Below are 57186 nucleotides of genomic sequence, written 5' to 3' on the forward strand. Positions count from 1 at the left end.
CGTCGACCTGATCGCGATCCCGTGGAACTTCGACGCCAAGGTCTTCGACAGCACGCTGGCCGAACTGGCGTCCATCCCGATGTCGCCGATGGAGAAGCTGGTCCGTCTAAACCATATCGGCATGGTGTTCGCCACGGTGCTGGGACACGACGCGATCCTGGCCGACTTCGCCGCTCGTACCGGGTTCACCCCGGACCCGGCGAAGGTGGTATTCGTCCCGCACCACTTCGCCCACGCGATGACGGGCTACTACATGGCGGGGGCCAAGGACGCGGCATTCCTGATCAGCGACGGCCGGGCCGAGCTGCTGTCGTCGCTGACCGGGGAGATCCGGGACGGCCGGATCCGGGTCTTCGAGGACTCGTTCGTAACGGCCAACGACTCGCTGGGCAATCTCTACTCCTGCGTCACGCGGTTCTTGGGATTCGTACCCAACAACGACGAATACAAGGTGATGGGCCTGGCCGGGTTCGGCGAGCCGCCGTCGCCCAACCCGTTCCTGGAGCACTTCGTCGAACTGCACGAGGGTGGGCGGTACACCATGGTCCTGCCGAACGACCTGGAGAACCCGCGGCAGTTCGAGCCCCTGCTGGAGAAGCACTTCGGTCCAGCACAGACCACCATCGAGTACCAGTCCCGGGTCGCGGCGGCGGTCCAGGAGATGGTGACCGTGGTGACCCGGCACCAGGTGGCGGCGCTGGAGACCCGGACCGACCTGGATCACCTGCTGGTCGAGGGTGGGGTGGCGCTCAACTGCGTCAACAACACCGAGCTGCTGGAGAGCTCGCGGTTCTCCGACGTCTCGGTGAGCTTCGGCGCCAGTGACACAGGTGTGGCCATCGGCGCGGCGGTGTTCGCGTGGGCCAACCACCCGACCAACACCGCCGAGGTGAAGTACGCGCCGTCGGTCACCCCGTACCTGGGGCCGGAGTACGACGACGCCGAGGTCGAGCGGGCGCTCGGTGAGTTCGCGGACCGGGTGGAGTGGACCGCCCGGCTGACCGACGACGAGGTCGTCGACCAGGTGGCCGAGCTGCTCACCGGCAAGGTCGTGATCGGCTGGTTCGAGGGCCGGATCGAGCACGGCCCCCGGGCCCTCGGGCACCGCAGCATCCTGGCGAACCCGAACTTCCCCGACATCAAAGACATCATCAACAATCGGGTCAAGCACCGGGAGCCGTTCCGGCCGTTCGCGCCGCTGGTGATGGAGCACGACGCGCCGAAGGTATTCGAGATGGGCCGGAAGATCCGGTCGCCCTACATGACCTTCGTCTTCCCGGTCCGGCCGGAGTTCCGGGAGGTCATCCCAGGTGCTGTGCACGTCGACGGCACCTCCCGGGTGCAGACCGTCACCACCGAGCAGACCCCGAGGCTGGCGGCGCTGCTGCAGCGGTTCACCACGCTCACCAACGTGCCGTGCCTGATCAACACGTCCTTCAACGTGGCCGGCGAACCGATCGTGTGCAGCCCGGCCGACGCGCTGAACTGCTTCCTGAGCACCGAGATCGACCACCTCGTGCTCGGCAACCGCCTGGTCACCAAGCGTGTCACGGGCGCCTGACCGTCATGAGCGGCCGCGGAGAGCCGACCGTGGACCTGGCGGTGACGGTGCATCGACTGGAGGAGCTGTCCGGTGAACTGCGGGCGTCGGCGCAGTGGCGGGTGCCCGAGATCAGCGCGGCGTCCGACGCGCTCGCCTGCGCGGCGGTGCTGCTGAGCACGCAGCGGGACCGCCTGGACGGCGCCGGCTCGCATCTCGACCGGTTGCGGGAGGCGATCGGGCTGGCCCGCAGCGTGGTGGAGACGAGCAAGTTCGCCGCCTGGGAGAAGGCCGGGTCCAGAGTGTCGCCCGACGGTGAGCGGTTCTGAGCCCGAGCCTTCGGATGTCAACAACCTCTTCCGCGAGTTTTCAGGCTGCCGGTGCGGAACTTCTCCATAGGAATGGAAAGAGGCCCTGATGTGCCTTCATGCAGGATCTCGTGCGAGCCGCAGCCCGATGGTGTCGATCCCTGTCGCACTGGCAACTCGGTAGGCGCCGGTTGTTTCCCCTGGCTGGCTGGGTCAGCAGCCCAGGCCGTCCTTGTACGACTTTGGGACATCACCGTCGGCGACCTCGTCGGCGATCTTCCAGACGACCTCGGGGTAGTCGCCCTCGTCGTTCATGTCGTGCAGCACCTTCCACTGGTGGCTGCTGCGCAACGCGGCTGCTGCCTGCTTGACCGCTTGTTCGTCACCGGCGGAGTCGGCCCGGATCCACTCGGCGATCCAGTCGCAGGTGACCCTGCCGGTCACTGCGGCGCCGAACTGGTATGGGTCGTTAGCTCCGGCGTTGTCCAGTACCGACACGTCGAAGCCCGGCGGGGCCGGCATGTCGGCGAGAATCTTGGCGGCTTCCTCACGGACGTCGCCCGGCGTGACGATCTCCGGCGGCAGCGCCTTGAGGAACGACTTGGCATCCACCTTGATCACGTGGGTGAGGATTCCGTTGAAGGTGGCCCGGGTCCAGTTGCCCCCGGTGCGCAACTCGACGAACGTGCCGTCCTGCGGCTTGAGCATGGCCGACATGTCGTTCTTGCTGTAGGTGAAGATGCTGGCCGGCCGGTTGGCCACGGTGGTGGCCTCCGGTTCGCTGACCTGAAGCCGGTCGTCGTAGTAGCGCTGGTACTGCTCGTCCGGGTACCAGTTCATCTGCAGGCTGCGGTCGCCGTTGCGGAACTCGATGCTGCCATTCTCCTCGGCGAACCCGTAGACGCTTACCGCTTTCCAACCCGGCTCATCAATGAGCAGGCGCGGATGCTCCTGCGCAGCCTTCAGGTCGAGTTCCCACCCGCTGATCGCGGCCGTGCCCGCGTCGGGCAGGCCGGTCGGTCCGGCGTACACGTCGTCGGGCTGCGCGGACCAGAGCGTCGAGGCGGCGATGACGCCGGCCACGGCCGCCGCTGCGGCCGTGGCGCCGGCGAGTTGACGGACGAGGGTACGGCGCAGCGGTCTCGCCGGCACCGAATCGAGTTTCGGGGTGGACATGATCTCCTCCAAGAGATGCTGATCCGCCCCATCGAGGCGCTGGATGATCTCAGGTCGATAGGGGTCGGCGTCTCGAACCAGGCGGTCGAGGTGCTCGTCGGTCATCTGCCCTCCTTCGGGACGGGTACGGCCAGGACATCGAGTACATGTCCGGGTGCGTCAGGGTCGTCACCGATGAGTTCGCGCAGCCGGGCCCGCGCTCGTGACAGGCGGGTCCGGGCCGCGGCAGGGCTCACCCCGACCACCTCCGCTGCCTCCCGGGGCTGCAGGCCTTCCCATACGGTGAGCAGCAACATCTCCCGGTCCGTGTCGTTCAGCCGGCGCAGCGCGGCCCGCACGGCAAGCCGCTGCGGCACCTCACTGCCCGGATCGGGCGTGGACACCGCGGTCAGGCGTTGCCGGAGTCGCTCACCCAACCGCTCACGGCGGGTTCCGCTGCGGTGGTGGTTTGCCAACACTCGGCGGGCCACCCCGTACAGCCACAGCCGGATCTCATCGTCGGAGGGCAGGTCGGCGCTGCGCCGCCACGCCACCAGGAAGGTTTCCGCGACCACGTCGGCGGCGTCGTCCGGCTGCTGGACACGACGTGACGCGTACGCGAGAAGCGCTTCGAAGTTGCCAGCGTAGACGCGCCGAAACCGGTCCTCAGAGCTCACGTCTTCTGCATGTCCAGCACCGGGCTCATCGTGACACCACGGTACCGCCGGCCGATACGGCTTGATCTACGTGACGCCTACCCGCAGCCAATCCGGCGATCTCCACGGCGTTCCGGCCGGTCGACCGCGACGAAACTCATGCCTGGAACCACGCGGCCGTCACGCACTGCGCTCGCATCCACGACCAGCGAGACAATGCACATCTACACATGCTCTCTTTCTCGAGAAGCGCGCTTCTGCTGCCGACCGGGCGTCACAGTACCCGTACCGACGACGGCAAGGCCCAGCGTCCCGCCGTGCCACTGAGCGCGTTGTGGCTGGCGGTGGTGTCGCGCTCCTGCCCTGGCTTGGTGGCCCAGCCGCAGCGGTACATCATCCACAGGAACGACGGCTTGATCTACGTCCCGCCGCCAGCCCGCACGCTGCGGGAGGGGACGCGTGCGGACGACTGGGATCATGGGCCGATGATGCATTCGTTCCATCTCGCGCTGCTTCCGCCGGTCTTGACCTTGCGCACACTGCGTCGCAGGCCTCAGGCTGCTGGGTTGCGGCACGCCGAGTGCCTCGCGCTCATGCGACTCGGCTCCCCGGCGTTGTCGGTGGAACGGATGCAGCTGCGACGCCTTGCGATGTTCGCCGAATGGGACGACGAATCGGCGTTGGAGCGGTTCCTCGCAGACGACTATCTAGGGCGGCAGCTCGACGGCGGATGGCATGTGCGATTGCAGTACCTGCGGCGTTACGGCGAGGTGGCCGCGCTCGCCGGCCTGCCGGTGCAGGCGGGCCGGTGGGATCCGGAGGAGCCAATTGTGGCCGTCACCCTCGCCCGGCTCAAGGTTCTCGAACTACCCCGGTTCCTGAAGTGGGGGCGGCCCGTCGAACGCTTGGTCGCCAGCCACCCCGGCACCACGTTCGCCACCGCAGCGGTACGCCCGCCCCACACGTTCTCCACCTTCACGATCTGGCGCAGCGTCCGCGAGATGACCGACATGGTTCACGGCCGCAGCGCCGTCCCACAGGCCCATACACATACCGTCGCCATGGCCGAACAGCATCGCCGGGACTTCCACCACGAATCCGCGTTCATGCGGTTCCGCCCTTTGTCTGAACACGGAACCTGGGAGGGGCGCACCCTTCTCCCCTGAGCGACTCGAGAACCACGCTTGATCAGATGCACGCACATGCTGCCAACCGGGCGCACCTAGCGTGATGAGGATCGCGGACGCCCTGCGTCCGACCGTTCCGAAGAGCGGACGCACGGACTGCGCACGAGGGCGTCACGCTGAGCCGTACTCCGGGGCACTACGAGCACTGCGTATTGCGTGGTCGTGGAAGGTTTCACTGCGGTCCGCCACAGTGCCGTCCGTCACGGCGGAGCGGATCACGAGTGGGCCACGACGTCCCAGCGCCCAGACGGTGAGCGCGAAACAGCAAGGTGCCGCTCCCGTGATCGTGACCGCTGTCCAGCCACCAGCGGACCAGAGCGTGGTCGCGGCGGCGGAGCCGATCGCGCCGCCGATGAAGTTGCCGGTGGCCAGCGCCGTGTTGAGCCGGCTGCGGGCCTGGTGGGAGAGGGCGAACAGCCGCGCCCGGTTGAGGAGGGCCTGCGTCTGGAGGGCGACATCGATCATGACAATCGCGATGATGATGAGTACGACGGACCGGCCGGCGAACGCCGCGACGGCGAAGGCGCCGAGGGCCAGGACCCAGGCCGCGCCGGTGGCCGGAAGCGACAAACCTCGATCGTGCAGACGGCCGCCGTGCAGGCTCGAAAGCACACCAGCGAGGCCAGCCAACCCGAACAACCCGATCACCGTTACCGGGTACCGGAACGGTGGGCCGCTGAGCAGGAACGTCAGCGCCGTCCAGAACAGCGAGAACGCGGCGAATCCCGTGGCGGCCAGGACCAGCGTCCACCGGGCCGCCCGCTCGCGCATGACCACCGTGCCGACCGAGGCGACAAGCCGCGGGTACGGCATGCGAGTCCGCGGTGGCAGCGGTGGAATCGCGCGGTAGAGCAGGACCGCGAGCAGGACCGCGACGACCGCGGCGAGGACGAAGACCATCCGCCAACTGGCGGCGTCGGCGACGAACCCGCTGATCGTGCGGGAAGCCAGGATACCGGCGAGGGTCCCCGAGCCGACCATGCCGACGACCCGACCGCGGTGGGTATCGCCGGCCAGGTCCCCGGCAAGCGGTGTGAGGATCTGCCCGGAGATTGTCGTCACGCCGAGCACGCCCAGTGCGAGCAGGAGTACGCCGATCGACGGCGTCAGCGCGCACAGCAGCAGTGCGACGGCCGAGACCAGGAGCATCACCGGGACGAACCGGCGGCGATCGAGGACGTCGCCGAGCGGCACGAGCAACAGCACACCGACGGCGTACCCGACCTGTGTCGCGGTGACCAGCCAGCCGGCCGTTGCGGTCGCGACACGCAAATCGGCTGCGATGAGGCTGAGCAGCGGCTGCGCCCAGTACAGGTTGCCGATGGCCACTCCCGCCGCCACCGCGAACAGGAACGTCAGCCGGCGGCTCATCTCCGACGGCGGTGCCATGCGGGATGCTGCCACCCCGCCACGCTAAGGCGCGGGATCAAGACACCGGGGCCAAGCGAGGGCCTGAGCATGGCAGGGCCGCAATGTCCAATCTCTCCCGGCACCCTTCAAGGTGCGCTCGGACAGGTCGGCACGGCGGGCAACGACAGTCCCAGCGGGAGGAGTCGCAGTAGGACACCACACACTGCCCCGGCGATCGCGTGTATATGACCCGCCGCGTTCGCGGCGGCTGGGCAACGCCGTTGCCTTGGCTGATCGGCCGCGCACAGCTGCCGCTGGCAAAGCGCGGGTGCGGGCCGCCAGCGCGGCCGACGCTGCTCCGGTTGCCGGCCTCGGTCGAGAGTAACGCTAAGGCCGGACGGGGCGAGACCAGACATTCCGGTCGCGTCCGGACTCGGGTCCGTCGTGACGGAAGCCAGAGCAGCGAGATCAAAGCTGGCCGAGTCGCAGGCAGACGGCCGCCGCACCGACTTTGAACGGGACCGATACGCGGACCCGCACCGCGAGAACGCGTTTCCCCAGCCCACCGCACATCTGGCCGAGAACGTCAGGTGGCTGTCCTGCAGACGAGATCACAGTGCGCGCAGGTGCCCAGCCCTCCGGAAGAACACAAAGCTGCGCACTCATGGCCGATGAGCGAGCACCTGTCGGACTTCGGCCGATCAGGACGGCGGACGCCCATCGCTGTGCCGTGCGGGTTCCTGTGGTCAGCCCGCGCGCCGTCGTGGGGTCGGAGGGTTGGCCGGTGTCTTGGTTTCCTCCTTGTGCGACTCGGCGAGCTTGGCTAGGGATGCACCGCCATCGGTGAGTAGTGCTGCCTCGACGTCCTCAATGAAGGCGAGGTCGGCTTCGACGTGCCGGGTCGCGGCTGAGAGCAGCAGTCCGACCACCATGTCGGCGGCTTCGGTTTGCAGGCTTCCGAGGTTGCGCAGTTCACGCAGCAGGTGGCCGCGCTGGTTGGCCAGTACGGTGCGTACGGCCTCGGGTGAGCCCGACCGGGCGGCGGCGATGATCTTGAGGAAGAAGTCGTCGCGGAAGCCTCCGGCACGGGGGCTCGGCTCGGCTAGCCAGCGTTCCAGTTCCGCGTGCCCGTCCTTGGTGATCTCGTAGACCACGCGGTCGGGTTTGACCGGCTGCACCTGGCGTTCGGCGACCACCAGTCCGTCTCGGGAGAGGCGGTCGAGGATCTGGTACAGGTGGCCGATGTTCAGCGGACCCCACTGCGGGCCGACCGCGCTCTCGAACGATGTCTTGAGTTCGTAGCCGTAGCTGGGTCCGCTGGCGAGCAGGGCCAGGACCGCGTGCTGGATTGCCATGTCTCCCCTTCCACCCTTGCATTGTCACAATGTATCCCCCACAGTGGGTGCCAGCACAGGGGGAGGCGTCTTGCTCAACGTCATCTGGCAGCAGCTTCGTGGTCGTGCCGGGCGGTCGGTGGCACTGCTGCTCGGCGTACTGGTGGCCACTACCGGGTTCGTTGTACTCACCGGCACGACCACCGCGTCCCGCCTGCAGGTGATCGGCACGGTGGAGCAGAACACCCGGGCGGCGTACGACATCCTGGTCCGCCCGGAGGGCGCTCGGACCCTGTTGGAGGCGGAACGTCGCCTGGTCCGTCCCAACTACCTCTCCGGCTTGTTCGGCGGTATCACGACGGAGCAGTACGACCGGGTGAAAGCGCTGGCGGGGGTGGAGGTCGCGGCTCCGATCGCGATGCTCGGCCACACGACCTCGGTGGTGCAGACCCGGTTCGACCTGACCGACGCGGTCGACCGCAGTCTTGACCGGCAGGTGATCCGGGTTGATCCGACCTACGTCGCGGACCGGGGCCTGTCCGCCGCCGCAGCGCAACCCCGGTACGTGTACGTCACCAAACGGCCGTTGATCTTCCCGGTGCTCGGGGACACGTTTGACTTCACTGCGCTGCCCTACTCCGACGGCCGCTCGTACAACGCCGAGCGCTGTGGCCCGGTGCCACTGGAGGTGCTGGCAACAGGTCGCACCGAACCGGTGTGCGACCCGTCCTGGTACCCGGACGGGGAGTTCGCCACCATCAGCGAGCGTCAGGCCTGGTCGGTCGACGCGGCCCGGCTGCTGCCCGATGGCCGCTTCGAGTCCGGCTCCGCCTGGGTCCCGCACCGGTCCAGCGACCGGCTGGTGATCTCCCTACCGCTCACCGTGCCGTATCTGCTCGCCGCCGTGGATCCGGAGGCCGAGGACAAGTTGGTCGGGCTTACCGGCGCGCTCGTGGACGGGCGGCCGTTGAATGCCGACGACACCGTCAGCATGACCTCGAACGGCTCGGCTCGGCTGTTCCCGGTGCTCGCCACCAGCCACCCGTACGTCGATGGTGCGATCCGCGCCAGCTACCACCGGCTCGCCTCGCCGTCGCGGGTGACCGGGATGTCGCCCGAGCAGATGAAGCGGATGCTGAGTGAGGTTCCGGCTGTCGCCGCCGGCAGCAGCGAACAGGACCTCGCCGCGGGCCACCGCGCCCAGTTGGCCGAAGGATTGGGCGAGACGTGCTGCTTCGGCCAGCTCCAGGTGGTGGTGCAGCCCGGGCAGACGGAGTACGACCAGCTTCCCGACGGCACGCTCCGGCCGCGCACGTTCGCACCGAACCTGGACGCCTACGGCGGCAAGCAGGAGTACAACTACGTACCTCTGCCCTGGCTCTCCGACGACGTCGCCTACCGGCCTCTGACCAGCCTGTCGTTGTCTCACGGTTCCGGGCCGGTCCGACAGTGGCAGGCGGTGGGTGTATTCGACCCGGGGAAGCTGGCGGGCTTCAGCGATCTGTCTCGGGTACCGCTGGAGACATATGAACCGCCGCTGGCCGAGGGCGCCGATGAGAGCAGCCGCGAGGCACTCGGTCATCAGCCGTTGCTCCCTAGCGGCAACCCGGCCGGATACCTCTCGGCCCCGCCGCTACTGCTGACCAACCTGGCCAGCGTGCCGCAGCTGCTGGATGGTGGTAGCAGCCCTCAGCGGTCGACGCCGATCAGTGCGATCCGGGTCCGGGTCGCCGACGTCGACGGTTACAGCGAACGGTCGGCCGAACGGGTCCGGCTGATCGCCGAGCAGATCGCCCGGGACACCGGCCTGGACGTCGACATCACGCTGGGTTCGTCACCCGATCCGCAGACCGTCGAGGTGCCCGCTGGCTCGTTCGGCCGACCGCACCTTCGGTTGACCGAGAACTGGTCCGCGCTCGGCGTCGCCTCGACCATCGTGCAGGCGGTCGACCGTAAGAGCTTGCTGCTCTTCCTGCTGGTCCTGGTGGTCTGCACGCTGTTCCTCGGCAACGCCGTGTCCGCTGCGGTACGGGACCGACGGTCCGAACTGGCCGTGCTCGCCTGCCTCGGATGGCCGGCACGGCGGATCACCCAACTGATCCTCGGAGAGGTGGCCGTACTCGGGCTGGCCGCCGGACTGCTCTCCCTCGCGCTCGCGCTGCCCATCTCCGCAGCCCTCGGCATCGGCATCGGATGGCAACGGGCCCTTCTCGCCCTACCGGTGGCGCTGCTACTCGCACTCGCGGCTGGCCTGCCACCCGCGCTGCGGGCCAGCCGCGCCCACCCCGCCGCCGCACTCGGGCCGCCGGTCACGACCGCCCGCTGGATACGACGGCCACGCACCTTGCTCGGCCTGGCCCTGGTCAACCTCGTCCGCACCCCCGGCCGCACCCTGCTCGCGGCGAGCGCCCTCGCCATCGGGGTCGCCGCGCTGACCCTGGTGTCCGCCGCCGCGTACGCATTCCACGGCGCGATCGTCGGCAGCCTGCTCGGCGACACCATCTCACTGAGCATTCGCGGACCCGACGCCGCGGCAGCAGCGGCCACCGTACTGCTCGGTGCCGCAGCCGTCGCCGACGTGCTCTACCTCAACATCCGAGACCGCGCCCGCGAACTGGCCACCCTGCGGGCCATCGGCTGGACCGACACCCTACTCAGCCGTCTGATCACCTACGAGGGACTACTCCTGGGACTCCTCGGTGCCGCCGCCGGCGCCGCACTCGGCCTGGCCGGCACCACCTGGCTGGTCGGCGAACTTCCGCAGAACCTCCTACTTGTCACCGTCTTAGTGGCGGTGGTCGGCACGGCGGTCACCTGTCTCGCCGCGCTCATCCCCGCGCACCTCCTACGGCGGCTACCGACCGCCCAACTACTGGCCGAGGAGTAACCGATGCACACCGCCAGCGGCGCCGCCATTCATATCACCGGCCTCGTCAAACACTTCCGGACCGGAACAGCACCACTCAAAGCCGTCGACAACGTGACACTGGAGATCGCCGCCGGGTCGATGGTGGCCCTGACCGGACCCAGCGGCTCCGGAAAGTCCACCCTGCTGCACCTGATCGGCGCGATCGAGCAGGCCGACGCTGGCACCATCCGGATCGACGATCTGGAGATCACCACACTACGGCGAGCCGCCCTCGCGGCCTACCGGCGACAAGTGGGATTCGTCTTCCAACGGTTCCACCTGCTACCCGCGCTGACTGTGCTCGACAACGTGATCGCGCCGGTACTGCCCTACCGCACCCGCAACGACCACTCGACCCGGGCCCGCGAACTACTCGCCGAAGTCGGACTCACCGGCCGGGAACGCGCCCTCCCCGCCCAACTCTCCGGCGGCCAGCAACAACGAGTAGCGATCGCCCGAGCCCTGATGGCCAAACCCCGCCTCCTACTCGCCGACGAACCCACCGGCAACCTGGACTCCACCACCGGGAACCAGATCCTCGACCTACTGCTACGCCTCAGAGACGAACACCAGATGACCATCATCCTCGCCACCCACGACCAACGCATCGCCGCCCGCAGCGACCGACTCATCCGACTCACCGACGGCCGAGTCGCCGACGACCTGGACCTCACCGACGGCGAAGACCCCACCGACACCCTCAGCCGAGCCACCCGACTACGGCTCTGACCCACCCAGCACAGCAACCACCAGCCGATCCCGGCAACTCCGCTTCTGCCGTTGCCCAACTCGGACTGCGCTCGGCAACGTCGCCCGCGCACTCTGCGATCGGTCAACCTGGCTCAGGTTCCGCTCCGATTGCGACGTGACAGGTAGGTGACGGCAGTCCCTGCCAGACTGCCGATGGTCAGGGCGAGGGCCAGTGGGAGGAAGAGATCCCACGGTGCTGGCAGCCAGCGATCGAAAGCGATGCCGGCCAGGGGGAAGGTGGTTGCAAGAACGCGTTTCCCCAGCCCACTGCACATCCGGCCGAGGTGGTTCGCGCACTGCCAACCAGGGACTCACGTTTCCCCAGGTCGGCCTCAGCGCAGCGTCGACTGCCTCTGGATCAGTTCGAAGTCGACGACTATCCTCCGGGGCACCGGCTGTTCCTCTCGCGGCACACCGTCGAACTGGAGCTGGATCCGCTCTTCCAACAGGGCGACTGCCTGGTGTGCGATCACGTCGCGTCCGGGGTCGATGGTGCTCAGCGGAGGTCGGGAGTAGTTCGCTTCGTCGATGTTGTCGAAGCCGATCAGCAGGATGTCCTCGGGAACCCGTACGCCGCGGTCCTGAAAGGCGGCGAGCGCACCCAGCGCGAGTGTGTCGGCGAACGCCACAACCGCGTCGGGCTTGACGCCGCTGTCAAGGATGCGAGCGATCGTCGTGGCGCCGGTGGAGTGGAAATAGTCGGGTACACCGATGATCGCACGTGGGTCGACGTCGAACCCTCGTGACTGGAGGGCGTCCCGGAAGCCCTGGAACCGCAGCGTTCCGCTGCTCGGCGATGGGTCGTCCTTAACTCCCAGGGGAACTACCGTGGTCGCACCCCGGCCCAGCACGTGCTCGGTCGCCGCACGTGCTCCCTCGACGTTGCTCATCGTGACGTGGTCGAGGCCGCCGTCGAACACCCGCTCGCCCAGGAGCACGAGGGGGAAGTCGACGTCGAACAGCGGGAGGTCTTTCTGGCCCAGCGCGAGCGGGGAGTAGAGCACGCCGTCGAAGCGTGACCGGTAGCTGCCGTCCAGTACCCGCAACTCGCGGTCGCGCTCGGCGTTGGTCTGCTCGATGAAGACGGTCAGGCCTCGCCTGGATGCCTCTCGCATGACGGCGTCCGCAAGTTCGGCGAAGTACACAACGCGCAGCGACGGCAGCACCAAAGCGATCGCCCCGGTCCGGCCTCGGCTCAGGTTCCGCGCCGACACATTCACGTGGTAGCCCAGCTCACGGATCGCGTCGTCGACCCGCTCGCGGGTTTCCGGACGCACGTACTGATAGCCGTTGAGGATGTTGGACACCGTCTTGATCGACACCCCGGCGAGTCGGGCGACGTCGCGCATCGTCGCCGACCTGTTGGTCTTGCGTGCCACAGCCCCTCCCCGCCGGTCGTCGATTCGTCGGCCAGCGTATAAGACCGCACCATTCACAAACCCGGGACGCAGCGGCCGGCCCGCCCGATCCGGGCGCGCCGGCCGCCTGACGCGAGGTCAGTTGATGGTCAGGGCGATGGCGTGAACGGAGCCGCGGACCGGGTCGATCTGCAACTCGTAGGCACCCGGGGCGAGCCCGGTGGTGTCCCAGTGGAAGATGTACTGATTTCTTGCGGCGCTGTAGCGTGCGGTGTTGTCGGCCCTCTTCTGGACAGGTGTGGCCGGAACGCGGTTGCCGGCCACGCCGTCGGTCTTCTTCACGAGGTAGAGGCGCGGCCGCGCGTCGGTGACCGTCTCGCCGTCTGCGTCGGTCAAGGTGAACTTGACCGGCACGGGGTGTCCGGCTTTGACGATGTCGGAGCCGTCGCCGGCCAGCGGTGGCCGCACCCCGCCGAACCGGTACTCGGGCGCGAAAATCCGCGGCACGAAGTCGATCAGATTCGCCATCCAGATGTCGAAGCCATGCGGTCCGACCCAGGTGCCGGCGTACTCGTATTCGATGCCCTGGGAGGTCAGCCACTGCATCGTGTTCTGGGTGAACGTGTACGTGAAGTCGACGTCACCGGAGTACAGCCGTGCCAGCTTGGTGCCTTCGTTGAGCGCCTGGACGTCGACGCCGCTGGGGTAGGAGAACAGGAACCCCGAGAAGACACCGACGTAGGCGAACTCGCCCGGGTGGCCGAGCCAGGTGCCGAGGGTGTTCATGCCTCCCCACGACAGACCGGCGAGCGCCTGCTCATCCGGATCAGTCGAGATGTTGTACTTTTCCGCCGCGGTCGGCATGACGTGCCGGCTGAGGTCGGTCCAGAAGTCGACGCCGTTCTGGTCGGGCATGACCACAACCATCGGCACCATTGTCCCGTTGAGGTAGCTGTTGTCGAGAATCTGCTTGGCACGCCCGGTTTCGAGCCAGCTGCCGTAGTTCTGGCCCCCGCCGTGGTACAGGTACAGCACGGGGTAGGCAGCTTCGCGGTCAGCATCGTAGCCTGGCGGCGTCCAGACGTACGCGTAGCGCTCTGCGCCCTGGTCTCCGTCGTAGGTCATCAGCGAGACCGTGCCGCCCCTGCCCTCGGGGACATCGGCCAGCATCGCATCGGACTTGCCCGGCACGAAAAGCTGCGACTCCATCACGTGGGTGTTGACGGTGTCGGCCGGGTCCTTCATGTCGACGCCGTCGACCACGTACCGGTAGTAGTGGTAGCCGTCGAGCGGTCCAATCGTCATTCGCCAGCGGCCGTCGGGCTGCTTGTTCATCGGGATCCGGAACCATTGGCCATTCGGAGCCCAGTTGCCCCAGATCGTGACGTCCTTGGCGCCAGCCCACTGAGTGCCGGTCTCGAACGTGACGATGCCGTGCGGGTCGATGTGCGGGGTCGTGATCGACCCGGCCGCTGGGGGCTCGTACGGCCGGGTCAGCGCGCGGTGTCCCTTGCTGGCGCCGTGGCGGACGACCTTCTGTCCGAAGAGCCGAGCGGCGAAGTCTCGCAGGTTCTCCCGCCACGCGTCCCAGGTGGCGCCGTCGTCGGGATTGACGCCGTCGAACTCGAACTTCACTCCGGACTTCTTCAGGTCCACCAGCAGGTCGTAGTTGTCGTTGTAGGACGGATCGAGCGTGTTGCCGACGTATACCCGGAGCAGTTTGGTGCCCTTGTTGATCGACTTGGCCTGCGCCTTGGTGATCGGGCCGTCGACAGAGCCGGAGAAGGAGCCGACGTAGGCGAATGCGCCGGGATCGCTGCGGAGGATGCTGATCGCCTGCTCGGCACCCGTGTCGACACCGGCCAGCGCCTGACCCTCGGGCCGAGACGAGATGTTGTAGTCGGCCCTTGCTGCGGGGACGATGGCGTTGAGCAACTCGGCGCGGGGGTCGGCGGACCTGGCGTCAGCCATTACGACCACCATCGGCTTGGCGTCCCCGCCGGCGACCAGGTTGTCGAGGATCTGCTTCGCCCGGCCAAGTTCCAGCCACTCACGAGCGGTCTGACCCTCGCTGCTCAGCAGGTACAGGACCGGGTACGCCTCGGCCCGGGCGGAGTCGTAGCCGGGCGGCGTCCACACCAAGGCGGTGCGGCCCTCCGCCGCCGCTGCGCTCGTGTAGGACAGTTCCTCCACCGTCCCGCCCGCAGCGATGTCGTCCATCCACGCGACCGACTCACCCGGCACGAAGAAGGTGTTCCAGTTTGGCTTCGACGTCACCGCCACCGGGCTGCCAGGCTGGCGGAAGGACACCTTCGACCTGTCCTGCATGGTCGCCGTGTACTGGTAGTAGTACAGCCCGGGCTCGAGCGGACCGACGTTCGCGGTGTAGTCCGAGCCGCTCGGGTCGAGCGCGAGCGCCGACCAGGTGCCGCTCGGGCCGATGTTCGCCTCCAGTTCGAGCGTTGCCGGCACTCCGCCGACGATGCTGCTGGCCTGCGACTGCGGCACCTTGAAGTAGTGATAGACGTCGTCGTTCGAATGCCACGTGTCGGTCGCGACAGCCGCCGGGGCGGCCGCGATGACTGACACCACCAAAGCCGCGGCTGCGACAAGGCTGGTCACTCGGGGGCCACTGCTGTGTGACATCGCGTTGCTGCTCCTCTCAGAGCGTCAAGGCCTCCCGCATCGAAGGCACGCGCCTCACCATTGAGATCGGCCACCGAAACCTTCCCGACAGCCGCGACAGTCCATTCACACCAGCGCACTACTTTTCCTACACCGGTGTAGAGCGCATGGCAAGAGACAGTTGTCGATGGTCGGCGATACTGGGACCGAACCAGTGACCTCTTCGTGTGAACTCCCGGCAGAGCGGCCGGAACGGGCTCGATGCGAGGTCACCCGGCCTGGTGACGCCCGTTCCGGTCGGGTCCGGTCGGCACGGTTGCTGTACTTCGCTTCTGTACTTCCGGCGGCTGTCGGGTCCAGCCGATGAAGCGGCGGTGCAGTGCACCGGCCGGTGCCCACGGCATGTCCTCGGCGGCCTGTACGAGATAGCCACCGAGGTAGAGCGCCAGCGACACTGGCGCGTCGGCGTACTCCGCCCGCAGCTCCCGCCGGCGCGTGGGGCAGGGCCACGGCAGGTCGCATCCGCCGCAGCTCCAGATCGGCAATACCGGGCCGTGGGTGGTCACCGCACACCGCCCAGGAACCGGGCGACGCTCGCGCGGGCCTGCCGACTGGTCGCCCAGTCCACCTGCCAGCAGGGGTACGGGGACAGCCGTGACCACCACGCGCGGCAGCCGACGCACCTGCCGTCGAGCCCTCGGACGTGCACGGCGAGGATGACTCGCTCCGGGCCGCCGGTCACTGCTCGCCCTCCTGCGGCCAGTGGCCTCGGTTGATCGGGATACGGTGCCGAGCACGGCACGGCAGGTCGGCTCCGCACCGGCAGACACGCCGCCACAGTTGCCACGACCACTCGGGCCGATGCCGTCGGGCAAACGTCAACGCGGTAGCGGAGAGGTATTCGTCGTACGAGACGCGCCGCTCCCGCGACATCGACGCATCCCAGCCCGCCGACATGTGCCGTCGTACGCCTCGCGCCTGGTCCAACAGCCGCCGCCGGGCGGCGTCCTGCTCCATCGTCTGGAGGCGCTGGCCGAACCCCGATACCGCCGGTGGCGACGGGAAGTACCGGCTAACTACTCGCCGCAGGAGTCCAATAGCCACCGCCATCTGTCCGGCCCTCCCTCCTGAGGACACGGAGGGCAATCTGCTGATGTGCCTCGATCCGCACCCGATGTAGAGGTCAAGCCTCACGCCGTGCGTGTTGTCGATCCAGAAGGTGACTGTCCGCTAACCAGGTGTGCCGTCCGCTGGTGGTCGGCGTCCCGGGGCGTACTCGATGCACAGATCACGCAGTGTCGCGGCCTCCGGTGCCCCCGACTGCTCCACCTTCGCCAGCAACTCCGCAGCCCGCCACCAGTTCGACGGCACCACCCGCCCGGACGCCACCGCCTGCGCCCCCAGTGCCACCGCCTCATCCGGCTGACCGGCAGCGACCAGGGCAAGACCAAGGTCGAGGCGAGCCGACGCGGACCGGCGGGGCCGCGCTCCCCCATCACCGTGCGGATCCAGATCCGTCAACACCGCCCGCGCTACCTGCTCGGCACCAGGGTCACCCGCCCATGCCAGAGTCGTGGCCGTATACGCGGCTGCCTTCGCCGGGTCGTAGCGATAGTGGTGCTCGGCCCGCTCGGGAACAGAAAGATTCGCCGTCAGCCGCTCAACCCGGTCCAACGCGCGCCGGGTCGCACCGACATCCCCGATCCGCGCCCAGGCACGAGCCTCCTGAGCCGTCGCCTGAATGCGGGCAGAGCTACCCTTCGGGGCGACCCGCTGAGCTTGATCGGAAAGATCGAGTGCGGTCCGGTAGTCACCTTGAGTCAACACGTCCCAGGCCCGGGTTTCGAGACACCATGCCTGGATCTCGGCGTGCTCGGCATGTGCGGCAAGATCACGAGCGGCTCGCAAGTGAGCAGTCGCAGCAGTCCGCTGCCGCAGGTCGATGTGGACGGTTGCCCGCAGCACCGCCAGCCAGCCACCGGCAATCAACAACCGACGCCGCTGAGCAAGAGTGACCCGTCCATCCAGCAGCCGCCCCACATAGGCGAGGTGCCGCCGTACCAACGGTAGAAGGTCCGCCGGAGCCATCGTCGGATAGGAACTGGCAAGGTCGTCAACGCCCTGCTCGATCCGGTCGAGCACGTCTCTGCTCACGTCACTGGCGGCGACTCTCGCAAGCAGCTCGCCGGCCTCGGCGGCGTGGTCGACCGGCGCATCCACCAGGCCAGCAAGCACGCCTCCCGCGTCCAGAATCTGGTCCAGGTGGCGCGCCGTGTCCGCTGTCGGAGCCTTCAGCCCTGTTTCCAACTCGTGCAGATGACTCTTACTCCGATGAGCGAGCTGCCCCAGGGATCGAAGCGACAGACCACGCCGCTCCCGAAACTCACGCAGAGCTACGCCGAAGCGCGGATCGACGGACGAGGCCATAGCGCCGCTCCAAGTTGAACAGGCCAGGCGAACTCACCCGGCCGCCACCTCGTCGACGGTACTCCGACACCTCGCCCATCGATGAGCCCTCGCTTGTAGGTTCTGGGCGCGTCGTCCGTCCCTGTCCGGAAAGAGCCGTCAGCTCGGCGAAGCATCCATCTCCACCTTCGCTGGTTCGCTGGCGTCCAGCACGGTTGCTGTCAACGTTGCTGTCAGTGGCAGCGTCGCCGCAATAGGCTGTCGATCATGCATGGGTTCGCCGACGTCGACAGTCAGTCAGACCCGAACTCGTGGGTCGGCGTACTCGACCGCCTCACCACAGAGCCCTTCTACCAGGCATACCAAGAGCGGGTCCGCGAGTTGCTCCATCCGACACCCGGCCGTCGGTACGTCGAGGTCGGGGCCGGAACAGGGGCAAGCGCAGCCCGCCTGAGAAATGAACACGATGTCAGCGTGGCAACGGTGGATCGCTCGCTGACCATGACTGCTGCCATGCAAGCCCGCGGCCTCACCCAATGCGCCGTCGGCGATGCCCATCGACTGCCGTTTGTCGACAACTCCTTCGACGGGGCATGGGCGGATCGCACCCTGCAACACGTCGCGGATCCCCCCGCCGCGATCAAGGAACTTGTCAGGGTCGTGCGGCCAAGTGGTCGCATCGTTCTCGCAGACCCTGACTACGACACCCAGGTACTCGACATCACCGACCAAAATCTTGCCCGGCGCGTGCTGAGGTTCCGGGCCGATGTCCTCCTGCGCAACGGCACCTTGGCACATCAACATGCCGGCCTTCTCGCCACACACGGCCTGGTCGACGTCACCGTCGAGCCCCGAACACTACTGGTTCGGAACCCGACCGCCGTCGACAACGTTTTCGGCCTCCGCAGCTGGGCTGCCACAGCGGCTCAACGCGGCGCACTCGACCCCACCGAAGCTCATGCTTTCGAAGACCAATTTGACGAGGCCGTCAACGCAAACCGGTTCACCTACGCCGTCACGTTCTTCCTGACCGCCGCCACCGTTCCCTCACACGGAAGCGCCCGCCAGGAGAACGTCAGACGTTGAAGCGGAACTTAGTGCCGCCGTCCCACCACCAGCGGCAACGCTGATCAAGCAGTCGCCGGCAAGGCGTGGCACGAGAACGACCTCGTCTTCACCACCCGCTACGGCACACCCATCGAACCGCGCAACTTCCAACGCTCCTGGCAGACCCGCTGCGACAAGGCGAGAGTCACGCCGATCACCGTCCACGACGCGCGACGGACCTGCGCCACCCTCATGCTGCACGATCCAAAGACTGCGGCCGAGATGCTGGCCCGCGCCCAGGCCGTCACGCTCACGCAAGACGAATCCGAAAGAGCGGCACCCGCCTTCGCCGACGCCGCCGAACTCGCCGCAGCCCGGCGGTAACTCACCATACGAACGCCTCCGCCATCTCGGCTACGTCCGGACGGTGGGTGGCCTCGGGAGCAGTCACCGTCCGTGGCACGCGGTCGGCGGCAGATGAGTGCGGGCGTCCTCGTACTACTGAACCAGGCGCCGAGCCTCGTACGGGCCCCGGGCGCTTCGCCGTTGCGAACGGCGCGGGCCATGTCTCAACTTAAGCCTTGATTGGTGCGGCCGACCTGGCGGCCTGCTCGATCTTCGCGCAGTACGCTGCACGGGCTTCCTCGTCGATTGGCTGCTCGTGTTCGGCGCGCAAACCGGTCCGGCCGTCGAGGCCCTCACGCAGGATGTCGGCGTGCCCGGCATGCCGGATGGACTCGCCGAGGACATGAACCATGACGGCGAACAGGTTCGTGTCGGCATAAGGCTCCGGCCACCACGGCACGTGGCCGGGGGCGTCGAGGGGAAGCTCGTTGATCGTCGCGTCCGAGTGTTCCCACGTACGCCGGTAGAATCCGATGATCTGATCGCAGGTCTCGTCCTCAGTCGCCCACAGATCGCTGCCGTTGGAGTCCTGCCACCGGGGCAGCGATTCCGGGGAAGGGCGATCGAAGACCTCGCCGAAGTACCGGGCCTCGACGGTGGCCACGTGCTTGACCAGGCCGACGAGGTTGGTACCGGTCGCTGTCAAAGGTCGACGTACGTCGTACTCGGACAAGCCGTCGAGCTTCCAGAGCAACGCCTTGCGGTCCCGCCGCAGTCTCCCGTGCAGGTTGGCTTTCGCGAAATCATCGATCACGCGGCATGAGCCTGCCATGGGCTACTCGTGGTCTCAACCGGCGCTCACACCGGGATGCCGCCGCACGTCAAGATTCGAGCGCTCCGCAGCGTCCGCCGTGGTGCCTGGTGGCGGCCCAGTACCCGTCAGACCCAACAGGCAGGATGTTCGCCGTGCGCTTTCTGATCTCTCACCCTGACGCCGTGGCCGAGCTCGGCGATCTGGACGTCGCGTTGTACGACGGCACTCAGCCCGTGCCCGAAAGCCTGGATGATGTTGAGTTCTATGCGGTTCCGTACGGGATTATCGATCCGCGCTTCTGCGAGCTGATCGCCAGGATGCCCCGGCTCAGAGTGGTGCAGACCGTGACCGCCGGCTACGACCATGTCCTTCCGTTCCTGCGGCCCGGCCTGATCCTGGCCAACGGCCGCGGCGTGCACGACGCGGCCACCGCCGAGATGGCCGTGGCGCTTGCCCTGGCTGCCCGGCGCCGGGTGCCGGACTTCGTCCGGGCGGCAGGCGACGGTCGCTGGGCTTCGGGCTGGTCGCCCGGCCTGGCCGATACCCGGGTGCTGATCGTCGGGTACGGCTCGATCGGCGCAGCGATCGAACGCCGGCTGGCGGGGTTCGAGGTGGAAATCAGCCGGGTGGCCCGGAGCGCCCGCCCCGGCGTGCGGCCGGTTTCGGACCTCTCGGAGCTGTTGCCACGAGCGGATGTCGTCATCCTGGCCACGCCGCTGACTCCGGAGACGGAGGGCCTGGTGAACAAGGATTTCCTCGCGCGGATGGCCAACGGTGCACTGCTGGTCAACGTGTCACGGGGACGGGTAGTGGACACCGAAGCATTGCTCGCCGAACTCAACGGAGGCCGGCTGCACGCTGCCCTGGACGTCACCGAGCCCGAGCCACTGCCCGCCGATCACCCGCTGTGGTCCGCGCCGAACGTCCTGATCAGCCCACACGTCGGCGGCCTGACCGCCGCGTTGGCGCCCCGAGCCCGCCGACTACTGGTCAACCAGGTCCGGCGGTACGCAATGGACGAGCCGCTCGTTAACGTCGTCATCGAGCCGTAGTTTCGCTCCACCCGCAGGCCAACTCGCTGCCTCCTGGTTCCACAACAGGGGCGTACAGCATGATCAGCCGCATCGTCATCGACGTGTCCGCAAGGGAGTCACACCGAGGCCGTTTTGACGCAACGTGACCGGTTTCGACTCAGCGCGCACGACCTGCGGCAGATGAGTGAACCGGCACGGCTGCTTCGCTATTGACCGTACGATCGACGCAGCCGTGCGTTGATGAGGACGTTGAGCCGGAACCGCATGTGCCCGATCTTGCTGGCCGTCGGCTCCGGTCCCGGCGTCAGCAGCGTCCAGCGCAGCCGACTTTCATATCCGTCTTGCTCGATATCGAACCGGATCCGTCCGTCGAGCCTGTGCGGCCAAAGAGACGACCAGACCACGAGACTCGGTTCGAGGCTATCCAGGATTTGTGGGTCGACCTCGTCATCAAGCAGGTCCAACCATTGCCGAGCCGTGGGATCGCGAGGCCGGATCAGCGATGCCCAGACAACTCGGGGAGGCGCCGGCTGGGACCGCATTCGGCTACCCAGTTCGATCACATGCCCGAGCATATCGGCCCCACTGGCCCAGGGGAGCGCCCGCGTGGCGGCAGAAGCGTGCATTTGCTGGCCGGAGGTGCGACCGTGTCGAAGCCGGGCAGGTCAACAGAGACGCTTCTCTTCGCCGAGGAACTGCGGCTGCTCGATGGCATCGATGAGGATGTCGAGTCCTGGGAGCACGCGTACGAGACCGTCCGGAACGCCGTGACGCTTCGGTACCCGGATGGCCAGGAGGTTCCTGAGTTTCTTCTCCACCTCGATCGATCTGCGGCCAGAAGCGGATGGCCCAGGCACGAATGCCCTGAACATGACAACTGGCAGATCAGGTGACACCGGTGATCACGTCGATGACCCGGCCGAGTACGTGCCGGACCAACTCCCAGGGAGGGCCATGTTCGACGGGCCTGTTCAGCGGTCCTTTCCGGATCTTGACCCGGACACCTTCTGGGACGACAACGAGTATGCGCTCAGCGCCTACGTCGATGTGCCGCCGTCGCCCGCGTTGATCGACTCAGTTGAGGCGGATCTGGGTTACCGGCTGCCCGCGTCGTACGTGACGCTGATGCGGTCGCATAACGGCGGGATACCCCACCACACGTGCTGCCCGGCACCGAGCCCGACCACGTGGGCCGACACTCACGTCGCCGTGGACGGCATCATGGGAATCGGACGGAAGAAGCCCTACTCACTGGCAGGCGAAGCCGGCAGCCGCTTCTGGATCCAGGAGTGGGGCTACCCGCCGATCGGCGTCTACTTCGCCACCTGCCCCTCCGCCGGACACGACATGATCGCCTTCGACTACCAGAACAACGATCACGGTGAACCGCGAGTCGTCCACGTCGACCAGGAGCGCGACTACCGAATCACCGTACTGGCACCGAACTTCGCATCCTTCATACGGGCGCTACGGCCCGGCAGCGCGTACGAAGACAAGGTTTGAGCCTCACCGTCCGACGCACATCGAAGCCGCACCACGACGCTGACGGGAGCGTTCGCTCACCGACACGACCGACGCCAACTGGTGCTCGGTGTCGGCGTGCAGCCCGTACCGTTCCCGGCCGTTCTTCGCGTGCGTCGTGCCCGGCGGAACGCCGCGACCGGGACACCACGGATGATCCGGTTCCAGCGGGCCAGTAGGTTCGAGGTGAGGTCGGCGGCGGCTTCGAGCCGCACGTCGTCGTACGCGGTCAACATCCGGCTCAGCCGTTGCGGGCCAGGCCCGACGAAGCCGTCACGAATCGTCGGCACCGAGGGCCTTCGGGTGCGGGACGACATCCCGCCAGCCAACGCTTTCCCGCATCCGCCGCCATACCGCCAAGTGATCAGGCCTGGTCAACGGCCATCCGCCGGGCCAAGTCCTCGGCTACCGACTTCACGACCGCTCTCGGCGGCTCCACCCAACTGTCGAAGCGGCCGCCGACCGCGTGTTCGAGCAGTTTCTCCCGGCGGGTGGACTCGATGCCGGCCGCGTCGAGAAACCAGCCGAGCACGGTCATACAGCAGCCGTACCACCCGGACTCGTACTGCGTACGGTCACCGACCGCTGTCACCAGGTGAGCAACCGCGTGCTCCCATCCGTTCAGGTCGTCGGCGGCAAGCGGCAGGAACCGATCGAACCGCTCCGCCACATCGTCCAGCCAGTCGCGCCACTCCATCCGATCCGGGGAATCGGTGTCCGCCCAGCTCAGCTGTCTCGGATGGGGCAGACGCCGGTCCTGGGGCGGCGGGTAGATGGTGATCCGTCCATTGCCCTGAACAGCCCGCCAGGCCGACGGCTCGCCCGAACCGTGATCTCGTGCGTCTGTGGGGGTTCATCCGGCGGTGGCTGCCGCTATCAGGACGATTCGTTTCCGATCGCTGAGGGCGTCGGTTGGTCACGTCCCACGGCGTTGACCCGTGCACGGTCGCCTTTGAAGTCTGGGTTGAGTCGGCCGGCCAGACAGGACCGGTGCGCGGCGAACGACGCACATCCCGGTCCCTCACTGCTGCGCACATCGACGGTGACGCCGTCGCCGCCAGGGCTCAGGATCGTCAGCTGACCACAGCATCCGCACGGCCAGCTGAACTCATGTAGGTCCGCGGCCCGCATCGTGAGGCGTATCCAGACGGGCGGGTGGTACCGGCTGATCTCCTGGACGACCGCGTCGACCTGCTCACCGACTGGCGGGTACTCCTCGGGCAGCGCGCGAGGTGCGCCCGACGGACTGTCGATGACGCCGGCGTCGACCGACGCGCCCACCGTTTCATGCCCGAGGACCTCGGCCATGACCCCCCAACGCTCATGACAGATGATCGTCGCCCGGACGGCGGTGCCCACCACCAGGTCACAACCGACGCTGTCAAAACGCTGCATCGGTTGATCGTCGCGCACCATCTCGTCAGCGGTACAGCCCGGCATGCCGACGCCGTCGAGGGGCAGCCAAAGGCGGACCGGGTACGACTTGCAGCACGTCTGCGCGCGCCGCGGCAGATCCGTGCAGCTGACCTTGGTACAGGCGCAGTCGAGAACAGGTCAATTTGTCTGAGACGTCGTCGGTCACGATTGCGGCTTCAGGCTGGCCGTGTCGAAACCTGGTGAAGGGCTGGTCAGTTCCGTCAGTAGCGCGTCGGCGAGCGGTACGCGACGTTCGGTGTCGTCGGTCGGGGCGATGATGACGAGGCCGATGTCGAGGTTGGGCACCCGGGCGAGGAGCAGGCGTAGCCCGGGCCAGCCTCCACCGTGGCGGTAGGTGGGGTGGCCCGCGTGGCGGCGTACTCCGATACCCCAGGCGTAGTCGAGCGGTCGACCGTCGTCGAGACGTCCGGGAGTGTGCAGTGACGTCGAGATGCCCAAGACGTCGGTGTTCATTGCCTGGCCCCACCGCAGCAGGTCGTTGGCGGTGGACCAGACGCCGCCGTCGCCGAGCGACAGCGGCGCGGGGTGCGGGCAGGCCAGTGGGGTACTCGCCGGTGGCATGGGTTCCGGGCCGGGCCAGAACAGTGTGTCGTGCATGCCGAGCGGGTCGAACAGGTGATGCCTGGCGAGGTCGGCAAGCGGCTGGCCGGCGGCGCGTTGGATGGCCAGGCCCAGACAGACGTAGCCTGCGTTGGAGTACGCGAACGCGGTTCCGGGAGGCCGGTGCGGCGACGAAACGCGGCGCAGCGCGGTGATCACGGCCGCGGTGGTGCGGTCCTCATCGTCACCAAGCGTGGCGTCGATGTGCTCGTCGGCCGGTAGTCCCGCGATGTGATGGACGAGGTGCCGGAGCCGGATGGCCGAAGCCCAGGACGGCAGTTCCGGCAACCACCGCGCCAACGGTGTTTCGATGTCGAGCCGCCCCTGCCGCACGAGCAGCGCCGCACAGGCGGCGGTGAACTGCTTCGACAGCGACGCCGTGTAGACCCGGGTGGCGGCAGTCAACGGCCCACCCCCTGCCACCGCCCCCTGGGCCACGACCACCACCGGCCCGGCCCCACGCTGTACGGCCACGAGAACCGATTCCCCAGGACCGTAGCCCGCCTGAACAACCAACGCGGCGATCACCCGCGATAATCGCAAACCCATCAGTCCACACCCTCGCCACCGACACCAGCATCGGCACAACCGCCGTCGGGCTTGCCCCTCCTCGGTCACGTACCGTGACGCTCGGTCCGCGGCATGAGCGAATATCGTGCAGGACCCCTTCACTCGTCCAGCTCGAAGCGAACGATCACGATCTCGTCGCCCGCTTGTAGGTCCGGGTAGTAGTCACGTAAGCCGGGCAGGATGTCGGCGGCGCTGATGAAGCCGTCTTCTCGGGCCTCGTCGTCGGTGATGCTGTCGATGGGCTTGGCGACGGTGGAGGTGATGCGTCCGGACAGGCATGCCTCGTCGTCGGATTGGAACACCAGCAGTGCCGGTCCCACCTGTACGGGATCTTTGAAGCGCATCGTTACCCTTTTGCTTCCGTCGCGGACGGCGGGAAGGTGCGCGGCTCGAAACCGCAGACGCTGTACTTGCTGGTCCTCCCATTGGAAGGTGTGCGGCAGCAGGCCGGCGATCGGCTCAATCTGGGTGCCCTCGCTGGTGGGGACGATGACGTGGATACCCGGGTAGTAGTCGGCGAGCACCTGCCGGTCGCGTCCGCACGGGGCCAGGACGCCCCGGCCGGCATCGCCGACCGCAACGATCAACCGAGGTGCTCGGGCGCCGGCGGCACGGGCCACCGCGAGAGCCACCAGTTCGGCGCAGGGTCCACCGGTGAAGTGGTACAGGTTCAGGCCGACGTGGACACGGTCGTTCTCGTCTAGGACGGCGGCCGCGACGGTGTGGATGTTGCCGTCGCCGCCTACGCGTAGGGCAAAACGAGCGGCTTTCACCAGGGCGGTCCCAGCGGCGGCGAAGTCAGAGGGCGGCATGATCACGAATGGGAGCCTACGTACAAGCGCACCGAAGCCTCCAGGATTGAACTACCGCACATCGGCATGAGCGAGCATCCCGGGGCGATGATCTAACCTTTGAAGGTCGACGCCTTCGGGCTCGCCGAAGAGGTCACCGAGCAGGAAGCCCTGCTCAGAAGGTTGGCGGTAGGATTCGAGTCCCATTTCCCGGGATCCATACCGCCGCCACCACGACGGCACCCAGAGCCGTAAAACGATGGAACACCGCCCTCGTGGATGGCGTCAGCGGGGCCGGAGACCACAGCCGGCACCATCCAGACAGGGAGCAGCGAACCCTGACCACTTCGGTGTTCTCTGGGAGGTCACGCCAGGCCACTGGCCCACATCGCCGCAGGCCAGAGCCCTCGGCTCCGGCCAGAGTCGGTGACCACTTCGGGCGCGGTGACCACTTCGCCAACCTGCACCCGATCTGCTCCCACTTGAAAGGCCAGCCGATCCAGCAGCCCCTTACCGACGTGACCTGTGCATACTCCCCTACCAGGAGACATAGAGTGCTATCGACTACTGCCCAAAATCGTGGAGCACTCCGTGTGAAGCGGGACGCTGTACCCACTCTGGCCTGCGAAAACACGGAGCCGCAGGTGGGCGCGGGTGCCGTTGAGCGCAGTTGGGTGCCCATTCCATGCAGTTCGATGCTGTTCAGCGCACCCCGTTGCTCCCACCCCGCTCCCAATCATCTGCTGGTTGACGATCGGCGTTCAGACCCTGCTGACGGAATCGGCATGCATGTGGGTGCGGCCCGAGACAGCCCATTGGGACACCTCGACAGGCTGCGGTCAGCCGCGTCGGTCGGGGGGCCGGAAGTCCCACGGCCCGGGTCGACGGGCGGCGACGACGTCCACGTGCGCGCGAACCTGCTGGTCGATGAGTTCGGGTTCGGTCGGGCAGTCTGGTGCGGCGAGGACCTCGGCGCGGGCGCGGTGGGCGGCGGCGGAACGGCGGTAGAAGTGCCGCACCGCGTGCACGTCGAGGGTTGCGTTCCAATCCAGCTCGGTGCAGGACTCGTCGCTGTACCAGTAGCCGCCGGCGTCGCCGGCTGAGGTTGCCCATTCGCGTAGCCGGGCCGGCGTGGCGAGAGCGGTCACCAAGTCGGGTGAGACGGTGACGTCGGCCGGTCGGGGGCTGGGTTCGTAGGTGTGTGCCTGGGGCGCACCGTTTCGCCGGGCGTCCCGTACGGCGTGCAGGACGGCTAAGGATCTGTGGAAGCTGCTGGTGTTCCAGGTGACGGTACCGGTGGGACGGCTGCGCCACAGCTGTGTTCGGCGGAGCCGGCGCCCGGTGGCCGCGGGCAGTACAGTGCGGCCTGCCACGGCGAATACGAGAGTTGGGCTGGGGCGGCCGTGGTCGGGGTCGGGCACGATCCGGCCGGGTTCCAGCACCAGCAGGGTGTCCGGTCGGCGCTGATAGGACAGGCCCCACAGCAGCCGGCCGAGCAGCCGCGCCCCGGCGAGGTCCGAGGAGACGATGGTCCAGTGCCGTTCGGTGCGGGCGGCATAGCGGGTGGGATCGCTCGGGCGCAGGCTGATGACCTGGTAGGTCCGCCCGTCATGACGCCACTGCCGTCGGTGCAGACGCAGTCGACGGGTCAGCGCGGCGGCCGACGGCCGTTCGTCGCCGATCACGGCTCACGCCGGGAGGCGATGACCACCCCGAGTGGGAGGTCTGGCCACTTGCGCCAGGCCTTCGGACGCCGGCCACGCAGGCGGACCTCGACGGCCTCGTCCATCAGTGGATCAGGTGCACCGGTAAGGGCGGCGAGCGTCAGATGGTCGTGGTGCCGGTTGGCCCGGTGCGGGAACCGCTTGTTACGCCGGATGCTGCGGCGCGAGCCCTTGTTGCTCTCGCCGTAGTTGTACCGGCAGTCCCGCGCGTAGCTGAGCGCCTTCTTCTCCTGCGGCGACCGTCGCCTCACCGACCACCCCCTCCGATCCGATGCGTCATCTGGGGCACGATATTCAGCGGCGATGGCGATTGTCACCGCGATTTGGCCGCAACCGGGCCGGGGCAGCGGCGGGTCCGGCAGCGGTCCGCCGCTCACCCCACTGCTCCGATTCGGCTCGCCGAAAGATGCACAGCGACGGCTCCCACGGATGGCCGAACGAGCCGGACCGGGGCGTCCTCGGCCAGGTTGCTCATACCGGGGCAGAGTTTCACTCACCGGACAGCCAGCAGTCTCGTCGGCACGCCGCACCTGTTCCCGTTCATTCGTACCTTCCTGAACCCTGCGGTACGTCCACCGCCTGCTCGCGAGGCTTCTGCGGGTGTCATCTCATCCCCGCTCGTGACCGATCGGCCGCACAGCTACTGACCCCTCGGTGGCCCGCCGAACTAGCAGGCGACCAAGGATTGCCGTGCTAGCTACCCTGACGGCCATGACGACAATCGAGCAGCTTGAGCGGGCCGTTGGCCGGATCCCGGTCCGGACGCCTCATTTCTCGTGACGCGCTGCACGGAGCTGCGACGCAAGCCGTTGGCTGAGTTCACCGTCGAAGACGTGCGCATCATGCTCGGGCAGGAAATGGCTGTGCCGGCTCTGCTCCCTCTCGCGGTACACGTCCTGCTCCGCGACCCCTTGGCAGAGGGCGACTACTACCCGGGCGACCTGCTGGCCAACGTGCTGCGGCTACCCGACTCGGCGTGGGCGGACCTACGAGCGGATCGGAAGCAACTGGCGTCAGTTTTGACTGAACTCGTTGCCGGCCCTCCGTTCTCTGACCCTGACCTAAGGCCTCGCGACCCGGCCCGACAGCTTCGCGGCGCCATCGTGCGGTTTCTTGGCCGTTGAGGCGAAGCTCCTCGTCGGGCAGTCGTAGACCGTCCAGCCCTCTGGGCGGGGACCAGGTGGAGCACTTACCAGCCAACGGCCTAGGGCCCCGGCCGGGGAGTAGTAGCACTTGTGGTGCCCAGCGAGGAATCCGCGGCGACATCTGGGAGCAGGGCCGGGGGTCTGGGACGCAGCCCCAGCTATGGTCTTGCGATGCACGCCGTGAACGTGGTCGGGAGGTTCAACGCGGACAGCATCCTCGAACGGTCATGGGTCCTGCCACAAGACGTTGTTCCGCCGCTCCGGGCTCATGTCAAGATGACCGAAGAGGGCTGGATCATGTACGAGTGGCCCGTGACGGCAGAGATAGCGGCCATCGTGCAGCCCTGGATCGACGAGACGATCGACGCTGCCTCCGACGCGTGGTACATCGGTTCCGAACAGGCACCCGACTAGCAATGCATGCAGGCCTGGTTCGAGTGCTGAACTCGGGCAGGACCAGCTCCTACCCACGCCGGTAGCATCAGCCGATGCCTAAGAGGTTGATCGACATTGTTCGTCGTGAAGGGGTGGGCCATCTCGGGGCTCACTTCACGCCGGGGGCGTACACCGGGCAGTGATTCGAGACCTTCACAGGCGGTGGCGATCGCGTCGAGACACGCGACAGGATTGCTGCGGACGATCTCTATGCGGTGGAGGCGCTCAACGTCCAAGTTCCGTTCGCCGTCGGCAAAGAGTTGCTTGACGGTCAGCTCAGCAGGGACGTCACCGCGTGCTTGCGAGAGATCCCCACCGATGCCGAGCTGGGTACCCGCGACGCAGGCGAGCTGATCGTCGCCGGTGGGCACGCCGATCAGGCAGGGCAGCTGCTGAACAACCGCAACGAGAAGACCGGTGTCGGCTGGGTGATCGCCGGCAAGCTACTGGCTCGCAAGCGGCCGAAACTCACGCCCGTCTACGACCCGATCGTCAGCTGCCAGTTCGGAACGCCGAAGCATGTGTGGCTGAAGCTGCACGACCAGCTAGCCAAGCACGATGGTGAGCTACGGGCTGCCCTCCAGTCCGCCCTCGTGCTGAGGTAGATCACCGACGGGCGTCCACGGAGTGTTTGTAGTCCAACGAGAACGGCTGGTCGGGGCCGAGATCACCGATCAAGAGAGACCGGTCAGGATCGACGCCGCCAGGCGGGCACTGCCGATCCGACTGACCGAGGTAGAACCACCCTGGGTGCTCACCACCAGCGTTCCACCCAGGTCGGCTGCGGCTGCCGCATGGCGAACGAAGGCCTCATCGAAAGGTGGACGACCTGATCGTGTGGTTCTCACCCCTGCGGGCAGGCGACCTCAGGTAGGAGCGGGGGCCTCGTCGGAGTCTGTGCTCTGAGTGTCGGCTGCACCTGTGCGCTTTGTGGGGACCGTGGCGGCGGTGGAGCGGGTGGGCTGTGGAAATTTTCCGGTGCCGTCTGCTGCCCCGCCGATCGCACCGAGTTTCAGCGCATGTTCACGGAATCCGGATGGCGCTTCCTCCACCGCTGCGATGCGGGTGCCCCTCATCGACGAAATTTGCTCCCAGTTGAGGAGGTCCGCGAGGTTCGCGCGTTCGAGGTTCGCTCCGTCGAGAACTGCCTCGGCAAGGTTTGCGCGTCGGAGGCGAGCACCTGTGAGGTTCGCATTCGAGAGGTCGCTGCGGAAAAAATCCGTCTCCTCAAGCGTTGCCCCAGCCAGCTGTGCGTGACGTAACGAGGCCCCAGCCAAGTATGCACCGATGAAATCCGCGCCATCCTCGACGACGAGGTCGTCCATCACCGCATCGGTGAAGTGGGTTGCACGGTAGGTTCCCCCGGATATTCGCGCACCTTTCATCCTGGAATCATTGAGGAAGGCCCCATCGAACGTTACTCTTTCGAAAACAGCGTCGTTGAGAAACGCCCCACTAAGGGCTGCCTGGGATAGGTCACAATCGTGTACGCTACCATCGGTCAGCCAACCCTGCGCCCTAATCTCTTTCGCTGCACGAAGTGCAAATCCTTTGTCGCTTGAGCCCATTTCGCGGATCAATTGCTGCTTTTGGTATTCGGCTTCTCGTCGTGCATACAGGCGATCCACGAGGAGCACCGTGAGCGAGATGCTCAGCAGGGTCGTGGCTGCATTCGCGTAGAAGTCCCGGACGAACTGACTGCCGGACCAGTCCACCGGATACCAGTAGGCGAAAACCATCAAGACTCCGACTGCGCCGATTACCTTGGCTAGACGTTCGACAGACATCAGATGCCCTGATGGGTGGCGGGGCCGTCGGCTTCGATGTTGAGCTTGAAAACAATGCTCGCGTCAGCAGTTCCCCTGGAGATTACGAACCCTGCCTCTGCATCTAGTTTTAGGCCAAACTCGATGCTCCCTGCTCGTACGCCGCTGATGGCAAGCCCGCGCCGTGCCGCGCGAACGATACCTTCTACAGCGCGGTCCATATCTGTCTCGGATCGGATTGGTCTGCCGTGACGGCCGAAGGACTTTTCGCTGACTTTGTCGTCGCCTTCGTAGAGCATCCCGTCGTCTGTACGGAGAATTTCTCCCACATCAAGCCTTTCGATCACGTCCTGTGGACGCCAGTAGCGACGACATGTTCATACCAGCCGTCCAGTCCACCGGGTATCGACGTTCGTTTGCCACCCATGGGACGTCCAGGCATCTACATGTTCGCGATTACCCGACGGTGTGGACGAGAGACGGCGTTGGTCTGGATCCAACGACGCAGTTGAGTGCCGTTCGACGCCGTTGGGCGCGGTTCAGGGCCGTTCAGCGCACCCGGCTGCTCCCAGGTCGCTCCCCGATCTCCGGTAGTCGGCTGGCGTCTTGCGCGTCGCTTCGGCGCGTCTAGGAACAGCGCCGAGACTGACGGGTACTCAGCGTGACCGGCGTGCTGAGGCAACACACGCACGGTCGGGGGCCAGAAGCGGATCGCCTGGCCGCTACAACCTGAGTCCACGGCGCGCGACGAATTCCAGGACGTCGGCCGCCTCAAGCACCGGGTCGCCGCCATCGTGGAAGTGGAACCAGACCCCCTCGCGGCAGTGACCATCATCGACCGGGAACCCCCAGTGGTCGCCGGTGCCCACCGGCGATATCGCGATGAATGTCCGGTCAGGGAACTCCCGGTCGTTGACCGACGTGACGTCGTCCTCGCCGGCGACGGTGCCGACGATCGGGAACAGTTCGACGCAGCCGACCACGCCACCGCCGTAGCGCATCATGAAGGCCTTGTACTTTTCCGGCAACGTCACGCCGAGCTGCTTCTCCAGGTCGGCAACCTCGGCGGCCGTGGCGGTGCGACCGTCGATGAGCGCGAAGCCGTGCGCGGCCAACGAGGCCAACGATTTCTGACGCAGCGGCTCGACCAACGCGTCGAACTCCACGACGTTCATGCCGCTCAGTCTGCACTCCCATCCGTGCAGCATGTGTGCGCGGGTTGCCAGCTGCGGACACGAGCCGCTGACCTTCAACCCAGGTGGAGGCGTCTGCTACTGAGGTCCGTCGGCTGCGCCGCGATGCCGGATGATCTGTGCGTGGAGATCGTCCATCTGCTGCAGGCGGGAGTGACCAAGCCGCACCTGGATCGGGCGGCTGGTGCCACCTGGCTGGCCATGGTGTACGACAGCGCCAGGGCACTGCACGGTGTGGTCACGACGTCTGTCGAGGAGCCGACGGTCGGCCGAAACCACTACCGGGTCGGTGTGCGACTGCGTGATGCCAAGCCGTTGAGCATCCTGTTCAGCGCTGCCGTCTTCCTGGTCGCTGCGGCCGAACAGCAAGACCCACACATGATCCAGTCGGTGTTCGTTGACGTGCCCGGCGGGGACATGTACCGCCGCGCAGGGCTGCGCGTCGCCACCAGGGTCGAGCTGGATCAGCCGCTCCACGAGCGGCACTGCATCTTCTGACCGAAGACGATCGCCGGGATGTCGCCTACCACCAGCCGAGCAGGCTCGGCGATCTGCTGTTCAACTGGTTCGACTGAGCCGCCCTCCACGCTCACCGTGCGGCAGATGAGCGTCCGATCTTCCGTCAGGTTGCGGTGAAGATGACCGCCCGTCCGGCTGCGGCGGCTCGGTCGTAGAAGGCTTGAAGTTCAGTGAAGGCGTCCCAGGTGTAGGCGAAGTCCGCGTCGTCGTGCGCGCCGAGATAGTCCGGATCGTTGATGGCGTCGAATCGGCTGCGTAGCCAGGTTGGTTCCACATCCGACGCGCGGCGGACCTGCGCCACCCTCCTGGCCGACCTCGACGTCCACCCCCGAGTCGCCATGCAGATCCTCCGGCACGCCCGCTTCTCCGTGACCATGGAGATCTACACGCAGGTCTCGTCCAAGGCGACCAGGGACGCGCTCAAACGCCTCGGCGATTCACTCGCGCAATGAGCGGGCTGCTGTACTTCGCTGCTGTACGGGCAGCAGAAAGGCCACCTCCCGAAGCCGGGAAGTGGCCTGAGCTGCGTGGGCGATACTGGGATCGAACCAGTGACCTCTTCGGTGTGAAGCGGGACGCCGCACCGACTCTGACCTGCGGAAACGAGAACCCGCAGGTCGTGGTGGGTGCAGTTGGGTGCCATTCGATGCCGTTGGGCGCGGTTCAGGGCCGTTCAGCGCACCCGGCTGCTCCCACGTCGCTCCCCGATCACGGGTAGTCGGCTGGCGTCTTGGCGCGTCGCTTCGGCGCGTCTCCGAAGCAACAGCGCCGAGACTGACGGGTACTCAGTGTGACCGGCGTGCTGAGGCACCACGCGCACGGTCGGGGGCCAGAAAGCGGATGGCCTGGCCGCTACAACCTGAGTCCACGGCGCGCGACGAATTCCAGGACGTCGGCCGCCTCACGCTCCGGGTCGCCGCCATCGTGGAAGTGGAACCAGACTTCCTCGCGGCAGTGACCATCATCGACCGGGAACCCCCAGTGGTCGCCGGTACCCACCGGCGCTATCGCGATGAATGCCCGGTCAGGGAACTCCCGGTCGTTGACCGACGTGACGTCGTCGCCGCCGGAGACGGTGCCGACGATCGGGAACAGTTCGACGCAGCCGACCACGCCACCGCCGTAGCGCATCATGAAGGCCTTGTACTTCTCCGGCAACGTCACGCCGAGCTGCTTCTCCAGGTCGGTAACCTCGGCGGCCGTGGCGGTGCGTCCCTCGATGAGCGCGAAGCCGTGCTCGGCTAACGAGGCCACCGATTTCCGACGCAGCGGCTCGACCAACGCGTCGAACTCCACAACGTTCATGCTGGTCAGTCTGCACTCCCACTCGTGCAACATGTGTGCGCGGGTCGCCAGATGCGGACACGAGCCGCTGACTTCAACGCAGGTGGAGGCGTCTGCTCCTGAGGTTCGCCGGCTGCGCCGCGATGCCGGATGATTCCTGCGTGGAGCTCATCCGTCTGCTGCAGGGCGGGAGTGACCAAACCGCACCTGGATCGGGCGGCCGGTGCCACCTGGCTGGCCATGATGTACGACAGCATCCGGGCACTGCACGGTGTGCTCACTACCTCGGTCGAGGAACCGACGGTCGGCCGAAACCACTACCGGGTCGGTGTGCGAATCTGTGATGCCAAGCCGTTGAGCATCCTGTTCAACGGCGCGGTCCTCCTGGTCGCCGCAGCCGAACAGCAAAACCCCCACATGATCCACGCGGTGTTCGTAGACGTCCCCGGCGGAGACATCTACCGCCGCGCAGGGCTGCGGGTCGCCACCACGGCAGAGCTGAATCAGCCGCTCCACGAGCGGCACCTACATCTCCTGACCAAAGAAGAGCGCCGGGATGTCGCCTACCACCAGCCGAGCAGGCTCGGCGACCTACTATTCAATTGGTTCGACTGAGCCGCCCTCCGCGCTCACCGTGCGGCAGATGAGCGTCCGATCTTCAGTCAGGTTGCGGTGAAGATGACCGCCCGTCCGCTTGCGGCGGCTCGGTCGTAGAAGGCTTGAAGTTCAGTGAAGGCGTCCCAGGTGTAGGCGAAGTCCGTGTCGTCGTGCGCGCCGAGATAGTCCGGATCGTTGATGGCGTCGAATCGACTGCGTAGCCACGTTGGTTCCACACTGCGCAGGGTGTGAGCAACATCCCGGACCTCGGTGGCGCTGAGGTAGACGACGGGATACTCGTCGTGGAGATGACGTCCGCCGAGCACCGCGTGGGACAACGGATACACGCCGGCGTCCGGGTCGACAGTGCCGTCGGTGAGGCATCGGTGGATGGCGTTCCAAGCCTTGTCGGTGTCGACCGTCAACCCGTCGTCGCTCCACGACTCTTCGATGTTCTCAAGGATCTCGCCCACGCTGTCGCTGTCGCCGCGGTCGCCTGCCGTGAGCAGCGCACGTTCCTGGTCCGCGGCGATGGCGAAGTGCACCCCCAACACGCCGAGATCGTAAAGGGGCAGGGCACGACCTCGACGAGGGCCATCAGCCGCCACAGCTCACGTCACACCGAGCGCCGTGTGCCTGGAACCGCTGACTGCCGGTCCCGGCTCTCGGCACCACGCTGTGGCAGCTCTGGGGTACGCAGGAGGTTGACGGCCCGACCACGTAGCGACGGAGCGCGACGCTCGGCGGCGGCGGCACAAGGCCCGCTCACGACTGATGCTCCGTCTCGTACCGTAGATCCGATGAGTGAAATGCGGATTGAGGACGCCTTCGTGGATCCGGGCGGAACCATCGTGGTGACCGGCCGAATTCGAGGCGGCCCCGTAGTCCGCGGGAGTCACCTATGGCTCGTTGACGGCAGCGTGCGGTATCCCGTCGTGGCGGCCCGGTTCCTCCGCACCTGCGCCCGACACGATCCGGAGACCGCGCGAGCGGGAGAGAACACCGCAATGATCCTCGACGGCGCACCACCCCACCTCCAGCTTCGGGGCCTGCTGCTCATCACCGCAGAATGACACGTACAAATCCACGCACTGACATCCGCGACGGCCGACGCTGCGGCTAGCCCCGGTGCCTGGTGCGTCGCAGGATGAACGGACGAGTCGATCTCACGACGGATGGCGCGGCGTCGCCCTGCACGGGCATCGCAGTCTACGCAGGGACGTCACGGTTCCGCTGACGGCCGCGATTGGAGAGCTGGGCCCGTGGCCCGGGCATGTGATCATGACGGAGTGATCGTCGTGGAGTTCGACGCACCCGTTGATGCGCCAATGCCTGTCACCGGGTTCGAGTTGGGACACGTCAGCCTGCGCTGGAACGGTGGAGCCTACAGTTCCAGCCAGCTCGGGTCCCGCGGGTTGCTGATGGTGTATCTCGCCGCCGCGGACATGCTCACCGGCGTCGCGACCCTGCTGGCGCACCCCGACGCCAGCTACCTGTTCACCGGCGCCTCCAGCGCCTGGAGTTTCGCCCTGCGCCGTACCCGCCGTCATGGACTGCAGCTGAGCACGCCGGCCGGCAGGCTGCTCTGCCACACCTCCGAGGCTGACTACGCGATAGCGCTCTGGCGCAGCACCGAGCAATTGCTGACAGCCCGCACACCGATCGACGCCGGACCCTTGACCGACCTGCAGACCGCCATCGCCGCCTACCCGGACGCCTACCGGCGCTGACGCATCCACCAGTCGGGAGGAACACGCAAACTACAAGTCGGCACGTCCGGACGGAACCCGGGCCGGCTCGGCGGAACGCTGCGTAGCGCGCGGCTCGCGGCAAATGTGTGCACCGACCGGCGTGCGATGATCGGTGTATGGCCGGGCCAGTAACATCAATCGATCAAGTGCCACTGCCTGACGTGCTCCCCAGCGAGTACGCGGCGACGCTGGACGAACTCCAGCGGTTGGGTCGCACGCTTGATGTCCACCGCGCGGCCGCCACCCGAATCGGTTGGTGGTGGTATCCCGAACACCGCCAGCGTCCACCCGTGCCGGCCGACGGCGTCCACCTGCTCCTGTTCGACACCACGATCACGCTTTTCAACAGCGGCCACGATTGGCTTGAGCTGACGCTCGACGTCGCCTGGGGTTCCCGACTCACCGTGAACGCCGCCGTGGAGGTTGGGTGTTGGTGCTCACAGGACCACAACATGCACCAGGTCCGCAGCGAAAGCTGGCCGGTTACTGGAAGTCACGACCTTGTGCGGGGCTTCGCCGCTGGAATCGCGATGTTGACGATTGTTCTGGATTCCGGCTCATTCGATCCGAGCGCTTGGCGAGTCGAGGCCGGACTTCCGGATGCACCGCCACGGAGGCAGTAGCAGGCGGGGCCCGACCGCGCGTTGTCCGCGGCAGATGCGTGCACGGCCGGCAGGTGACCCATAGCAGCGCTGCGCGCCTGTCGAGCTGAACCGTTTGCGCTACCACGCAACGCACCCTCGCTGGTGGCGACGGCACACGAGGCCCGAACCGTGCGTGATCTGTCTGCGCTATCAGCTCGACAGCTTCCCCACACCCCAGGCACACCTGCCGCAGCGGACGCAACGCCACACAGGCAAATACCCTCCCGGGCACCGTTCCGGCGGAAGGGTTCTATCCCGCCCACCGCTATCCAGCCGAAGCTGAGTCGATCACCTGGACGGCGTCCGGCGGTCGGGCCGCCTGGCACGGCCATCATGATCAGGGCGATCGTGGTGAACGCGCGGTTGTAGGGGTTGATCTGTGCGGCCGGTCCGGTGCCGTGCACCGGCGCCACAGTGACCAAAGTCGCCGGTCCCAGCGCGCCGCCGACCTGTTTGTGGGGTTCGTGGGTCCTGAGATGTCATCCGGTCTGCGGCCCCCCACGATCGGCGAGCTCACCGAACCAGGCGAGGGCGTGCCGCCCCGAGGCGATCCCGTACTCCAGGGTCAGGCGCTGGTACGCGGCGACATCGCGGAACTCCGGCCATACCTCCATCGTGTCGAGATGCTTTTGAAGGGCGGTGAGCTCGGCGAGATCAGCTGCGGCCCGTTCCTGGATCTTTCGCAGCACGGGTGCGCGATTCTCCGGGGCGAGCAGTCCCAGGAAGAACAGTCGGGGAAGCGTTGCTGTCTCCAGGTCGGCTCCGCCGAGTTCGCCCGTCATCCACCGGTGGAACTCCTGGCGGCCCGCCTCGGTGGTGCGATAGACCTTCTTGCCGCGTCCGCCCGGTTCGGTGCTCGCGACCTCGATCAGACCCTTGCCCAGCAGCGTGTCGAGGGCCCGCTTGATGCTGCCTGAGCTGGCGCTGTAGAAGAGCGCGACGCCCGCTTCGAAGCTTTTGATCAGGCTGTACAAGCTCTGCGGGGCGATGAGCAGCAGGCCCAGGATCACATGTGCCACATCCGGATCCTAGCCGGTTGACTCTCTTAGACATGTCTAGTAGGCATGTCGCTATGCTAGGACGTCACATACGGCCCACGTTCACGGCAGCCGGCAATCGGGTAACCGACGGGATTGACGCCGGCCTGACCGGCCTCGTGCAGCGGGTGAGTTCCAGACCCGGTCTGCACCACGTCAGCCTCGCCCTGTGCAGCACCGACGGGCAGCGCCACTGGGCGGGCGGATCGGGACCGGAGGGCACTGCCGAGCCGGAGGTACGCCCCGAGGCGCCCTTCTTCATCGCCTCGATCACGAAGCGGTTCATCATCACGCTCGTCCTGCAGGCCCACGAGCGCGCGGAACTCGACCTGGATGCTCCGATCACCACGTATCTGCCCGCATCCGTCACCACCGGGCTGCACGTGCGGGGCGGTGTGGACCGAACGCCGCAGATCACCGTACGCCACCTGGCCAGCCACACCTCGGGGTTGCCGGACTTCTTCGAACGCCGCCGCGGCGGGCCGAGCCTGTACCGGCAGTTGCGTGCCGGGCACGACACGTCCTGGACCTTCGAGGACGTCATCGGCATCACCCGCGAGCAGCAGCGCCCCCATTTCGACCCACAGGACCTGACTGCCGGGACGCAGCGGGCACGCTACTCCGACACGGGCTTCCAGTTGCTGATCCGGATCCTGGAGGGCGTCACCTCGACCGCTTTTCCTGACCTTCTCACCAGAGGCATCGCCGAACCGCTCGGCCTCACCCGCACCTGGCACCCCGCCGCCGAGCCCGCCGAGCCGGATCTGACCGCGCCCCTTCCCCTGTACGCCAGGCGACGGCGGGTGGACGTGAGTGGAGTCATCGCATCGAGCAACGACCTGGTCAGCACCATCGAGGACCTGCTCGCCTTCGAGCGGGCGCTCACCACCGGTGAGCCATTCCGCGACGCGAACACGCGGCACCTGCTGACCGAACGCCGCAACCGGCTACGCAACGCCCCGGTCCTCCGCTACGGACTGGGCACCATGATCTTCAAGGTCAACCGACTGATGTCGCCACTGCGCGGGCCAGTAACCCTGGTGGGGCACTCAGGGTCGACCGGCACCTGGCTGTTCACCTGCCCGGAACTCGACCTGCACCTGGCCGGCACCGTCAACCAGACCGAAGCTCGGGGCCTCCCGTTTCGCATCATGGCCGCGTGCCTGCGAATCTGGGCCGGCTGAGCGAACAGCGGAACCGCAGCCCCAAACAACCCAGACAGTACGCCAACTCGGTTGGGGTCTCGCGGCCCAGCGGGATGGCCATGTCGAAGGTGTGGCCGACGGCGTCGATGAGCGACTCGCGGCAGATCCGCGCACGAGTGGATCTACGCTTACGGCCATGGGTGGCCGCTTCTACCGTCGTCGCTGGGACGAATCGCGCGGCGACGAGTTCGACGCTTGGGGGCACTCGGTCTGGTACTTCGAGGTGGATGACGACGGTTGGCCAGTTCGGCAGGTCCAGGTGTACGACCACGGCCCAGTCCTCCGGTACGGGCCTGGACATGAGGCAGACCGGTACGGCGGCCTCGGGCAGGCGAGCCTGGATGATCCTGAAGAAGACTGGAGCCCGTTCGTCGTCGCACGGGACGCGTTCGAGCACGTCTGGGACTCCGCTGGCGGATAGCCCGAGCCTCAAGACCCGCGCGCCTCGCGGCATGGGCGGACGCTGGCGCAAAATGGTCGTGATTGCTAGCTACAGCGCGCAGCGGGAAAGTCGTCAACCTCTCGTGTAGTGCGGCCCGCTTTGAAGAGCGACCTAAGGCGTCGTAAGGGGTAGCTGACAATGTTAGGGCGTGGGTGCGGCCCATCGGGATCTATCACCAATGTACTTTTCACAGTGATGTCGCCGCGGCAGTCACGGATGACTCGCGTGGGCCCGCTGGCGGCCTCGACGGCAAGGTCGATTCGCTCCTGAAGGGTCTCGGGCCGGTCCTGATCCTCGTAGGCGAAGCCGTGGCTCACGTGCCCAGCGAAGGTGACGCTGAAGACCTCCGCCCCGGAGTTGACTTGGACTTTGGCTACCCGATCCGGCCAGCCGCGAGGATGCAACTCGACCACCAGGTCTTCTTTTGGGGACCAGCCCGACAGGATGGTCCAGTCGAAGCTTGGATGCCGAGCCATCTGGGCGGGCACCAAAGCGGCGAGATCGGGGGTGTTCACGACTGAGAGTGAACCACGGTCCGCGACCGGTGGGCTGAACAGTTGTCACCCCGCAAGGACGTCCGCTCATCGGCATGAGCGAGCGTGCATCCCGGGGCGATGACCTGAACCTTCGAAGGTCGGCGCCTTCGGGCTCGCCGAAGAGGTCACCGAGCTGGAAGCCCTGCTCAGAGGGTTGCCGGTGGGATTCGAGTCTCAGCTCCCGGGATCCAGACCGCCGCCAGCACCACGGCACCCACAGCCGCGCATCGATGGAGCACTGCCCCGTGAATGGCGTCAGTGGGGCCGAGACGACAGCCGGCGTGTCGTCCCGACGGGGAGCAGCGAACCCTGACCACTTCGGTCTCCTCTGGGAGGTCACGCCAGGCCGGTGGCCCACATCGCCGCAGGTCAGAGCCTTCGACTCTGTCCAGAGTCGGTGAGCACTTCGGGCGCGGTGACTACTTCGCCAACCTGCACCCGATCTGCTCCCACCTGCAAGGCCCGCCGATCCAGCAGCTCCTTACCGCCGCGACCTGCACATACTCCCCTACCAGGAAACATAGAGAGATGTCGACTGCTGCCCAAAATCGTGGAGCACTCCGTGTGAAGCGGGACGCTGCACCCACTCTGACCTGCAGAAAGGAGAAGCCGCAGGTCGTGGTGGGTGCAGTTGAGTGCCATTCGACGCCGTTGGGCGCGGTTCAGAGCCGTTCAGCGCGCCCGACTGCTCCCACTTGCTCCCCGATCCCCGGTGGTCGACCGCGTCGTCGGCCGGCCCGTCTTTACGCGTCGCTTCGGCGCGTCTCCCAAGGAACAACGCCGAGACTGACGGGTACTCAGCGTGACCGGCGCGCCGAGGCACCACGCGCACCCTCGGTGGCAGAGGTGCTCACCATGTAGCGGTCGTTCGGTCACGGTTCTCGGGCGGGTAGTGCTTGCGGAGGTCGGAGGTCGTCATCCGGTCGAGCATCCGGTCGGGAAGGATGCGGGAGGCCCGGATGAGGAAGGTAGCCGTCGCGCCGATGGTGTAACGGGTGCGGGGCCTGGCGTCGGTCACCGCTTTGGCGATCCTCTTCGCGGCGACGTCGGAGGTCACGCCGGCCTTGGTGAACGCCGCCACGTGGGAGGGTATTGCCTGCATCAGAGTGCCGTAGCGCGCGTTCTACTCGGGCGTCATCGCTTCGTCGAGGCGGCTGAGGGCGGCGAGGCCGACGCGGGACATCTCGGTTTTGACGCCGCCCGGTTCGACCACCACCACCTGCACACCGTGGGGGGCCAGTTCGTTGCGCAGCGCGTCGCTCATCGCCTCCATCGCGAACTTGCTGGCGGCGTACGGCCCGTAGCCGGCCATCGAGATCTTGCCGTTGAGGGAACTGATGTTGACGACGCGTCCCTTGCCACGTAACAGCGCGGGAAGCAGGGCCTGGGTGACGGCGACGTGGCCGAAGAGGTTCACCTCGAAGATGCGCCGCCAATCGCTGAGCGGCATCACTTCGACCGGGCCGGCGCCAGGGACGCCGGCGTTGTTGACCAGCGCCCGCAGCGGCTGCGGACCCCGCTCGACACGTGCGGCGAGCGCGGCGACGTGGTCGGGGTCGGTGATGTCGAGGGTCACCGGCTCGATGCGGTCGGCCCGCAGGGGTGTCCGGTCGCTGTCGCGCCGTACACCGGCGAGGACATGGAAGCCGTGCCGAGCCAGTTCCCGCGCGGTGGCCGCGCCGATGCCGGTCGACGCCCCGGTCACGACCACGAGTTCCCGAGTTTCAGTTGACGATGTCATCTCTTGAGTGTGCAGTAATGAGATGACAGCGTCAACTGGTTCGAGTGACTTAGTCATCACAGGCGAGCTAGAATCCTCCGCGTGATCAGCCGTGCCGAATCAGCTGCTGCCACCCGCCGCGCCCTGCTCGACGCGGCCGCTGAGCTGCTCGATTCCGGTGGCCTCGACGCCGTGACGTTGCGCGCGGTGGGGGCGCGCGCCGGAGTGACCCGCGGAGCGCCCTACCGGCACTTTCTCGACAAGGAGAGCCTGCTGATCGCCGTCGGGACCCGGGCATGGGACACGCTCGGAGACCGCATGCAAGCCCTTCGCGCGGAACCGGGCCTGTCGGCCGCCGAAAAGATGCGCGGCGGCCTCCTTGCGCTCATCGACGTCGGCCGCTTTCGGCCACACCTCTACAAGCTCATGTTCAGCAATCCGCCCGGCGACCCCACCGCACTCGCCCGGGCCGCCCAGCGAAGCCAGACCGAGTTCCTGGCCGTCGTTGCCGACCTGGTGGACGAGCAGGACGCCCGCCGATACGCGGCCCTGCTCATCAGCAGCGCGAACGGGATCGCCGGCCTGGAGGCCAGTGGCCAGCTCGCCGACCCGAAGTGGGGAGGCGTCTCCGCCGAAGACCTGATCGACACCCTCGTCGACATGATCGCCGGCAAGAGCCGGCACGCATGACCGGCGACCACCGGACTCATGACCATGGTCCAAAAAGTGGTAAGAACCGCCCGGACGTCATCGTCTCGCCATCGCCGAGTTCATCCCCCACCAGCACCAAATGACCTGCCGCACGGTATGCGCTGATCCGCCAGTGGCGCCCGATCAGTAGTAGGCAAGGATCTGCGTGAGGGGTGGCCGAGAAGGCGACCCGGCCCACGACCTTGCCAGTTGGTAGCACCACTGGCCCAGCTTGTAGGGCTCGATAGCCGATGCCGGCGTCACCTCGGCGGTGACGCCGGCATCGGCCGTGCTGGTTACGGGGTGACCACTCGGCCGCCGAAGGTCACGACCAGCCGACCGTCGGAGGCGAAGGACCAGCCCAGAGCACCGGTGTACGAGGAACACCGGGATCCGTTGGTGCCGGACCAGAACTGGTTCGAGCTGTCGGAGTTGCCGATGGTCCGGTCGTTCGAGCCGCCGTTGCACGAGGTGTTGTTTCGGAACACCGAGGAGCCGCCGTCGAAGTTGAAGTTGCGCTCGGCGTTGCCGATGTTGGCGTTGTTCGACACCGTCATCGTGCCGGGGTTGCGGTTGTAGGTGAACCCGTGCTTGCCGTTGGCGTAGGCGATGTTGCCGCGGATGGTGTGGTTCACCGCGATGTCCTCGCCGCCGAGCTTGAATCCGTTGCGGTCACCGTTGCCGGCCTGGCCACCGTTGCTCAAGGTGCCGTTGTTGTAGGCGAGGGAGGACTCGATGGTCACCGCGCCGATGGCCCCGGTGTCGCTCTTGGTGTAGAGGTCGTAGCCGTCGTCGATGTTGTTGTGGGCAACCGTGTAACGGAAGACGTTGCCGGGGCCGACGGTGAGCTTCGGGGCGAAACCGTCGGCGTCCTCGCCGTCGGAGTCGACGTTGTCGTGCGACACCGTGCTCACCACGAGGTTGTTGGAGGGCCACTGGTCGCGGGGCGCGTTCGCGATCAGCCGCGAGAGTTGCAGCCCCGAGTCCCGGTTGTGGCGGGTGATCGTACGCTCAATGATGTTGTTGTTGCCGGCCAGCAGGATGCCATTGTCGCCGGCCCGCTCGACGATGATGCCGCGGATGTGCCAGTACGATCCGCCCACCGCCAGGCCCCGGTTGGCCGGGTCCTCGCTCTGCGCCGAGAAGTTCAGGATCGGGGTCTCACCCGCGTACGCGAAGATGTTCTTGCGTGCGCTCGACGTGCCGTTGTTGCCCTGAGCGATGGTGATGGTCTGCGAGTAGCGGTAGGTGCCCCCACGCAGGAAGATCGTCCCGCCTGCGGGAATCCGGGTGATCGCGGAAGTGAGCGTCGTCGGGTTCGCAAGCGTGCCGGCCGCGCTGTCGGTGCCGGTCGGCGCCACGTACAGCGTGCCGCTCGACGGCGGGGGCGGGCTGGTCGGTGGGGGCGTGCTCGGTGGCGGGGTGGTCGGCCCGGGCGTCGGCGGCGGGGTCGTCGGCCCGGGCGTCGCACCTGAGGCGTACGTCTCGAACTCGGCGATCCTCGGCGTGCCGCTCGCGCCGGTGATCTCAAAGTTGATCTTTTTCAGGGAGGTGGCGGGGAAGTTGATGACCCCGGCCCCGGCACCACTGGCCAGGGTGGCGCCGGTGTCGTTGTTGACGAGTCGCCAGGAGCCGACGACACCTACCGCGCCGGCCGCCTCCCGGATGTTCACCGACGCCACAGTGGTGGCGGCGCCCCACTTGACGGAGATGCGACCGGTCGTGCCGGTCGGCGACCAGTAGCTGCCCATGTCGCCATCGATCACATTGCCGTAGCTGGTGCCGCTGGCCTTGCTAGAGCCGTCGGAGCCAGCCCCGAGACTGAGGTTCGTCGCGTTGGCGCTTACCGACGCGGCGGCGAGACCGTCAGCTGAGCCGGACGCTTGGGACACCGGCAGCGCCGAGGCAACGGCGGCTGCGGCGGCCACGGCGGTGCCGCCGGCGAGCAGCCTTTGTCGCACTGTAGTTCTCACTGTTCGTCTCCTCGGGGAGTGAGCACGGTGCGAGGCGACTCCTGCACAGCCCGACACCGCAGAGTGGCTACATGTTCGTGTCATCAGCCTGGCTATAGAGCGAAACATCGATGTGATACCAGGCTAGGAAAGCGCTTGCCGGCAAGACAAGCGTAGCGATGTGCAGGTTTGTTGCAGGATTTCGGTCAGCCGCTCGCCGAGCCGAGGAGAAACCGGCAGCACGGCAGTGCCAAGGACCCGGGATCGTGGTGGTCCGACAACTACGCGTGCAGCGCCTCGGCGTCCGCGACGATCAACTCATCCAGTTCAACGCTGCTCAGGGACGGCAGGCTAACCGCCACCTGTGACGAGGTCCCTGGTCTACCGCGCCGAACTCGCGATGGTGCTGCACGATTCAAAGACTGCGGCCGAGATGCTGACCCGCGCCCAGGCCGTCACGCTCACGCATGACGAATCCGAAGGGGCGGCACCCGCGTTCGACAACGCCGCCGAACTCGCAGCAGCACTGCGGTAACTCACCATACGAACGCCTCCGCCATCTAGGCTACGTCCGGACGGTGGGTGGCCTCGGGAGCAGTCACCGTCCGTGGCACGCGGTCGGCGGCCAGTTGAGGATGTTCGGGCAGCGATATGCGCCAGGTCAATTGGAACAGTTGGCGAACCGGCCGATAGGGTTTTTCGGGTGCGGCTAAGGGTTCTCGGCGGGTGCGGTGCATGGCCGGAGGCGGGTCAGGCATGCAGCGGCTACCTCGTGGAGCACGACGGGTTCCGGCTGCTCGTCGATCTCGGCTATGCGACCGTGCCGCGGCTGCTGGAACACACCACCGCGGACCAGGTCGACGCGGTGTTCATCAGCCACGGACATCCCGATCATTGCGCCGACCTGAATCCGCTGCTGCGGGCGCGAGCGTTGCGTGGTGATCCGCCGGCGCCGCTACCGGTGTACGCGCTGCCTGGCGCGCTGGATGCGGTGTTAGCGCTGGACCGCCCCGGGATGCTGGATGCCGCCTACGTTCTGCATGAGATCACCGTCGGCAGTCGCCTCGACATCGGCCCGTTCCGGGCCCAGACCCGATTGCTGCCGCACTGGGTGCCAAATGCCGGCGTACGGCTGACTGCGGGTGACCGGGTTCTCGCGTACACCGGTGACACCGGCCCGAGCCCGGACGTGGTGGAACTGGCGCGCGACGCCGACCTGCTGCTGGCCGAGGCCACCTACGTCGATGAGGTGCCGGAGGACTCTCGGCGCTACCTGTCGAGTGCGCGCCAGGTAGGTCGGCAGGCCGCCGAAGCCGGCGTCAGACACCTACTACTGACCCACCTGTGGCCAGGCACGGATCCGGCGGCTGCGCGATCCGCAGCCGGTGACAGGTACGACGGTGAGATCGGCGTCGCCACTGCTGACCTGGTCTGGGACCTGCCCTAGACCTCGGCGTTTGCTCAGCTTTAGAAGCGTCCACGCCGGACAAACCTTCGCTCCGGCACAGTCCGCAAACGCACTCTCATCGGCCACGATCGAGTGCGCTGCGTCGGGCAGCGGCCAACGCGCGGTTTGCGGCAAATCCGTTGCCCGGACGGTGTCGTGGTTGGATCGCCCTGGCGAGGGCTCTGGCGTGACTGGATGGTGTACCCGGGCAGTCGGTCCCGACTCGGGTCGGCCTGCCCGCTACCGTCTGCGTATCGCGGCGGCCACGCTTCCCGATCCGCAGCGAATCGCCCAGTCCTGAGCAGCACGAGGAGACCCTGATGACCGATGCCAGCAGCGACGCCGATGCCACCGCTGACGTCGAAGCGGGAACCGAGGAGCAGCCGCAGCCCTTCGAGAACCGGGCGGCACGCCGGTCCAAGGGCAAGGCCACCGCCAACCGCATCGGGGGTACCGCGAGCCGTGCCCACGGCCGTTCCGGCACGGTGCAGAGTCCTCGCCAGTATGGCAACCGTCGAAGCGGCTGACTTCGGACCTCCTGGTCACGGCCGTGTTCAGTAGCTGTGGCCGCTACCGGCGTCCAGCCGCAGCCGCAGGCTCGTTGCAGGACGGTGAGGGCCAGCCACTCGGGTGACGCTGAGTGCACCGTCAGTCCCGGCGCTGTCGCAACAGCAGACTCGACTCGGCAGGATTCTGCGTCGGCCTCCAAGCGTGCCGTGATCGTCGGGCAGCGCGCGGCTCGCGGCCAGATGAGCGTGCCGAACTGGATAGCCGCAAGCCGCATGCAGTCGGGTAACGACATTGCTACCCTGCCACCGGTGGCGAGGCGAAGGTACGTGGCGAGGGGCGTTGATGGCGGCTACCGGATCTGGGACAACCGGGGTCGCCGGTGGTGGGGCGACCTTTATGAGCTCTGCCCAGACGAGTTGCTCAACGAGCTGAACGGCGCCCGTGACTACGCCAAGATTACCGCGCTGCTCCGGAAGTACCGAGCACAGAAGCGGTAACGCAGTACATCAGGCCGCCGCGTTCGGTGCGGCATGAGCGGTATCGCAACCGCGTCGATTATTGCTGGTCTCGGACATTCCGTATCGCTACGGTTCTGTGCCATGCCCGACGCGATCTTTGCCCACCCGCGCCTCGCGCCTGTCTACGATGCGTTCGATGGCGACCGCGCAGACCTCGACGCATATCTTCGCATCGTCGACGAGTTCGACGCCCGGCACGTGCTCGACATCGGATGCGGTACCGGATCCCTGGCCATCCTGGTGGCAAGAAGCGGACGACAGGTAACCGGCGTTGATCCCGCCGCTGCCTCCCTCGAGGCGGCGGCATCCAAACCCGGCGCCGCATCGGTCACCTGGCTCCACGGGGATGCCACGACGCTCCCCGCGCTGTCAGCTGACATCGCGCTGATGACCGGCAACGTGGCTCAAGTCTTCCTTGACGACGATGACTGGAGCGCGACACTCCAGGGCATCCATGGCGCGCTACGCGACGGCGGCCACCTCGTGTTCGAGACGAGACGCCCGCAGCGCCGCGCCTGGGAGGAATGGGTCGTCGACACTGACCCCGCCACCCGAAACCTTCCTGGCATCGGTGAGGTCGAACGGCGGATGGAAGTCACCAGGGTGGCGCTGCCATATGTCTCCTTCCGGTACACGTACACCTTCGCCTCTGACGGCTTCTCGGTGCAGTCGGACTCCACCCTCAGGTTCCGCAGTCAAGCAGAGGTTGAGGAGACCCTGGTGACCAGTGGTTTTACCACGATCGACGTCCGCGAGGCCCCAGACCGTCCTGGGCGGGAGTACGTGTTCGTGGCGCAACGAACGCACTGACCGCACCAACACTGAACGATGGTCGCACCCTTCTCGGGCGTGTCCTCGCGCCTGCCCATGGACAGCGGCTGCGCTCCGTGACGCCCGGTCTGCCCGCATGACAATGCGGCGGCCCGCGCTACTGGCGCTGTGTTGCGACAATCTCTACGTGAACGGTCGCAACGACAGTCTGCTTGTATTGATCCGATCGTCGTGGAGGAACTCGCCTACAGCCGTAAAACGCCTTTCCGTGGCCATGTGGACGGTGGGTGCCACGCTAGGCACCTTGGGAATTTCCGGCGATATCCTCCAATTGTGGTCATCATACCCGTTTGTCACTAACCTCTTGTCGTCCATGTGTGGCGCCTTGATTGGAATACCGGTCGCGCTATTTGTAGTGCAACAGCTTTCCATGACTCAGACTGCAGCTCTTGCGGACAGCAGAAACCTCGCTACGGTGAAGGCCCTCACCATGCAATTACGCGCTAATGTTGAACAAGTGGTGCCTGGGACGTTTGCCGACTTTGGCTTTTTATCGGATGCTGCACGGAAGCCGAAGCAAGCTGGTGCAGTACTTGCTGATATTCGGCGCGAACTGGGGAGATCGGGTGAGCTTTCTGCGGCAACGAGAGAGCGTCTTTCCCAGGTTATTACCGAACACAGGGAAACTTGCCACAACTTGTTCACGCTAGACCAAAGAACCCTGGAGGTGCGCGCGGTATGGTTGATGCTCAAGCCATCACTCTTGGCCCTCCCGCCGGAGATGACCCCGCCAGATTCGCCTTCCATGGCAGCCGCAATAGATTATGAATTCGGCCAGGTTCTGAGCACGTCGAGACTTTCGTACCGCGATATCGATGACCTGTGGTCAAACTGGGACGACGAAGAGCAGTCGCCTGGGCGTCTGACACTCGACGATATGGGGATTGCTCGACGGAGAGAAATGCTGCAAGCGCTGCATGTGCAGATGGATGCCTTAAATTCGATGTATGCAACATTGGATGGTGTAACCGCAAGGATAAACGCCTTCTTGTTGCAGGTCAAATTCGACTAGCTCTCCCACTCGGATGGAAGAACCATGGGCCGCTGACTCTGGGACGGCCGCCGAATGCGCACTCTCATCGGCTATGAGCGGGTGTCGCCAGACGCGTTCAGTCCGGATCCGCCATCTCGCGACGGGCTACCGTTCAACGTGGGCGGCGAGGTTTGCCAGCGAGGACGCGAGCCCGGCCGCGTGATCCTCTGCGGAGATGCCGGAGGGCACGTCGTCGGCTCGGATGTCCACCCGCGTCCCCTCGTCGGTTGCCCTGACCTCCCAGGTCATCGTCATGGTGCCCGCATAGTCGGGATCGTCGGCGACGAAGTTGACGGCCTGCACCACCCGGACGCCGGGCACGATGTCAACGAAGCGCGCCTCGACGATGTCGGAGTCCGCGGTGGCCTTGCCCGACGCGGTCGAGGCGTCCGCGTAGGTAAGCACCATCCGGTACGACCCACCCGGCCGGGCATCGAACCGTTCGAACCTACCGCTCATCCCCGCGGGCGGAAGCCACGCGACGAGGGCGTCTGGATCGACGAGCGCAGCGTAGACACGATCGGGAGGGGCCGCGATCACCCGCGAGGCTCTGTCCGTGCGTGGCATAGCCCCATCATGGCGCATCGTCCAGGCCCCACCCCGGCAGGACCGCACGCGGGCACCGGCGGGCTTCAATGTCGCCCTCGGTGACAAGCGGTTCGCGGCATGAGCGGATAGTGGGATCCTCGCTTGCCATACCCGTGGCGGCGGCCGGCAGGATGTTGTGGTGGACACGGCAGGACAGTGCGACGACACCTATGAGGCTGTTGGACCACGGGAGTACCTCGATCGACTCCTGGCGGAGTACGGCCTCCGTGAAGATGAACTCGGGGATCGAATCAGGGTACGCATTCCTGCGCGGGGTACGTCAGGGCTAATCTATCCGCAGGAATATCTGGTGCACGAGTCGGTGCTGCGCTCGCACGGCAATTTCCCCTGCGCCGGTGACACAGAGGCCCTGACCTTCTGCGAAGAGATCGCTGACGCGATGGCCCGCCGTTACGACATCTCCCACAGCGAGGCTGTGGCACGCGTGAACCGCCAGTGGTCACAAGCTGGTGGAGCGGGCCGTGTCCCAGGTGTCTGGATCGTCGGCCTTGACATCGTCTACCACGAGGATGCGGACTACTGGGCCGCGTCCATCTGCTACGGCCCCGACTCGCGCTGGTGGGATCCAGGCGCGGACCTTCAGCCGCTGCCGCCGCCCTGATCGCTACGGGCTTCTACGTGCCAGAACGTTGCATCGACGGGTGGCAGCACCTGCTATGTACTCGGCCACTACGACAGAGAAGAGGGATCCTCACCGCTTGGTGGGCTGGGGCAACTCCCTGCGGCGGCAGAAGAGCGGCTACGACCGTGCATCCGGTCGCCCGAGCTGAACGAGACGCTGCGTAGCGAGCGATTCGCGGCATGTGCGGATGCGCATGCGCGACGGGCCGGAGATCGGTCGTTGGGTGGCCGTATGGTGTTTGCGTCGCGGCGGTTGCTTGTTCACGCTTGCCGGGTGGCTGATCTGAACTTCTTCGTCGACTCGACGAGATCACTCAAGAGTCTGATGCCGGCTTCCGGCGATACTGGCTTGCCGAGTCGCAGGTGTCCCTCGTGGTCGCCCCCACTCCAGACGGGAAGGTGATCGACGCCGGCGACGTCTGGTCGATCAGTGGGCGGCAGCCTCCCGAGGCCGTGGCGGCCGCGGGTCTCGGTGCGCAGCGTCAGGCCATCACCGATGGGCTGGCTCATCTGCTGCGGCTCGGCGACAACCAGCGTAGGGACTGGCTGGACCGCCGTCAGCCGGCATCGAGCGCACGGGTCAACTGGTGGCTGTATCTGCTGCTGGTCATCGATCAGGTCCTTGGCGACCAACCAGGTAGGCGGGCCGACTGGGTGGAACTGAAGCTATGGCTACTGCGCCAGGGACAGGCCCGCGGTGTCCTCACCCGAGCCGAAAGCGCCGAGAAGGTGGCCTACTTCGCGGCTGACATGCGACGCGCGGGAGCCGAGTTACCGGATCTGCTGCCATCCGCTGATGACATCGTCCGGGCCTGCCTTGACGCCATCCCGGTTGGTCGGGACCAGGTGCCCATGCTCGACGCCCGCCGAGACCTGCACGGACTCGACCCAACCCAGATACGCCTGTCCCGCCTTGCGAAAAACCTGATCAATGCTGCTCAATGGCATCTAGACGAGGTCCAGGATGAACGGCTCGCCGACCAGCTAAGCAAATGGATCGCGGTCAAGCCCAGCCTCGTGTAGAAGCTCGCTTCGCCGCAAGGGCAGCACCACCCTTCCCTCGGCCCCCGCACGCTTATCGGCTACGACCGCGCCTATCGCCGCCGTTCCTCCGCCACGCGCTGCGACGCCGGTACGGCGGCAGAAGCGGATGGGAGAAGATCTTGGTTGGGCTCGGCTTCCTACATGGCGACTGGAAGCGTCTCGATCCAGCAGGATGTGACCTTTGCGGCCAGCAGAGATTGGGCCTGCTCGGCGTCCGCCCGGGTCAGGAACACTCCGGCGCCCGAGATCTTCGGCCTGTTTCCGCTGCCCACGTCGGTCATGAGGACGAAGACGTACCGGAATCGGTCACGACGGACCGGCCGATGGTCGTCCGAGTTCAACGCGTAGACGAGGTCCTGGGCAGACGCGGCGTTGAACCCTGCGTTCAGACCGAACAGCGGTCCCGTAGGCCATCGTGGCAGGTAGGCGTCCGCGGTATGGAAGAAGCTTCCCTGGACGCGGGGCAGGATGCCTTCGTGCCAACCGAAAGCCATGCTGATGACGTAGTCGAATCGGCCTTGGCTTTCCAGCATGAAGACCCGGTCGCCTCGGTCAGGGCTGGCCCGAGGCAGCGCGGTCATGATCTGGGCGGCTTCACTAACGGTCGCGCATCTGATGACCAGCCCTGCGAAGCCGTCACGGATTTTGATCGCTTCCACCGGCTTGAACAGCAGGTCGATTGTCGTTTCGTGTTCATCGTCGACCGGATTGCTGCGTAGCAGCAGCTGCCTGTGGCTTGCGGAGTAGGCCTCCATCGCGAACTGGCGCTCGCTGCGGAAGATCTCGGTACCCGGTATCAGCTCGCGATCTTGACGAAGCCAGGCTCTCGAGGTCATGCGCCTATGATTCCGGCATGAGGTCGTAGCGGTCAAAGCGACGTCAGCGGCTTATGCTCGTCGGACCTTGTCCGCAGCCCGTGGTCGCGACGCCCCGTCGACAGCAGTGCACATTAACCGCAGGGCCTCAAGCCGTCGGCTTTCGCAGTGCACCTGGGTGCCGGACGACGCCCACCGCTCGGGTCGTCCCAGCACTGGTCAGCGATGGCGAGTCCTCGACGAGGTCGAGGGCGAGCACGTCGTTGAAGAACGTGATCGTAGGGCGGTACTAATCGACGATCAGGGCAGCGAAGTCGATCTGAAACCCAACAGCCCTCTCCTGCACGTTTGCCGGTGCGCTGAGAGCGGCAGAAGCGTGCATTTGCTGGCCGGAGGTGCGACCGTATCGAAGCCGGGCAGGTCAGCAGAGATGCTTCTACGGTCGCTAATGTCGTCGTCGTGAGTGATCGTCACGGTGGTGCCTGGACGCTGCGCCGACGCGACGACGGCGGGGTACTTGCTGAGCTCGTGGTGAACGGTGGGGACTTCCCGTGGTTGAACGCTCGTGTTGACCCGAGGGAAGGGCTGGCGGAGCTTCGGCCGCTTTTCGCCGAGGAACTGCGGCTGCTCGATGGCATCGATGAGGATGTGGAGTCCTGGGAGCGCGCGTACGAGACCGTCCGGAACGCTGTGACGCTTCGGTACCCGGATGGCCAGGAGGTTCCTGAGTTTCTTCTTCACCTCGATGGCGACGAGGCGTGGTGGCGGTGGAGTGACGAGCCGTTCGACGAGCAGAATGCCTAACCAGCGCCCCCGCTCGACCGCTACTTGATCCGTACAGCTGACCAGGAAGGTTCCTGCGGAACTGCTGAGGCTTGCCGGCGCGCGCCGAGCTGACGGGCTGGAGGCATATCATCCCGCGATGGCTTCCAAGACCTTGCTGGCACGCGGTGGACTTACCTATGTCGATCGTCGTGACTTCACCCGCGGCGATTCACTGCGCGTCGTCAGGCGGATGCGCTGGCCGTCAGTATGCCTCTGGGTCGAGGACAGCACATTGACTTTTTCGTCGCGGGCCGGCTCCGAGGTGTTGCAACACGCCGAGGTGACCGCATTGCCACACGGGCCGATCGTGGGCAGGCATTGGGCCCTTGCACTCGCGGTGTCCTTCAGGACCGCAGAACGTGATCACGTTCTGCTTTTCTGGACTCCTCGTGCGCGCGCAGTCCTTCGGGAACTGGCTCGGCTTGGGTGGGATGCCGACCCGCGCGCAGACGACTTCGTAACGTAGTCGAACACGTCCGAGTACACGCACCTCGACGGCCTAGTCGGACTCCTCGGCGGTCCGGCCCGCCTCGACGTACCGGGCGTGCTCGACGAAGTCCGTCACGTCGACGGCCGTCACCTCGTGGAGCAGCCAGCACTCGCGGTCTACGGCGACGTGTCCGCCGTCCGGGGTGGGCACATTCGCGGCGATCTCCCGCTCGCACCGGTCGCAGTGGACCCGCGGCCGAAACCGGGGTGCCCGGCTGGAGACGGACACCGGCTTCGCGGCGGTCCGCGTCATCGGCCGCGCGGTCATCACCAACGTCGCCGTGTCGATGGTCAGGTCGTGATCGCACCGCAGGCAGGTCCACCGGGCCTGCCGGACGCCGTCGCCACTGGTGACGTCGAACGGCACACCGCAGTGGGGGCACTCCAGCCGGCACTGCCACGGCGCGGATGTCCCGTCCCCCGCGCGGGGAGCCGGCAGGAACGGCATGGCCGTGCCGACGCCGACGACCGACTCCGGTGGGGTGTCCGGGGCGCCGTCACCGGTGCCGTCGATAAGCCTGCGGCGGACGTTACGCCACCCCGGCTCGTCGACCGGCTGGCCGGCGAGTTGCTGCTCGGCGAGGTCCCGCAACACGGCCCGCCGCTCGTTGTCCGGATACGCGTCCCACAGTCGGACCCACAGCGGTGCGAACGCGTCGGGTGTCTCGTCCGACAGCAACGCCAGGGACACCTGCCAGCCGTGGTCATCCGGGGCGACCGACAGCAGCCTGCGCCACACGACCCGCCACGCCGGGGTGGCGTCGACGGCGGCCAGCAGCCGGCGCATCGGTCCGGCCTCGTCGGGTCGGGTCCGCAGCAGCTCCTCCAGGTCGTCGGCGAAGCCGTACACGCTGTGCAACGGGATCCCGCCGGTCAGGACCACGCGCAGCGGTTCGGGGTCGGCGGGGTCGGCGGCGACCAGGCTGAGGGTGATCGGGCGCCACGCGGCGGTGCCGCCACCACGGGCCAGCCAGCCGACCGCCACCGCGCGGAACGACGGGTCGCGGAGCAGCGCGGCGCACGGCCCCTCCTCGACAGCGACCCGCCACAGCGGACCCGCCGCGAAGGCGGTCGACCCCGCCGTGGCGAACCAGGCGCGGACCACCGTGGTCAGCTGCGCCACGTCGAGCTGGTCGACGGTCGCGAAGAACACCCGGAGCCAGCCCCGGTCGTCGGCCGATCGCAGCAGCCAGGACAGCGCGAGCGCGCTGCTCCGGTCGACGTCGAGCAACGGCCGGGCGGCCGCGTAGGTGCGGGCCCAGCCCGGTCGCGGTGCCGACAGCCACTCCTCGACGCAATCCAGCAGTCGCCGCCGCACGGCCGGAGACGTCTCCGCCGCCAGGCTGGCGGAGAGCACCTGCCCGGCCGCCCCGTCGTCAGGGTGGTCCCAAACCCAGGTCACGAAGACGTCGACGACCTCGTCGGCGTCGTCGGGTGGCACCGCACGCAAGATCTGGCCCGCCAGCAGCCACCAGGCCACAGTCAGGCCCGTCCGGTCCCGCAGCCATCGAAACGTGTCGCGCGCCGCTTCCAGGCGCCCCGGTTCCGCCGTGACCTGGAGCAGCCAGTAGTGCGTGTAGACGCAACTGTGGTCCTCCCCGCACCGAGCCAGGTGGCCCGCGCCGAGCCGGCGCAGCTCGTCGTCCGGCTCGCCGGTGCTGCGGCACAGGTGGGTGTACACCCAGTGCCACGCCGCTGGCGGTCGCTGCCCCCGCAGCCAGGTAAGCGCCGTGGCCCGCACCTGCGGGTCCCGCACCCAGGTCTCGGGCAGCAGCGTGAACAGCCGCGCCCAGCCCCGACCGTCGTGCGACAGCAGGTGGCGCACCTTCCCGGCCAGGCGGGGGTCCACGTCGTCGCACCGCTCCAAGTGGGCGTGCAGCAGGTCACGCCGGCCCTCGTCGTCCAGCCACGACCAGTCCAGCCACTGCGCGAGGGCGACACCCGCGAGGCGTTCGGCCGGGAAGGCCCGGACCCACGCCTCCAGGGCGCGCCACAACATCGGCGGCACCGGCCCGGCGAGGACCTCCTCGTAGACCACCCGGTGCTCGGGGCGAGGGTCGGCCGCCAACCAGTCCCGGACCAGCCCCCGGTGGATCGGCGCGGCGAGCGGGCCCCGCCCCCGCATCCGGTTGCGGTCGCGCTGGTACAGGGCTGCGACCACCGGGGCCAGCGGGGCGTCGACGGTGAGCTCGCCGGTGACCAGCCGGTGCGCGAGCCGGACGAGGGGGCCGTTGTCGACGGCGGTCTCCAGCGCGTCCGCGAGCAGCATGGCCGCCGCGGGCTGCCGCGCCAGGGTGGACTCGACGACCGGGGCAAGCAGGTCGACGTCGCGGGAGCGGGCCCTACGCCGGACGAGCGGGCCCGCGACCGTCAGCCAGCCCTCCCACTCCAGGTGCCGTTGCAGATACGCCCACACCTCGGCGTCGACGCCCGGGTTGTCGAGGTCGACCAGTGCCCGCAGCAACTCGTCCATGCCCCGGTCCAGCGGCCCGGCGAGCCGGGCGATGGCGCACTCCCGGGGACGCCGATCGGAGCGGGACGGCCACACCTGGTGCTCGATGCGGATCCACTCCGCCAGCACCGGGCTGGCGAGGTCGGTGAGGCCGGGACCGAGCCGGTCGACCACCTCCGCCAGCGCCGACCGCACCGCGGCCTCCCGGGCCCGGACGGCGGCGATCGCGTCGCGCTCCCCCGACCCGCCACCCGCCGCAGCGCGCAGCCGGCGCAGCAGCGGCACGGCGGCCCAGCCCCGGGGTACAGCCGCGAGCACCTCGAGCAGCGCGTCCCGCAGGTGCGCGGTGCGCTCCGCGGCCCGACGGCCGGGTGGGAACCACACCTCGTACATCAGGTCGGCGACGTGGGGATGGGCGAACCAGTAGCCGGGCCGGCCGTCCTCGCCGGAAAGCTGGACGTGCATGTCCTCCCGGTAGGCGGCGAACGCCTGCCGGGTCTCCTCCGCCAACGCGTCGACGGCCTCCTGCGGGTAGCCCACGTAGAGCCGATTGACGGCGAGCAGGTGGGCGAAGAAGTCGGCGAGTTCGGGCAGCCCCTGGCCGGTGATGCGGCGCTGGAACCGCTCGGCGTACTCCTCGATGCCCTCCCCGCTGCGCCACTCGAGGAACAGCTGGGCCGGCAGCGGCACACCCCGCGGCGGAACCGGTGGCGGTGCCATGCCGGTACGGGCGGTGTACCAGCGACGCAGCTGCTCGGTGAACTCCGGCCGGTACGGGTCCAGCGCCATCCCGCCGACGAGCACCTGCCGGCGGTACTCGGCCACGAACTCGCCCCGGTGTTCGGTGGGGGCGCAGCAGACGAAGACCGGGAGTTCCCGCGTGGATCCGGTCTGCCGCTGGTGGGCGAGAGCCTGGAACACCTCCGGCCACGCCGCCCGCCCGTCGTCCTCGGTCCAGGACAGCGGGTCGTCGACGCCGACGACGACGTGCCGCGCCGGACCCAGCTCGCCGGCCCACCGGGTGGCCCGGCTCAGTCGCGTGCCGGCGGGTGGGAGCAGCACCGAGACCCCGGCCCGGGTGTTGAGCCGCGCCAGGAGTTGCAGCAGCAGGACGCTCTTGCCCGCCCCGGACGGCCCGGTGATCCAGAACATCGGCACGACGGCCCGGCCCGCGCGCGCCGACTCCACCACCGCCTGCTCGTACCACGACCAGTACCCCCGCTCGAACTCGTCGAGGACGTCGGTGGCGGCGAAGTACCCGTGCTCCAGGTGGTACAGGGTCGGCTGGCGGTTGACCAGGTAGCCGTGGTCGTCCCGGGTCACCGTGGCCGGCTGGCGGTGCGCCGCCGTCAGCACGGTCACCTCCGACGGCGTGCCGCGGGTGAGGATCCGCGCCAGCCCGACCTCCAGGTCGGCGGCGTCGGCGCCCCGGGTGACGATCTCCCGCACCAGCCGCTCCGCGGTCCGTGCCGGCGCCTCCAAACCGTCGTTGTTGAGCAGGGCGATCAGCTCGCCGGCCGGGTCCCGGTCGAACACCGGCGGGTCGAGGCGGTCGCGCATCCCGCGCACGGTCTCCTCGACGTCGTACCGGTCGTCGTCGCCAGTGTCGGCGACCC

General features: G+C 67.1%; 56 protein-coding genes and 4 pseudogenes (2 of these 60 cut by a window edge). 29 read left to right on the forward strand and 31 right to left on the reverse strand.

From position 1 onward, the window contains the following. Positions 1-1561, forward strand: the 3' portion of a protein-coding gene (locus tag AB0I71_RS09730; RefSeq protein WP_357582822.1) for a carbamoyltransferase C-terminal domain-containing protein. The gene continues 242 nt to the left of window position 1, outside the view; 1561 of the gene's 1803 nt are visible here — the last part of the coding sequence; its start codon lies beyond the left edge, outside the window; its stop codon occupies positions 1559-1561. A 5-nt stretch (positions 1562-1566) separates the two neighbouring features. Beyond that, complete coding sequence (locus AB0I71_RS09735) at positions 1567-1869, forward strand: hypothetical protein (RefSeq protein WP_357582823.1); 303 nt, start codon at positions 1567-1569, stop codon at positions 1867-1869. Between the two features lie 192 nt (positions 1870-2061). Here AB0I71_RS09735 and AB0I71_RS09740 read toward each other — a convergent pair whose 3' ends face one another. From AB0I71_RS09740 to AB0I71_RS09760, 5 genes and pseudogenes are all read right to left on the reverse strand, one after another. Continuing rightward, on the reverse strand, positions 2062-3129 hold the full coding sequence (locus AB0I71_RS09740) for a hypothetical protein (RefSeq protein WP_357582824.1): 1068 nt from the start codon (positions 3127-3129) through the stop codon (positions 2062-2064). Continuing rightward, the gene (locus AB0I71_RS09745; RefSeq protein WP_357582825.1) at positions 3126-3680 is read right to left on the reverse strand and encodes an RNA polymerase sigma factor; all 555 of its coding nucleotides are present in this window, start codon (positions 3678-3680) and stop codon (positions 3126-3128) included. The genes AB0I71_RS09740 and AB0I71_RS09745 overlap by 4 nt, the downstream gene beginning before the upstream one ends. Before the next feature lie 331 nt (positions 3681-4011). Next, positions 4012-4077, reverse strand: a pseudogene (locus AB0I71_RS09750) (DUF4291 family protein); the annotation flags it as partial. A gap of 880 nt (positions 4078-4957) precedes the next feature. Next, the gene (locus AB0I71_RS09755; RefSeq protein WP_357582826.1) at positions 4958-6250 is read right to left on the reverse strand and encodes an MFS transporter; all 1293 of its coding nucleotides are present in this window, start codon (positions 6248-6250) and stop codon (positions 4958-4960) included. Between the two features lie 692 nt (positions 6251-6942). After that, positions 6943-7551 (reverse strand): PadR family transcriptional regulator, encoded by a 609-nt coding sequence (locus AB0I71_RS09760; RefSeq protein ID WP_357582827.1) that lies wholly within the window; start codon positions 7549-7551, stop codon positions 6943-6945. Between the two features lie 70 nt (positions 7552-7621). Between AB0I71_RS09760 and AB0I71_RS09765 the strand changes: the two genes are divergently transcribed. Together AB0I71_RS09765 and AB0I71_RS09770 are read left to right on the forward strand one after the other, a co-directional pair. After that, a complete protein-coding gene (locus AB0I71_RS09765) occupies positions 7622-10417 on the forward strand; it encodes an FtsX-like permease family protein (RefSeq protein ID WP_357582828.1) in 2796 nt (931 codons plus the stop codon). A 3-nt stretch (positions 10418-10420) separates the two neighbouring features. Beyond that, the gene (locus tag AB0I71_RS09770; protein ID WP_357582829.1) at positions 10421-11167 is read left to right on the forward strand and encodes an ABC transporter ATP-binding protein; all 747 of its coding nucleotides are present in this window, start codon (positions 10421-10423) and stop codon (positions 11165-11167) included. A 353-nt stretch (positions 11168-11520) separates the two neighbouring features. Here AB0I71_RS09770 and AB0I71_RS09775 read toward each other — a convergent pair whose 3' ends face one another. From AB0I71_RS09775 to AB0I71_RS09795, 5 genes are all read right to left on the reverse strand, one after another. Continuing rightward, complete coding sequence (locus AB0I71_RS09775) at positions 11521-12537, reverse strand: LacI family DNA-binding transcriptional regulator (protein WP_357582830.1); 1017 nt, start codon at positions 12535-12537, stop codon at positions 11521-11523. Between the two features lie 147 nt (positions 12538-12684). Then, positions 12685-15135 (reverse strand): alpha/beta hydrolase-fold protein, encoded by a 2451-nt coding sequence (locus AB0I71_RS09780; RefSeq protein WP_357582831.1) that lies wholly within the window; start codon positions 15133-15135, stop codon positions 12685-12687. Positions 15136-15440: 305 nt separating this feature from the next. After that, a complete protein-coding gene (locus AB0I71_RS09785; RefSeq protein WP_357582832.1) occupies positions 15441-15737 on the reverse strand; it encodes a hypothetical protein in 297 nt (98 codons plus the stop codon). After that, on the reverse strand, positions 15734-16072 hold the full coding sequence (locus tag AB0I71_RS09790; RefSeq protein WP_357582917.1) for a hypothetical protein: 339 nt from the start codon (positions 16070-16072) through the stop codon (positions 15734-15736). The genes AB0I71_RS09785 and AB0I71_RS09790 overlap by 4 nt, the downstream gene beginning before the upstream one ends. A 329-nt stretch (positions 16073-16401) precedes the next feature. Beyond that, on the reverse strand, positions 16402-17598 hold the full coding sequence (locus AB0I71_RS09795) for a helix-turn-helix transcriptional regulator (RefSeq protein ID WP_357582833.1): 1197 nt from the start codon (positions 17596-17598) through the stop codon (positions 16402-16404). Positions 17599-17844: 246 nt separating this feature from the next. On the opposite strand from AB0I71_RS09795, the gene AB0I71_RS09800 reads away from it, so the two are divergent. Next, a complete protein-coding gene (locus AB0I71_RS09800; RefSeq protein WP_357582834.1) occupies positions 17845-18663 on the forward strand; it encodes a methyltransferase domain-containing protein in 819 nt (272 codons plus the stop codon). Positions 18664-19198: 535 nt separating this feature from the next. Here AB0I71_RS09800 and AB0I71_RS09805 read toward each other — a convergent pair. Next, a complete protein-coding gene (locus AB0I71_RS09805; RefSeq protein WP_357582835.1) occupies positions 19199-19783 on the reverse strand; it encodes a DinB family protein in 585 nt (194 codons plus the stop codon). A 182-nt stretch (positions 19784-19965) separates the two neighbouring features. Here AB0I71_RS09805 and AB0I71_RS09810 point away from each other — a divergent pair, with 182 nt between their 5' ends. Then, positions 19966-20835, forward strand: coding sequence for a 2-hydroxyacid dehydrogenase (locus AB0I71_RS09810; protein ID WP_357582836.1), 870 nt, complete (start codon positions 19966-19968; stop codon positions 20833-20835). Positions 20836-21023: 188 nt separating this feature from the next. On the opposite strand, the gene AB0I71_RS09815 is transcribed toward AB0I71_RS09810, so the two are convergent. Then, positions 21024-21380 (reverse strand): hypothetical protein, encoded by a 357-nt coding sequence (locus AB0I71_RS09815; RefSeq protein ID WP_357582837.1) that lies wholly within the window; start codon positions 21378-21380, stop codon positions 21024-21026. Positions 21381-21603: 223 nt separating this feature from the next. On the opposite strand from AB0I71_RS09815, the gene AB0I71_RS09820 reads away from it, so the two are divergent. Further along, a complete protein-coding gene (locus AB0I71_RS09820) occupies positions 21604-22320 on the forward strand; it encodes an SMI1/KNR4 family protein (RefSeq protein ID WP_357582838.1) in 717 nt (238 codons plus the stop codon). 382 nt (positions 22321-22702) lie between these two features. On the opposite strand, the gene AB0I71_RS09825 is transcribed toward AB0I71_RS09820, so the two are convergent. From AB0I71_RS09825 to AB0I71_RS09850, 6 genes are all read right to left on the reverse strand, one after another. Beyond that, positions 22703-23035: a hypothetical protein gene (locus AB0I71_RS09825; RefSeq protein ID WP_357582839.1), complete on the reverse strand. Its 333-nt coding sequence runs from the start codon at positions 23033-23035 to the stop codon at positions 22703-22705. A 179-nt stretch (positions 23036-23214) separates the two neighbouring features. Then, positions 23215-23754 (reverse strand): hypothetical protein, encoded by a 540-nt coding sequence (locus tag AB0I71_RS09830; protein ID WP_357582840.1) that lies wholly within the window; start codon positions 23752-23754, stop codon positions 23215-23217. A gap of 162 nt (positions 23755-23916) precedes the next feature. Continuing rightward, positions 23917-24849: a serine hydrolase domain-containing protein gene (locus tag AB0I71_RS09835; RefSeq protein WP_357582841.1), complete on the reverse strand. Its 933-nt coding sequence runs from the start codon at positions 24847-24849 to the stop codon at positions 23917-23919. Positions 24850-25043: 194 nt separating this feature from the next. After that, positions 25044-25757, reverse strand: a complete 714-nt coding sequence (locus tag AB0I71_RS09840) for an ASCH domain-containing protein (RefSeq protein ID WP_357582919.1) — start codon at positions 25755-25757, stop codon at positions 25044-25046. A gap of 818 nt (positions 25758-26575) precedes the next feature. After that, positions 26576-27421 carry a hypothetical protein gene (locus AB0I71_RS09845; RefSeq protein WP_357582842.1) on the reverse strand — a complete coding sequence of 282 codons (846 nt, stop codon included), beginning with the start codon at positions 27419-27421 and terminating at the stop codon, positions 26576-26578. Beyond that, complete coding sequence (locus AB0I71_RS09850; protein ID WP_357582843.1) at positions 27418-27711, reverse strand: hypothetical protein; 294 nt, start codon at positions 27709-27711, stop codon at positions 27418-27420. The genes AB0I71_RS09845 and AB0I71_RS09850 overlap by 4 nt, the downstream gene beginning before the upstream one ends. A 525-nt stretch (positions 27712-28236) precedes the next feature. Between AB0I71_RS09850 and AB0I71_RS09855 the strand changes: the two genes are divergently transcribed. From AB0I71_RS09855 to AB0I71_RS09865, 3 genes and pseudogenes are all read left to right on the forward strand, one after another. Then, complete coding sequence (locus tag AB0I71_RS09855) at positions 28237-28584, forward strand: contact-dependent growth inhibition system immunity protein (protein ID WP_357582844.1); 348 nt, start codon at positions 28237-28239, stop codon at positions 28582-28584. A 192-nt stretch (positions 28585-28776) separates the two neighbouring features. Next, positions 28777-29019: a hypothetical protein gene (locus AB0I71_RS09860; RefSeq protein WP_357582845.1), complete on the forward strand. Its 243-nt coding sequence runs from the start codon at positions 28777-28779 to the stop codon at positions 29017-29019. Between the two features lie 176 nt (positions 29020-29195). Continuing rightward, positions 29196-29645, forward strand: a pseudogene (locus AB0I71_RS09865) (DUF6308 family protein); the annotation flags it as partial. 261 nt (positions 29646-29906) lie between these two features. Here AB0I71_RS09865 and AB0I71_RS09870 read toward each other — a convergent pair. The 3 genes from AB0I71_RS09870 to AB0I71_RS09880 form a co-directional block, all read right to left on the reverse strand. Further along, entirely contained in the window at positions 29907-30779 is an 873-nt protein-coding gene (locus AB0I71_RS09870; protein ID WP_357582846.1) for a pentapeptide repeat-containing protein, read from the reverse strand. Between the two features lie 47 nt (positions 30780-30826). Continuing rightward, positions 30827-31105, reverse strand: a complete 279-nt coding sequence (locus AB0I71_RS09875) for a CU044_2847 family protein (protein WP_357582847.1) — start codon at positions 31103-31105, stop codon at positions 30827-30829. Positions 31106-31528: 423 nt separating this feature from the next. Further along, a complete protein-coding gene (locus AB0I71_RS09880; protein WP_357582848.1) occupies positions 31529-31972 on the reverse strand; it encodes an SMI1/KNR4 family protein in 444 nt (147 codons plus the stop codon). A gap of 150 nt (positions 31973-32122) precedes the next feature. Here AB0I71_RS09880 and AB0I71_RS09885 point away from each other — a divergent pair, with 150 nt between their 5' ends. Further along, positions 32123-32497 (forward strand): hypothetical protein, encoded by a 375-nt coding sequence (locus AB0I71_RS09885; RefSeq protein ID WP_357582849.1) that lies wholly within the window; start codon positions 32123-32125, stop codon positions 32495-32497. Between the two features lie 124 nt (positions 32498-32621). Here the strand turns inward: AB0I71_RS09885 and AB0I71_RS09890 are convergent, their stop codons facing one another. Then, positions 32622-32858: a DUF1877 family protein gene (locus tag AB0I71_RS09890; RefSeq protein WP_357582850.1), complete on the reverse strand. Its 237-nt coding sequence runs from the start codon at positions 32856-32858 to the stop codon at positions 32622-32624. Between AB0I71_RS09890 and AB0I71_RS09895 the strand changes: the two are divergent. Beyond that, positions 32797-32970, forward strand: a pseudogene (locus tag AB0I71_RS09895) (site-specific integrase); the annotation flags it as partial. The gene AB0I71_RS09890 and the pseudogene AB0I71_RS09895 sit on opposite strands and share 62 nt — an antisense overlap. A 400-nt stretch (positions 32971-33370) precedes the next feature. On the opposite strand, the gene AB0I71_RS09900 reads toward AB0I71_RS09895, so the two are convergent. Continuing rightward, entirely contained in the window at positions 33371-33823 is a 453-nt protein-coding gene (locus tag AB0I71_RS09900; protein ID WP_357582851.1) for an SMI1/KNR4 family protein, read from the reverse strand. Positions 33824-33994: 171 nt separating this feature from the next. On the opposite strand from AB0I71_RS09900, the gene AB0I71_RS09905 reads away from it, so the two are divergent. After that, on the forward strand, positions 33995-34417 hold the full coding sequence (locus AB0I71_RS09905; protein ID WP_357582852.1) for a hypothetical protein: 423 nt from the start codon (positions 33995-33997) through the stop codon (positions 34415-34417). A gap of 47 nt (positions 34418-34464) precedes the next feature. On the opposite strand, the gene AB0I71_RS09910 is transcribed toward AB0I71_RS09905, so the two are convergent. Then, complete coding sequence (locus tag AB0I71_RS09910) at positions 34465-34953, reverse strand: YfbM family protein (protein ID WP_357582853.1); 489 nt, start codon at positions 34951-34953, stop codon at positions 34465-34467. 366 nt (positions 34954-35319) lie between these two features. Here AB0I71_RS09910 and AB0I71_RS09915 point away from each other — a divergent pair, with 366 nt between their 5' ends. From AB0I71_RS09915 to AB0I71_RS09925, 3 genes are all read left to right on the forward strand, one after another. After that, a complete protein-coding gene (locus AB0I71_RS09915; RefSeq protein WP_357582854.1) occupies positions 35320-35472 on the forward strand; it encodes a hypothetical protein in 153 nt (50 codons plus the stop codon). A gap of 216 nt (positions 35473-35688) precedes the next feature. Then, positions 35689-36129, forward strand: a complete 441-nt coding sequence (locus AB0I71_RS09920) for a hypothetical protein (RefSeq protein ID WP_357582855.1) — start codon at positions 35689-35691, stop codon at positions 36127-36129. 182 nt (positions 36130-36311) lie between these two features. Next, positions 36312-36773 carry a hypothetical protein gene (locus AB0I71_RS09925; protein ID WP_357582856.1) on the forward strand — a complete coding sequence of 154 codons (462 nt, stop codon included), beginning with the start codon at positions 36312-36314 and terminating at the stop codon, positions 36771-36773. Positions 36774-37273: 500 nt separating this feature from the next. Here the strand turns inward: AB0I71_RS09925 and AB0I71_RS09930 are convergent, their stop codons facing one another. Then, positions 37274-37804 (reverse strand): PadR family transcriptional regulator, encoded by a 531-nt coding sequence (locus AB0I71_RS09930; protein ID WP_357582857.1) that lies wholly within the window; start codon positions 37802-37804, stop codon positions 37274-37276. Positions 37805-37959: 155 nt separating this feature from the next. On the opposite strand from AB0I71_RS09930, the gene AB0I71_RS09935 reads away from it, so the two are divergent. Together AB0I71_RS09935 and AB0I71_RS09940 are read left to right on the forward strand one after the other, a co-directional pair. Continuing rightward, positions 37960-39015, forward strand: a complete 1056-nt coding sequence (locus tag AB0I71_RS09935; RefSeq protein ID WP_357582858.1) for a serine hydrolase domain-containing protein — start codon at positions 37960-37962, stop codon at positions 39013-39015. A gap of 157 nt (positions 39016-39172) precedes the next feature. Next, complete coding sequence (locus AB0I71_RS09940; protein ID WP_357582859.1) at positions 39173-39457, forward strand: hypothetical protein; 285 nt, start codon at positions 39173-39175, stop codon at positions 39455-39457. Between the two features lie 1407 nt (positions 39458-40864). Here the strand turns inward: AB0I71_RS09940 and AB0I71_RS09945 are convergent. Both AB0I71_RS09945 and AB0I71_RS09950 read right to left on the reverse strand, forming a co-directional pair. Then, complete coding sequence (locus AB0I71_RS09945; RefSeq protein ID WP_357582860.1) at positions 40865-41095, reverse strand: hypothetical protein; 231 nt, start codon at positions 41093-41095, stop codon at positions 40865-40867. Between the two features lie 42 nt (positions 41096-41137). Next, a complete protein-coding gene (locus AB0I71_RS09950; protein WP_357582861.1) occupies positions 41138-41755 on the reverse strand; it encodes an SDR family NAD(P)-dependent oxidoreductase in 618 nt (205 codons plus the stop codon). Between the two features lie 81 nt (positions 41756-41836). Between AB0I71_RS09950 and AB0I71_RS09955 the strand changes: the two genes are divergently transcribed. Next, positions 41837-42424 (forward strand): TetR/AcrR family transcriptional regulator, encoded by a 588-nt coding sequence (locus tag AB0I71_RS09955; RefSeq protein ID WP_357582862.1) that lies wholly within the window; start codon positions 41837-41839, stop codon positions 42422-42424. Positions 42425-42720: 296 nt separating this feature from the next. Here AB0I71_RS09955 and AB0I71_RS09960 read toward each other — a convergent pair whose 3' ends face one another. Continuing rightward, a complete protein-coding gene (locus AB0I71_RS09960; RefSeq protein WP_357582864.1) occupies positions 42721-44397 on the reverse strand; it encodes a cellulose-binding protein in 1677 nt (558 codons plus the stop codon). A 355-nt stretch (positions 44398-44752) separates the two neighbouring features. Between AB0I71_RS09960 and AB0I71_RS09965 the strand changes: the two are divergent. The 6 genes and pseudogenes from AB0I71_RS09965 to AB0I71_RS09990 form a co-directional block, all read left to right on the forward strand. After that, positions 44753-44911: pseudogene (locus AB0I71_RS09965) on the forward strand (VOC family protein); the annotation flags it as partial. A gap of 168 nt (positions 44912-45079) precedes the next feature. Further along, the gene (locus AB0I71_RS09970; RefSeq protein WP_357582866.1) at positions 45080-45823 is read left to right on the forward strand and encodes an MBL fold metallo-hydrolase; all 744 of its coding nucleotides are present in this window, start codon (positions 45080-45082) and stop codon (positions 45821-45823) included. 320 nt (positions 45824-46143) lie between these two features. Further along, complete coding sequence (locus AB0I71_RS09975) at positions 46144-46350, forward strand: hypothetical protein (protein WP_357582868.1); 207 nt, start codon at positions 46144-46146, stop codon at positions 46348-46350. Positions 46351-46641: 291 nt separating this feature from the next. Next, positions 46642-46830 (forward strand): hypothetical protein, encoded by a 189-nt coding sequence (locus AB0I71_RS09980; protein ID WP_332904707.1) that lies wholly within the window; start codon positions 46642-46644, stop codon positions 46828-46830. 102 nt (positions 46831-46932) lie between these two features. Further along, a complete protein-coding gene (locus tag AB0I71_RS09985) occupies positions 46933-47661 on the forward strand; it encodes a methyltransferase domain-containing protein (protein ID WP_357582870.1) in 729 nt (242 codons plus the stop codon). Positions 47662-47809: 148 nt separating this feature from the next. Next, a complete protein-coding gene (locus tag AB0I71_RS09990; protein WP_357582872.1) occupies positions 47810-48694 on the forward strand; it encodes a hypothetical protein in 885 nt (294 codons plus the stop codon). A 126-nt stretch (positions 48695-48820) separates the two neighbouring features. Here AB0I71_RS09990 and AB0I71_RS09995 read toward each other — a convergent pair whose 3' ends face one another. Then, on the reverse strand, positions 48821-49282 hold the full coding sequence (locus AB0I71_RS09995; RefSeq protein WP_357582874.1) for an SRPBCC family protein: 462 nt from the start codon (positions 49280-49282) through the stop codon (positions 48821-48823). A gap of 160 nt (positions 49283-49442) precedes the next feature. On the opposite strand from AB0I71_RS09995, the gene AB0I71_RS10000 reads away from it, so the two are divergent. Next, entirely contained in the window at positions 49443-49925 is a 483-nt protein-coding gene (locus AB0I71_RS10000) for a hypothetical protein (protein WP_357582876.1), read from the forward strand. Between the two features lie 392 nt (positions 49926-50317). Further along, on the forward strand, positions 50318-50968 hold the full coding sequence (locus AB0I71_RS10005; protein WP_357582878.1) for a hypothetical protein: 651 nt from the start codon (positions 50318-50320) through the stop codon (positions 50966-50968). A 158-nt stretch (positions 50969-51126) separates the two neighbouring features. On the opposite strand, the gene AB0I71_RS10010 is transcribed toward AB0I71_RS10005, so the two are convergent. After that, positions 51127-51825 (reverse strand): hypothetical protein, encoded by a 699-nt coding sequence (locus tag AB0I71_RS10010; protein ID WP_357582880.1) that lies wholly within the window; start codon positions 51823-51825, stop codon positions 51127-51129. Between the two features lie 438 nt (positions 51826-52263). Here AB0I71_RS10010 and AB0I71_RS10015 point away from each other — a divergent pair, with 438 nt between their 5' ends. After that, the gene (locus AB0I71_RS10015) at positions 52264-52608 is read left to right on the forward strand and encodes a hypothetical protein (RefSeq protein ID WP_357582882.1); all 345 of its coding nucleotides are present in this window, start codon (positions 52264-52266) and stop codon (positions 52606-52608) included. 118 nt (positions 52609-52726) lie between these two features. After that, on the forward strand, positions 52727-53095 hold the full coding sequence (locus AB0I71_RS10020; protein WP_357582884.1) for a hypothetical protein: 369 nt from the start codon (positions 52727-52729) through the stop codon (positions 53093-53095). Between the two features lie 33 nt (positions 53096-53128). On the opposite strand, the gene AB0I71_RS10025 is transcribed toward AB0I71_RS10020, so the two are convergent. Next, on the reverse strand, positions 53129-57186 hold the 3' portion of the coding sequence (locus AB0I71_RS10025; protein ID WP_357582886.1) for a serine protease. It continues 976 nt past the right edge of the window; only the last 4058 of its 5034 coding nucleotides appear in the window; its start codon lies beyond the right edge, outside the window; the stop codon is at positions 53129-53131.

The organism is Micromonospora sp. NPDC049891 (assembly GCF_040660295.1).
In the GTDB taxonomy this organism is placed as follows: domain Bacteria; phylum Actinomycetota; class Actinomycetes; order Mycobacteriales; family Micromonosporaceae; genus Micromonospora.

What these genes read in the sequence shown, in the direction of transcription:
- AB0I71_RS09735 (WP_357582823.1), top strand. Translation starts at nt 1,567, where the DNA reads ATGAGCGGCCGCGGAGAGCCGACCGTGGACCTGGCGGTGACGGTGCAT.
- AB0I71_RS09740 (WP_357582824.1), bottom strand. Translation starts at nt 3,129, where the DNA reads ATGACCGACGAGCACCTCGACCGCCTGGTTCGAGACGCCGACCCCTAT.
- AB0I71_RS09760 (WP_357582827.1), bottom strand. Translation starts at nt 7,551, where the DNA reads ATGGCAATCCAGCACGCGGTCCTGGCCCTGCTCGCCAGCGGACCCAGC.
- AB0I71_RS09770 (WP_357582829.1), top strand. Translation starts at nt 10,421, where the DNA reads ATGCACACCGCCAGCGGCGCCGCCATTCATATCACCGGCCTCGTCAAA.
- AB0I71_RS09775 (WP_357582830.1), bottom strand. Translation starts at nt 12,537, where the DNA reads ATGCGCGACGTCGCCCGACTCGCCGGGGTGTCGATCAAGACGGTGTCC.
- AB0I71_RS09795 (WP_357582833.1), bottom strand. Translation starts at nt 17,598, where the DNA reads ATGGCCTCGTCCGTCGATCCGCGCTTCGGCGTAGCTCTGCGTGAGTTT.
- AB0I71_RS09800 (WP_357582834.1), top strand. Translation starts at nt 17,845, where the DNA reads ATGCATGGGTTCGCCGACGTCGACAGTCAGTCAGACCCGAACTCGTGG.
- AB0I71_RS09820 (WP_357582838.1), top strand. Translation starts at nt 21,604, where the DNA reads ATGGCCAGGAGGTTCCTGAGTTTCTTCTCCACCTCGATCGATCTGCGG.
- AB0I71_RS09825 (WP_357582839.1), bottom strand. Translation starts at nt 23,035, where the DNA reads ATGGAGTGGCGCGACTGGCTGGACGATGTGGCGGAGCGGTTCGATCGG.
- AB0I71_RS09830 (WP_357582840.1), bottom strand. Translation starts at nt 23,754, where the DNA reads ATGGTGCGCGACGATCAACCGATGCAGCGTTTTGACAGCGTCGGTTGT.
- AB0I71_RS09840 (WP_357582919.1), bottom strand. Translation starts at nt 25,757, where the DNA reads ATGCCGCCCTCTGACTTCGCCGCCGCTGGGACCGCCCTGGTGAAAGCC.
- AB0I71_RS09860 (WP_357582845.1), top strand. Translation starts at nt 28,777, where the DNA reads ATGCACGCCGTGAACGTGGTCGGGAGGTTCAACGCGGACAGCATCCTC.
- AB0I71_RS09870 (WP_357582846.1), bottom strand. Translation starts at nt 30,779, where the DNA reads ATGGTTTTCGCCTACTGGTATCCGGTGGACTGGTCCGGCAGTCAGTTC.
- AB0I71_RS09875 (WP_357582847.1), bottom strand. Translation starts at nt 31,105, where the DNA reads ATGCTCTACGAAGGCGACGACAAAGTCAGCGAAAAGTCCTTCGGCCGT.
- AB0I71_RS09890 (WP_357582850.1), bottom strand. Translation starts at nt 32,858, where the DNA reads ATGGCGACTCGGGGGTGGACGTCGAGGTCGGCCAGGAGGGTGGCGCAG.
- AB0I71_RS09900 (WP_357582851.1), bottom strand. Translation starts at nt 33,823, where the DNA reads ATGAACGTTGTGGAGTTCGACGCGTTGGTCGAGCCGCTGCGTCGGAAA.
- AB0I71_RS09940 (WP_357582859.1), top strand. Translation starts at nt 39,173, where the DNA reads ATGGGTGGCCGCTTCTACCGTCGTCGCTGGGACGAATCGCGCGGCGAC.
- AB0I71_RS09950 (WP_357582861.1), bottom strand. Translation starts at nt 41,755, where the DNA reads ATGACATCGTCAACTGAAACTCGGGAACTCGTGGTCGTGACCGGGGCG.
- AB0I71_RS09975 (WP_357582868.1), top strand. Translation starts at nt 46,144, where the DNA reads ATGACCGATGCCAGCAGCGACGCCGATGCCACCGCTGACGTCGAAGCG.
- AB0I71_RS09985 (WP_357582870.1), top strand. Translation starts at nt 46,933, where the DNA reads ATGCCCGACGCGATCTTTGCCCACCCGCGCCTCGCGCCTGTCTACGAT.
- AB0I71_RS09995 (WP_357582874.1), bottom strand. Translation starts at nt 49,282, where the DNA reads ATGCCACGCACGGACAGAGCCTCGCGGGTGATCGCGGCCCCTCCCGAT.
- AB0I71_RS10010 (WP_357582880.1), bottom strand. Translation starts at nt 51,825, where the DNA reads ATGACCTCGAGAGCCTGGCTTCGTCAAGATCGCGAGCTGATACCGGGT.
- AB0I71_RS10020 (WP_357582884.1), top strand. Translation starts at nt 52,727, where the DNA reads ATGGCTTCCAAGACCTTGCTGGCACGCGGTGGACTTACCTATGTCGAT.